General features: G+C 37.9%; 57 protein-coding genes and 1 tRNA gene. 21 read left to right on the top strand and 37 right to left on the bottom strand.

The window, feature by feature from the left end:
* Nucleotides 1-40: 40 nt before the first annotated feature.
* The 13 genes from ED312_RS06850 to ED312_RS06795 all read right to left on the bottom strand — a co-directional run bounded on the left by ED312_RS06850 (nt 41) and on the right by ED312_RS06795 (nt 8,398).
* Complete coding sequence (locus ED312_RS06850; RefSeq protein WP_123215261.1) at nt 41-418, bottom strand: VOC family protein; 378 nt, start codon at nt 416-418, stop codon at nt 41-43.
* 59 nt (nt 419-477) lie between these two features.
* Nucleotides 478-948 (bottom strand): nuclear transport factor 2 family protein, encoded by a 471-nt coding sequence (locus ED312_RS06845; RefSeq protein WP_206363216.1) that lies wholly within the window; start codon nt 946-948, stop codon nt 478-480.
* An 86-nt stretch (nt 949-1,034) separates the two neighbouring features.
* A complete protein-coding gene (locus ED312_RS06840) occupies nt 1,035-1,916 on the bottom strand; it encodes a helix-turn-helix domain-containing protein (RefSeq protein ID WP_123215260.1) in 882 nt (293 codons plus the stop codon).
* A 22-nt stretch (nt 1,917-1,938) separates the two neighbouring features.
* On the bottom strand, nt 1,939-2,961 hold the full coding sequence (locus tag ED312_RS06835) for a saccharopine dehydrogenase family protein (protein WP_206363215.1): 1,023 nt from the start codon (nt 2,959-2,961) through the stop codon (nt 1,939-1,941).
* Nucleotides 2,962-3,277: 316 nt separating this feature from the next.
* Nucleotides 3,278-3,856, bottom strand: coding sequence for a TetR/AcrR family transcriptional regulator (locus ED312_RS06830; protein ID WP_123215259.1), 579 nt, complete (start codon nt 3,854-3,856; stop codon nt 3,278-3,280).
* Nucleotides 3,857-3,938: 82 nt separating this feature from the next.
* Entirely contained in the window at nt 3,939-4,421 is a 483-nt protein-coding gene (locus tag ED312_RS06825; RefSeq protein ID WP_148044230.1) for a hypothetical protein, read from the bottom strand.
* A gap of 82 nt (nt 4,422-4,503) precedes the next feature.
* Nucleotides 4,504-4,827: a nucleoside triphosphate pyrophosphohydrolase family protein gene (locus ED312_RS06820; RefSeq protein WP_123215269.1), complete on the bottom strand. Its 324-nt coding sequence runs from the start codon at nt 4,825-4,827 to the stop codon at nt 4,504-4,506.
* Nucleotides 4,828-4,902: 75 nt separating this feature from the next.
* On the bottom strand, nt 4,903-5,238 hold the full coding sequence (locus ED312_RS06815) for a nuclear transport factor 2 family protein (RefSeq protein ID WP_240643046.1): 336 nt from the start codon (nt 5,236-5,238) through the stop codon (nt 4,903-4,905).
* A gap of 11 nt (nt 5,239-5,249) precedes the next feature.
* Complete coding sequence (locus ED312_RS06810; protein WP_123215257.1) at nt 5,250-5,795, bottom strand: DNA-3-methyladenine glycosylase I; 546 nt, start codon at nt 5,793-5,795, stop codon at nt 5,250-5,252.
* A gap of 31 nt (nt 5,796-5,826) precedes the next feature.
* The gene (locus tag ED312_RS06805; RefSeq protein ID WP_123215256.1) at nt 5,827-6,735 is read right to left on the bottom strand and encodes a helix-turn-helix domain-containing protein; all 909 of its coding nucleotides are present in this window, start codon (nt 6,733-6,735) and stop codon (nt 5,827-5,829) included.
* Nucleotides 6,736-6,783: 48 nt separating this feature from the next.
* On the bottom strand, nt 6,784-7,272 hold the full coding sequence (locus ED312_RS24420) for an SDR family NAD(P)-dependent oxidoreductase (protein ID WP_317125663.1): 489 nt from the start codon (nt 7,270-7,272) through the stop codon (nt 6,784-6,786).
* 2 nt (nt 7,273-7,274) lie between these two features.
* Nucleotides 7,275-7,592 (bottom strand): SDR family NAD(P)-dependent oxidoreductase, encoded by a 318-nt coding sequence (locus ED312_RS24415; RefSeq protein ID WP_317125662.1) that lies wholly within the window; start codon nt 7,590-7,592, stop codon nt 7,275-7,277.
* Nucleotides 7,592-8,398 (bottom strand): SDR family oxidoreductase, encoded by an 807-nt coding sequence (locus tag ED312_RS06795; RefSeq protein WP_123215255.1) that lies wholly within the window; start codon nt 8,396-8,398, stop codon nt 7,592-7,594. The genes ED312_RS24415 and ED312_RS06795 overlap by 1 nt, the downstream gene beginning before the upstream one ends.
* Before the next feature lie 148 nt (nt 8,399-8,546).
* Here ED312_RS06795 and ED312_RS06790 point away from each other — a divergent pair.
* Nucleotides 8,547-8,628: transfer RNA gene (locus tag ED312_RS06790), tRNA-OTHER, on the top strand.
* A gap of 245 nt (nt 8,629-8,873) precedes the next feature.
* Here ED312_RS06790 and ED312_RS06785 read toward each other — a convergent pair.
* The 9 genes from ED312_RS06785 to ED312_RS06745 are packed head-to-tail and all read right to left on the bottom strand — an operon-like array spanning nt 8,874 to nt 16,506.
* Nucleotides 8,874-9,680, bottom strand: a complete 807-nt coding sequence (locus tag ED312_RS06785; protein ID WP_123215254.1) for a DNA adenine methylase — start codon at nt 9,678-9,680, stop codon at nt 8,874-8,876.
* 38 nt (nt 9,681-9,718) lie between these two features.
* On the bottom strand, nt 9,719-10,516 hold the full coding sequence (locus ED312_RS06780) for a DUF4138 domain-containing protein (protein WP_123215253.1): 798 nt from the start codon (nt 10,514-10,516) through the stop codon (nt 9,719-9,721).
* Entirely contained in the window at nt 10,513-11,451 is a 939-nt protein-coding gene (traM, locus tag ED312_RS06775; RefSeq protein ID WP_123215267.1) for a conjugative transposon protein TraM, read from the bottom strand. Before traM ends, ED312_RS06780 begins: the two co-directional genes overlap by 4 nt.
* A 22-nt stretch (nt 11,452-11,473) precedes the next feature.
* Nucleotides 11,474-12,094, bottom strand: a complete 621-nt coding sequence (locus ED312_RS06770; RefSeq protein ID WP_123215266.1) for a conjugal transfer protein TraK — start codon at nt 12,092-12,094, stop codon at nt 11,474-11,476.
* A 32-nt stretch (nt 12,095-12,126) separates the two neighbouring features.
* Nucleotides 12,127-12,951: a hypothetical protein gene (locus tag ED312_RS06765; RefSeq protein ID WP_123215252.1), complete on the bottom strand. Its 825-nt coding sequence runs from the start codon at nt 12,949-12,951 to the stop codon at nt 12,127-12,129.
* A complete protein-coding gene (locus ED312_RS06760; RefSeq protein WP_206363214.1) occupies nt 12,951-13,538 on the bottom strand; it encodes a conjugal transfer protein in 588 nt (195 codons plus the stop codon). Before ED312_RS06760 ends, ED312_RS06765 begins: the two co-directional genes overlap by 1 nt.
* 4 nt (nt 13,539-13,542) lie before the next feature.
* Complete coding sequence (locus ED312_RS06755) at nt 13,543-15,948, bottom strand: TraG family conjugative transposon ATPase (RefSeq protein ID WP_123215251.1); 2,406 nt, start codon at nt 15,946-15,948, stop codon at nt 13,543-13,545.
* The gene (locus ED312_RS06750; RefSeq protein ID WP_123215250.1) at nt 15,935-16,219 is read right to left on the bottom strand and encodes a hypothetical protein; all 285 of its coding nucleotides are present in this window, start codon (nt 16,217-16,219) and stop codon (nt 15,935-15,937) included. Before ED312_RS06750 ends, ED312_RS06755 begins: the two co-directional genes overlap by 14 nt.
* Entirely contained in the window at nt 16,219-16,506 is a 288-nt protein-coding gene (locus ED312_RS06745; RefSeq protein WP_123215249.1) for a hypothetical protein, read from the bottom strand. Before ED312_RS06745 ends, ED312_RS06750 begins: the two co-directional genes overlap by 1 nt.
* Before the next feature lie 165 nt (nt 16,507-16,671).
* Between ED312_RS06745 and ED312_RS06740 the strand changes: the two genes are divergently transcribed.
* A complete protein-coding gene (locus ED312_RS06740; protein WP_123215248.1) occupies nt 16,672-17,346 on the top strand; it encodes an N-acetylmuramoyl-L-alanine amidase family protein in 675 nt (224 codons plus the stop codon).
* A 53-nt stretch (nt 17,347-17,399) separates the two neighbouring features.
* Here ED312_RS06740 and ED312_RS06735 read toward each other — a convergent pair whose 3' ends face one another.
* The 9 genes from ED312_RS06735 to ED312_RS06695 all read right to left on the bottom strand — a co-directional run bounded on the left by ED312_RS06735 (nt 17,400) and on the right by ED312_RS06695 (nt 24,590).
* Nucleotides 17,400-19,457, bottom strand: coding sequence for an ATP-binding protein (locus ED312_RS06735; protein ID WP_123215247.1), 2,058 nt, complete (start codon nt 19,455-19,457; stop codon nt 17,400-17,402).
* 128 nt (nt 19,458-19,585) lie between these two features.
* Complete coding sequence (locus tag ED312_RS06730; RefSeq protein WP_123215246.1) at nt 19,586-20,086, bottom strand: tRNA (adenine-N(6)-)-methyltransferase; 501 nt, start codon at nt 20,084-20,086, stop codon at nt 19,586-19,588.
* Complete coding sequence (locus tag ED312_RS06725; RefSeq protein ID WP_123215245.1) at nt 20,083-20,751, bottom strand: P-loop NTPase family protein; 669 nt, start codon at nt 20,749-20,751, stop codon at nt 20,083-20,085. The genes ED312_RS06730 and ED312_RS06725 overlap by 4 nt, the downstream gene beginning before the upstream one ends.
* Complete coding sequence (locus ED312_RS06720) at nt 20,748-21,287, bottom strand: hypothetical protein (protein WP_123215244.1); 540 nt, start codon at nt 21,285-21,287, stop codon at nt 20,748-20,750. The genes ED312_RS06725 and ED312_RS06720 overlap by 4 nt, the downstream gene beginning before the upstream one ends.
* Nucleotides 21,288-21,289: 2 nt before the next feature.
* Nucleotides 21,290-21,568, bottom strand: a complete 279-nt coding sequence (locus ED312_RS06715) for a helix-turn-helix domain-containing protein (protein WP_123215243.1) — start codon at nt 21,566-21,568, stop codon at nt 21,290-21,292.
* A gap of 277 nt (nt 21,569-21,845) precedes the next feature.
* Nucleotides 21,846-22,691: an RteC domain-containing protein gene (locus tag ED312_RS06710; protein WP_123215242.1), complete on the bottom strand. Its 846-nt coding sequence runs from the start codon at nt 22,689-22,691 to the stop codon at nt 21,846-21,848.
* 67 nt (nt 22,692-22,758) lie between these two features.
* Nucleotides 22,759-23,631, bottom strand: a complete 873-nt coding sequence (locus ED312_RS06705) for a helix-turn-helix domain-containing protein (RefSeq protein WP_123215241.1) — start codon at nt 23,629-23,631, stop codon at nt 22,759-22,761.
* 40 nt (nt 23,632-23,671) lie between these two features.
* Complete coding sequence (locus tag ED312_RS06700; RefSeq protein ID WP_148044229.1) at nt 23,672-23,926, bottom strand: hypothetical protein; 255 nt, start codon at nt 23,924-23,926, stop codon at nt 23,672-23,674.
* Between the two features lie 7 nt (nt 23,927-23,933).
* A complete protein-coding gene (locus ED312_RS06695; protein ID WP_123215239.1) occupies nt 23,934-24,590 on the bottom strand; it encodes a hypothetical protein in 657 nt (218 codons plus the stop codon).
* Nucleotides 24,591-24,932: 342 nt separating this feature from the next.
* On the opposite strand from ED312_RS06695, the gene ED312_RS06690 reads away from it, so the two are divergent.
* The 6 genes from ED312_RS06690 to ED312_RS06665 all read left to right on the top strand — a co-directional run bounded on the left by ED312_RS06690 (nt 24,933) and on the right by ED312_RS06665 (nt 35,207).
* Nucleotides 24,933-26,609, top strand: coding sequence for an AraC family transcriptional regulator (locus tag ED312_RS06690; protein WP_123215238.1), 1,677 nt, complete (start codon nt 24,933-24,935; stop codon nt 26,607-26,609).
* A gap of 282 nt (nt 26,610-26,891) precedes the next feature.
* A complete protein-coding gene (locus tag ED312_RS06685; RefSeq protein WP_123215237.1) occupies nt 26,892-27,539 on the top strand; it encodes an RNA polymerase sigma factor in 648 nt (215 codons plus the stop codon).
* A 99-nt stretch (nt 27,540-27,638) separates the two neighbouring features.
* Complete coding sequence (locus tag ED312_RS06680) at nt 27,639-28,826, top strand: FecR family protein (RefSeq protein WP_123215236.1); 1,188 nt, start codon at nt 27,639-27,641, stop codon at nt 28,824-28,826.
* A 200-nt stretch (nt 28,827-29,026) separates the two neighbouring features.
* Nucleotides 29,027-32,335: a SusC/RagA family TonB-linked outer membrane protein gene (locus tag ED312_RS06675; RefSeq protein WP_240643045.1), complete on the top strand. Its 3,309-nt coding sequence runs from the start codon at nt 29,027-29,029 to the stop codon at nt 32,333-32,335.
* Nucleotides 32,336-32,347: 12 nt separating this feature from the next.
* Entirely contained in the window at nt 32,348-33,745 is a 1,398-nt protein-coding gene (locus ED312_RS06670; protein ID WP_123215235.1) for a RagB/SusD family nutrient uptake outer membrane protein, read from the top strand.
* A gap of 61 nt (nt 33,746-33,806) precedes the next feature.
* Nucleotides 33,807-35,207 (top strand): peroxiredoxin family protein, encoded by a 1,401-nt coding sequence (locus ED312_RS06665; RefSeq protein WP_123215234.1) that lies wholly within the window; start codon nt 33,807-33,809, stop codon nt 35,205-35,207.
* Nucleotides 35,208-35,306: 99 nt separating this feature from the next.
* On the opposite strand, the gene ED312_RS06660 is transcribed toward ED312_RS06665, so the two are convergent.
* From ED312_RS06660 to ED312_RS06650, 3 genes are all read right to left on the bottom strand, one after another.
* Nucleotides 35,307-35,564, bottom strand: coding sequence for a DUF6520 family protein (locus ED312_RS06660; protein WP_123215233.1), 258 nt, complete (start codon nt 35,562-35,564; stop codon nt 35,307-35,309).
* A 135-nt stretch (nt 35,565-35,699) separates the two neighbouring features.
* The gene (locus tag ED312_RS06655; protein ID WP_148044228.1) at nt 35,700-36,779 is read right to left on the bottom strand and encodes a hypothetical protein; all 1,080 of its coding nucleotides are present in this window, start codon (nt 36,777-36,779) and stop codon (nt 35,700-35,702) included.
* Nucleotides 36,780-36,820: 41 nt separating this feature from the next.
* Nucleotides 36,821-37,330, bottom strand: coding sequence for a MauE/DoxX family redox-associated membrane protein (locus ED312_RS06650; RefSeq protein ID WP_240643044.1), 510 nt, complete (start codon nt 37,328-37,330; stop codon nt 36,821-36,823).
* Nucleotides 37,331-37,690: 360 nt separating this feature from the next.
* Here ED312_RS06650 and ED312_RS06645 point away from each other — a divergent pair, with 360 nt between their 5' ends.
* The 10 genes from ED312_RS06645 (at nt 37,691) to ED312_RS06600 (ending at nt 48,324) form a co-directional block, all read left to right on the top strand.
* Complete coding sequence (locus tag ED312_RS06645; RefSeq protein WP_123215230.1) at nt 37,691-38,716, top strand: hypothetical protein; 1,026 nt, start codon at nt 37,691-37,693, stop codon at nt 38,714-38,716.
* 87 nt (nt 38,717-38,803) lie between these two features.
* Nucleotides 38,804-39,487: a hypothetical protein gene (locus ED312_RS06640; RefSeq protein ID WP_206363213.1), complete on the top strand. Its 684-nt coding sequence runs from the start codon at nt 38,804-38,806 to the stop codon at nt 39,485-39,487.
* A gap of 161 nt (nt 39,488-39,648) precedes the next feature.
* A complete protein-coding gene (locus ED312_RS06635) occupies nt 39,649-40,344 on the top strand; it encodes an Nmad2 family putative nucleotide modification protein (RefSeq protein ID WP_170164458.1) in 696 nt (231 codons plus the stop codon).
* Nucleotides 40,345-40,518: 174 nt separating this feature from the next.
* Nucleotides 40,519-41,595: a hypothetical protein gene (locus ED312_RS06630; protein ID WP_123215229.1), complete on the top strand. Its 1,077-nt coding sequence runs from the start codon at nt 40,519-40,521 to the stop codon at nt 41,593-41,595.
* Nucleotides 41,596-42,565: 970 nt separating this feature from the next.
* A complete protein-coding gene (locus ED312_RS06625) occupies nt 42,566-43,798 on the top strand; it encodes a DUF2971 domain-containing protein (protein ID WP_123215228.1) in 1,233 nt (410 codons plus the stop codon).
* 161 nt (nt 43,799-43,959) lie between these two features.
* A complete protein-coding gene (locus ED312_RS06620; protein WP_123215227.1) occupies nt 43,960-44,991 on the top strand; it encodes an SMEK domain-containing protein in 1,032 nt (343 codons plus the stop codon).
* A 113-nt stretch (nt 44,992-45,104) separates the two neighbouring features.
* On the top strand, nt 45,105-45,818 hold the full coding sequence (locus ED312_RS06615) for a class I SAM-dependent methyltransferase (RefSeq protein ID WP_123215226.1): 714 nt from the start codon (nt 45,105-45,107) through the stop codon (nt 45,816-45,818).
* Nucleotides 45,819-46,060: 242 nt separating this feature from the next.
* Nucleotides 46,061-46,747 carry a DUF6602 domain-containing protein gene (locus ED312_RS06610; RefSeq protein WP_123215225.1) on the top strand — a complete coding sequence of 229 codons (687 nt, stop codon included), beginning with the start codon at nt 46,061-46,063 and terminating at the stop codon, nt 46,745-46,747.
* Nucleotides 46,744-47,778: a phospholipase D-like domain-containing protein gene (locus ED312_RS06605; protein ID WP_123215224.1), complete on the top strand. Its 1,035-nt coding sequence runs from the start codon at nt 46,744-46,746 to the stop codon at nt 47,776-47,778. The genes ED312_RS06610 and ED312_RS06605 overlap by 4 nt, the downstream gene beginning before the upstream one ends.
* Nucleotides 47,779-47,943: 165 nt before the next feature.
* The gene (locus tag ED312_RS06600) at nt 47,944-48,324 is read left to right on the top strand and encodes a nuclear transport factor 2 family protein (RefSeq protein ID WP_123215223.1); all 381 of its coding nucleotides are present in this window, start codon (nt 47,944-47,946) and stop codon (nt 48,322-48,324) included.
* A gap of 56 nt (nt 48,325-48,380) precedes the next feature.
* Here ED312_RS06600 and ED312_RS06595 read toward each other — a convergent pair whose 3' ends face one another.
* A complete protein-coding gene (locus ED312_RS06595; protein WP_123215222.1) occupies nt 48,381-49,298 on the bottom strand; it encodes a helix-turn-helix transcriptional regulator in 918 nt (305 codons plus the stop codon).
* 267 nt (nt 49,299-49,565) lie between these two features.
* Between ED312_RS06595 and ED312_RS06590 the strand changes: the two genes are divergently transcribed.
* The 3 genes from ED312_RS06590 to ED312_RS06580 all read left to right on the top strand — a co-directional run bounded on the left by ED312_RS06590 (nt 49,566) and on the right by ED312_RS06580 (nt 51,191).
* Nucleotides 49,566-49,829 carry a hypothetical protein gene (locus ED312_RS06590; RefSeq protein WP_123215221.1) on the top strand — a complete coding sequence of 88 codons (264 nt, stop codon included), beginning with the start codon at nt 49,566-49,568 and terminating at the stop codon, nt 49,827-49,829.
* A gap of 161 nt (nt 49,830-49,990) precedes the next feature.
* On the top strand, nt 49,991-50,899 hold the full coding sequence (gene tssD, locus ED312_RS06585) for a type VI secretion system tube protein TssD (protein ID WP_123215220.1): 909 nt from the start codon (nt 49,991-49,993) through the stop codon (nt 50,897-50,899).
* Nucleotide 50,900: 1 nt separating this feature from the next.
* Nucleotides 50,901-51,191 carry a hypothetical protein gene (locus tag ED312_RS06580; RefSeq protein ID WP_123215219.1) on the top strand — a complete coding sequence of 97 codons (291 nt, stop codon included), beginning with the start codon at nt 50,901-50,903 and terminating at the stop codon, nt 51,189-51,191.
* 95 nt (nt 51,192-51,286) lie between these two features.
* Here ED312_RS06580 and ED312_RS06575 read toward each other — a convergent pair whose 3' ends face one another.
* Both ED312_RS06575 and ED312_RS06570 read right to left on the bottom strand, forming a co-directional pair.
* Nucleotides 51,287-51,694: a DUF6998 domain-containing protein gene (locus tag ED312_RS06575; protein ID WP_123215218.1), complete on the bottom strand. Its 408-nt coding sequence runs from the start codon at nt 51,692-51,694 to the stop codon at nt 51,287-51,289.
* A gap of 140 nt (nt 51,695-51,834) precedes the next feature.
* Nucleotides 51,835-52,914 carry a hypothetical protein gene (locus ED312_RS06570; RefSeq protein ID WP_148044227.1) on the bottom strand — a complete coding sequence of 360 codons (1,080 nt, stop codon included), beginning with the start codon at nt 52,912-52,914 and terminating at the stop codon, nt 51,835-51,837.
* Between the last annotated feature and the right edge of the window lie 138 nt (nt 52,915-53,052).

Below are 53,052 nucleotides of genomic sequence, written 5' to 3'. Positions count from 1 at the left end.
TAATTATTAATTATTAATTATTAATGTGAGAACTTAATTTTTATGGTGTGTGTGCAACTTCCAACACCTGCCCATCAGGGTCATAAAAGTCAACGGTATAGTAAGCTGCAGAATAATGCATAAAGAGCGGCCCACGGATTATTGTGGCTTTAATAGTCTCCAATGCCTCATATACCTTATTTACCTGCTCCTTTTCTGTTGCCTGAAAGCACAGGTGCCTTACTCCAAGAGATTTTGTCTTGTTAATGCCTTTCATTTCTATAAAGTAGATTACTATATTTCCATCTGAAAAAGAAACATTACTAATCTGTTCCCAGCCAATAAGAGGCAGAAAGCTGCTATAGAATTTGACGGATTTAGGTATATCTGATACCCAAAATTCAATGTGGTTTATGCCCGGCTTTAATTTATTTTTCATATTTTATGTAACAAATGTTCCAGAATTTAATAATTTTAGGTTGAGTCATAATTTAAGTTTTAGATACCTGAGAGAACGTCAGGATCTCCAGTACGCCAAACATTGTCGATTATGACGTGCTGAATGACCCACAATTCATTCTGTCTCACCATTTCTATTTCGTAACGGTTTTTCATTAGATAGTGGCGTGAGTGATCGCTAGATGGTACATGTTGTGCTTCTACCAGTGCGTCTAGTGTCGCCTTGTTTCCATTAATAATTACACGCGGATTGCTCACGGAATGTGTAGTGTCAAGGTTGGTTAGGGATCCGCTTAAGGCAGAGATAATAGTTTCGCGACCTTCCAGTACAGGGTATTCAAAACCTGCTTTTTTTCCAGCTGGGCGAAAATCGGATATGGCATCTGCTGCAAAAGCTGATGTAAGTAGATTTTTGTCACGTTGGTCAATGCCTGCAGCAAATCGGTAAAGGGCATCAATTACAGCAAGTTTATCTGCGGTTTCATTAATAGTTTTCATTTGATTTTCCATTAGAAATAAGTTTTAAAATTTACTATACAAATTTCCGAATTAACGATCTGTGGAAACGGTCATATTCAATCAGAAATAAGGCAAAATCAAACAACAAGATTCTTTCTGAAGACACTTGGGGTAAAGCTTACATTTTTTTTAAAAAATTTGATAAAATGGGAAAGGTCTTCAAAACGAAGGGACCAGGCTATTTCCATAATACTCCATTCTGTATCCTGAAGGAGAATTTTTGCTTCCTTAGCCATTCTGTAAGCAATGAGTTGTGTTGTGGTTTTATCTGTAACCTGTTTTAAAGAGCGGTTAAGGTGATTTACATGCACAGACAATTCATCAGCAAATTCTTGAGGATTCCTCAAAATCATTCTGTAAGATTGGTCGGAGATAGGGAATTGCCCTTCGAGTAATTCATTAAAATAGCCCGTAATACGGGTGGCACTATTGGATTCCCGAATTTTAAGGTGTGGGACCGGACGGAGTTTTAGCGCATCTAATACCAGTTGAAGAATCTTGGTTCTTAACATATCATACTTATAGCTGAAGTCCAGTGTCATTTCTTGTTCCATTTCCTGAAAAATCTGGGTAAAATACTTCATTTGGGATGCGGTAATCTCCATCAATGGAGCTGTTTCCGGGTTGAAGAGGGGATAATTATTAATATTTGCAAACTGGTCAAAAAACTCATCCGTAAAAACACATAAATAACCCGGATATTGATTGCCGATCTGTTCAAAGCGGTAGACCATATTTGGACGGGAAAAAAGAATAGCATACTCTTTAAACTCAATCATTTTATCACCATAATACACCTTATTATGTCCGTGGTGTATACTGATTTTGTATATCCCCTTTCTATTATAAGGCTTACAGGCAAAACCTTGTGCAGCGGCAGGGACTTGTACTACATTAAATTCAATGCTTGGTTGACTTTCTCCAGCTTTCGAATAAATAACGTGGCTTTTATTATGCATAGAAATTAATTTATTAAAGCATTTATTCTGAAATTTTAGAGTCAATTAAATAGGTGTCAGGGATATCTTTTATAATTTCTTCTCCGTATGCAGATCCGGGCGATTGATAGCCTATTTTAAAATCATTATTTAAAATACGATTTGCCACTGCCATTACCGAAAGTGGAGTAAGGTCATAGCCCGAAGGTGCATCAATCCAGGCTTTTAACACTTTACCATCCTTACCGGTAATCTCTCCGGAAATGGCATTTCGACCTTTAGCACGTTCGTCAGCTGTAGGACCTTCTGGCAATTTTTCAAGATTTAAATCCGATAACTCTGTAGCTGGAAGTTTTAAAGAGAAGTACTCTTGAATATTAGGAATTCCCGTGGATTTATAGCTAAGGATAATTCCTCCTAAAGGAGTAGGCAAACATTCTACGTCTTCTTCTCCAAAAGAAAAAACTTTTGGTAGAGGGTTTTCGCTTTTAGTAATAAGTCCATCTTTCCGAACCAATACTCCCAGGTCTGCAATGTTTTTGCTGCTGAGTACTGAACCTTTGGAGAAACCACCATAGTGACGGAAGCCCATTTTTAATTGCTTTGGTTCCTCTACTGATTTGGATAAATGAACCACCAAAGCATCATAGCTCACAAAAAGTCCTGCTCCCGATATTAACTGAATACCCGCTGTCTTAGCTTCTTCATCCAAAGATTCAGCCAATTGGTAGGTTTCCAGTTCTGCACTAATATCGATGTAATGTACACCTGCTTTCAAACAGGCATCCATGGCTTGTTTGGCAGTAAAACGAAAAGGACCTGCTGCATTAAGTAACACTTGCTTATCTTTTAGAGCATTTACCCATGCATCACCATCATCTACGGTAAATACGTGATAGGGAACATTTAATTCCTCTGCAAGCTCTTTAATTTTAATGGGTTCCCTACCAGCAATTTCAAAGTCAAGGGATAATTCTTTAGCCCTAGCAGCAATAATTTTTCCCGTATATCCTGCAGCTCCATAAAGCAGCATTGTTTTCTTAACTTTCATATTTTTCTTTAACATTTGTTTTAAATTTAAATTTGATTATACTTTTGTTAAGGCTTCACCTTCAACTATCATTTTTCTTATCAATGTGTCTGACACTATTCATTGCCAGAAAGTATGTTATGTGGTTTGTTTTTTCCGTTCGTTCAAACGGTAAATTGACAAACCTCCAAGTATTTGAAAAGATCCTGTAATAGACAGTTTATCTAGTAGTTACTTCCCTATTCCTTTAATGCCATCGGTCATAAATACTAATTTATCTCTTAGTTTTTTGTTGTCTTTATATCATTACTATTCTGTAACATATGTTTCAAAATAATATCAAAAAAAATCATTATTTACTGATTTGTGCTAATAAAAAATCTGCCATTTTCTTGATACGTGCTTTGTCCTGATGAATAATAAAAGATTCATGCCAGCCCGAAAAATGGTTCATAATATAATCGGTCAGCATTTCTGCGTCTTGACTTACCGTGATTTCCTTTTTTTCAATCGCTTTATTTACCAAATCGATCAGTAGGTTATATGTAAACTTATTGTCAGCTTTGATGACCTTCTGTACTTTTTCATCACTTGCGGCAATTTCAAAAGTTGTCTTGATGGCTAAACAGCTATTAGGTTCATTCGTGATGGCATATACCGACGATTGAATGAACTTTTCTAAGGCTTTGAGCGGAGATTTAATACGTCCCAATTGCTTTGTGGCAGCTGCCATCCTGGATTCCGTATAATGCTTAATACAACGAATGAACAGCTCGTGCTTGTCACCGATGCTATTATACAAACTGCTACTATTGATGCCCATGGCTTCCGTTAAATCACGCATTTTAGTACCATTGTATCCCTTTTTCCAAAACACATCCATTGCTCTGGAAATCGCTAATTCTTCATCGAACTCTACATTTCTGGCCATTATATTGAATTGAGAATAAACGTTTTAGTGAAAATAAAAAGTACCGCAAATCATTCACTCTGGTTGTAGCCATTTGCCACTATTATTTTATTTTTACTTTTATTGTATTTGATTCAGGTAAACCATTATAGGTTTCGTCAAACTGGATGGTGTAAACACCTTTTTCCTTGAGTTTATACCCATCAAGTAAATTCACTTTCCCAACAACTGTTTCACCTGTTTCAAGGGTTATATAATCCTTTTCGGTTGGTGAAACCCGTTTTACCATAATTCCTTTATATTCTAGGACTCCGTTGTTGTCCGTTACCTCTAAACAACCTCCTGTAAACTTGTTTTCTATGGGTGTTCCCCAAGGTAAAAAGGTATACGGTTTGTTGCCCGTATTTTTAACTTCCAAAGAAAGTTCAATAGGTTCCCCTATTTTGTAAACGCTTTTGTTGGTTGAAATTGTTGTTTGAACCGAACTGATATGTGTTGTGCCTTTTGATTCTGAACCATTGTTTTTTTTGAGGGTATTACACGAATAAATTATAAGTACAGCCAGGATTGTTATAATTCTTGTCATTTTGCTCTTTTTGTTTATAATATCGCTCTTAGGGTTCCTGGTGACTAAATCAATATCCTTAAGATTCAAATCACCTCTGATTTTATTTTGAAAACAATTTTTCGGTTTTATCCAAAAACTTACCCGTAGCCTCTTCTATATCCATACCTGCGCGGTCTGCCAAAATAGTGAGCCACCAAATACATTCTCCCAATTTATGCTCCAGTTCTTCTTGAGAATTTGTTTTAGGCCAACGTTCTTGATGTGACATCACGTTTCTCCCAACCAAACCGGCATCGGTCAAAAATGCCAGAGCATCTTCTTCTACCGTCCATTCAGTTTGATGGTATTCCTTTTCCAATTTATGATAGGTGGCCCTGATGGATTGTGAACGTTTTTTCAGCTCGACAAAATCTAAATTTTTCATCTTTTTCATTTTTATTGATAGTGCAAAGGTATAATTTTAAAACAACTGTTTCAAAATAAAAGATAAAAACATGGCTTAAATTAAATCTGCCCTTGCTTCACTGATTTTATCTTCTTTAAACGCAAAATCAAAAATGCCCTTTATTTTTCCTTCTGGGAAATTCCCGGTAAATTCGACCTCAAGATGGGCTTTATCACCTTTGACAGTCAAGTCGGTTAATCGGGTTTTTGTATTATAACCTATAAAATAGCTTTCAAAGTAATTCTTAATTCCTTGGTGTCCCATAAATTTTCTTCCTACAGAAGGGTCGTCCAATACGGCATTCTTATGGTACATCCCAAGGTATTGTTCAGTATCGAAATCATTACTGACCTTTAGCCAATTTGCTATAAACTTTTCTATATCCATCATACTATTTGTTTTTATTGATTCCACATTGGTTTCTCTTTAAGAATTTGTGTGTAAATTTTACAATCTTTGGAGTGTGCCCCCGGTAGGAATCCTATACTCATCAAAAATTCATTGACAATTTCACCACCGGTAAACTTGAAAGTCTTTTTGAAGAGCTTCATCCATTCCTGCAAAGTTTTCGGGTGGTGGTGTTCAAGCCATTTTTGGAATGAACCATATTCTTTTTGGATTGCCATAATAGCTTGAGCATTGACAATTGCGGCATTTACTTTTAGTTTGTTTCTTATAATCCCTGCATCAGCAAGTAATCGCTCCCGGTCTTTTTCGGTGTATGTAGCAACTTTCTCAATGGAAAAATCATCGTATGATTTGCGGAAGTTTTCTTCCTTTTTTAAGATGATTTCCCAACTTAGCCCAGCCTGGTTGATTTCCATCAATAATCTTCCGAATAGCTCATTATCATCGTGTATGGGAAAACCATAGTGCTTGTCGTGGTACTTTTTATGCAAGCTTTTTCTAGGCTCTGGCATTGTTTCTATTACATAGCAATAACTCATATTTCAATGTTCTTTATGTGTATGATATATTTTAATTCAGGGAGTTCCTGTACCGCAAGGGAGTCTGTTGCGTTTTCTGCTTGAACAATTTATTGAAGGATTGTGGACGTTCAAAACCCAATTGATACGCGATTTCCGCCACGGATAAGTCGGTTGCCATTAACAGGTATTTTGCCTTTTCCAGTAGTTTTTGTTGAATATGGGACTGTGTACTTTGACCAGTATGTGCACGGAGCATATCACCTAGGTATCGCGGCGATACTTTTAAATGTGCAGCCAAATCGTTAACAGTTGGTATACCGTTTTTCAGTGTTTTATCCGTATGGAAATATTGATCCAGATAATGCTCCATCTGTGACACCAAATCATTATTGACCGTTTTACGGGTAATGAACTGACGATTGTAGAAACGGTTGCTGTAATGCAGTAACTGTTCTATCTGGGAAACCATAATATCCTGGCTGAAATTATCGATAGAGGATTGTAATTCTTTTTCAATGGTATTGAAAATACGCACCATCATTTCTCTTTCTTTATCTGATAAATAAAGAGCTTCGGTTAACCCATAAGAGAAAAAACCATAATCTTTGATCGAATTTGCCAAAGCATATCCACGAATAAAATCCGGGTGAAACAACAGGGTTATCCCGGTGTAATCCGCTTCTTCTTCCAGTACTTTTACCAGTTGTCCCGGAGCGTGAAAAGAGAGGTTCCCTTCGTCAAAATCATAATATCCCTGTCCGTATTTGATCTTTCCTTTAAAATTCCTTTTAAAGGAAACTTTATAAAAATTGAGTACCATTCCTTTGGAGAGTTCGGTGACATCTGCCTGTATGGTTCCGTAATCCACAAGACTGATCAATGGGTGTATAGGCTTGGGTAATCCCATGGCTTTGTGCAGTGCTGAAATGGAATTAAATAGAATTGGTTTCATTATCATTGGTTTTTGTGTTGCCTTTATCCATTGAATTTTAGTCGTACCAAAAAATCACTCACTTACAAACATTGCTTTAATGTTTTGATACTGTTTTTCAGTCCCCAGGTTTAAACGATCATCATACAGTGCGATACAATCCTTTCCGGCTATATACCGCAATTGGTCTTTATCATCCGTAGCGGCTTCATAAACCACCCGGGCAATATCGATAGCCGGGGTATAACGCTCCAACTGCTCCGGACTATACCCGGCGCTTACTTTTGCCATTAATATCTCGTAAGCCGGGTGAACTCCCGTATCCATAGAACGGGTAGCAAAATCCGTTTTTATCCCCCCGGGAGCTATGATCCTGACATTTATTCCGAAATCTGCCAGCTCGTAGGCTAGACTTTCCGAAAATCCGTCGACAGCAAATTTGGTGGCAGAATACACCGAACAGGTTGGAAAACCAACAAGACCGAAACTGGAGCTTATATTGATAAAGGTACCTGATCTTCTGGTTCTAAAGTAAGGAATAAATGCTTTTGTTACGCCTATCACGCCTAAAAGGTTGGTTTGTACTTTTGTTTTGATATCTGTTCGTCAGTCAGCGCTTCCAACGGACCTATAAGGCCGTACCCGGCATTGTTCATTACAAGGTCGATTTCATAATCGTTAGTAATATTTGCTACCACAGATTTAATTTCCCGCAGATCGGTCACGTCCATTTTAAAAACGGAAACATTTTCCAGCAGTGTAAGTTCCTGTTCTTTTTCGGGATTTCGCATTGTAGCGATAACCTGCCAGCCCTTTTCCAGGAATAGTTTTGCCGTGGTTTTCCCTAATCCTGATGATGCCCCGGTAATAAAGATCGTTTTCATTATTGATACAATTTACTGATTTGTTCAAATTGATGTTGTTGTCCTAATTTTTGACGATCGTCAGCAATCTTTTGCGCATCCGGTCCGGCCACATATCTTAACTGTGCCTTATTATCTGTAGCTGCTTCCAATACCACTTTGGCTACATCTTCAGGAGAAGAGAAATGCACCTCGGTACTTCCATCTTCAAAGCCAGCAATCATCTTATTCCACAGTGGATTATACGCCTCATTTTCAACATATACTAAAGAACGTCCTGCATAATCCGTAGCCATCCCACCTGGGGCAATTGTCTTTGATTGGATGCCGAATGGTCGTAATTCATAATTTATGGCCTCGCTCCACCCTTCCAAAGCAAATTTGGTCGCACTATAAACAGAAGCTAAAGGATTTGCTGCAATTCCCACAGCAGATGTAGTAGTTAAAAGAAGTCCTTGCTTTCTTTTTTCTCTGAAATAGGTTATAAATGGTTGTGCGATTCTTAATACTCCTATGAGGTTGGTCTCAATCTGTCGTTGGATGTCTTCCTGTGTGTAAGCTTCAAATCCGCCCACCAATCCGTAACCGGCATTGTTAAAAACAACATCGATTTCAAATTGATTTAGTATTTCTTTAATTGTACTGGTCACCTGTGTAGCATTGGTAACATCTAATGAATACAGGAATACATTAGGGAGTGTATTCAATTCTGATTCCTTCTTAGGATTACGCATTGTGGCAATAACCTGCCATCCGCTTTCCTGAAATAATTTTGCTGTTGCTTTCCCTAACCCTGAAGATGCCCCTGTAATAAAAATAGTTTTCATTGTGATAAGTTTTAAAATTCTATACCACAAAGATCTGGCTAACCTTCTGTCAAAATGTTTCTGAGTTGGTAGTTGTTGTTTCCTGATTGACGTAATTTCAATAAACTTGGGATTAAACCAAATAAAAGTTCTTAAAATATTGTTCAAAGCGGGCGTGGTGGAATTAGTAGACACGGGAGACTTAGGGCCTGATGCCGCGAGGTTTGGGAGTTCGAGTCTCCCCGCCCGCACAAAAGCCGTAGAGAAATTTTCGGTTTTTTTGTTAAAATCAGGCCTGTTTTTCTTCTAAATTTTGGGCAGGTACAACATTTCTCGATTTTTACAGCTATAGTAGGACTTGGTATTACCAGGTGGCATTTGAGTTCATAATAAATTATTCAGTTTATGACGAGATGGAAAATTCTTTTTTTCCCTAAAATGAAGAAGTACCCTTACCAACTATTTAATTGTTTGACAGACCTACTTTAGTCAATATTCAATAATTATATATCAACAGCTCAACCTTATTTATTTTTAAAATCTTAGCTGGATTATTGGCGGAAGGTACCTTTTCAAAAGCTTTCTTCTGCCAACCGTATTCATTGATGTATTGATTCAGAGTTTCGCTTGGGTAAGCACTTAATAAGAATTTTCCTTTCATGGCTGCGAGAGCTTCGAGGTCTTGTGTATAATGTTCTAATGTATAGCCACCATAATGGCCCTGGTCACTATTTACATATGGAGGATCCGCATATACAAATGTATCCGGAGTATCTCTGCTTTTAATGACATTTTTTGCTTTGTTCTGCTCGATTTGGGTGTATTTTAATCGTTCACTCAGAATCTCCTGAAATTGATCTATTTTTTGTTGAATAGTATATGCCATTTTACCTCGGTTATATCCCCATGCTCCTATCTTATGGGCAAAGCCCTGATTGGTCAGGACATAAAATGCCCAGGCGCGAATGACCGGATCATCTGCAAACAACCAAGGGCAATCATAGATTATTAATGCCTTTTTGTAGATTTCTCTGCTATGCAGGGTAGACTCTACTCGTTTACGTAACTCAAAATAGGAATGTTTTAGAACTTCATAAAAATTAATAATGTTCATGTTTGTATCATTGATGATCTCAATTGAACTGGGTTCCTTTGCCCAATACACTGCTCCACCTCCAAAAAAGGGCTCCACATAAATTCTATGCTTAGGAATTAATGGGAGGATATGTTTAAGTATATTTTGTTTTCCACCATAATAAGCAATTGGCGTTTTAATTTTTTTTTTGTTATCACTCTTACTCATCAGTTTATCAGTGTTTTAATTTTAAAATAAGTAAAAGGCTAACGATAATGTGCCAAAACCTTCCGGCTTCCTTTCAACTCACTCAACTCCAATTGAAGTTTCTCTTTATCCCCTAACACAAATTTGGGCAGTACATACACAAACCGGTACGATTGACTATTCCACACTTTGGTAGGCATTTTATATTTATAGAGAGGTTCTATCAATAGTTTCTGATAGGAAGCCTTCCGTTTCTTATTGCCACTAACCCTGTAAACATCCAGGAAGTCAATTTCAAAGGCTATTCCGGATTGGTTGGTAATCTCCATTACCAAATAGGTTTCCGAACCGTTGTAGGCCATTTTTTGCAATTGTAGCTTTATGCCTTTCTTACGCTTGGTCGCCAATTTTTTGCCACGGAACCCCAACAGGTGTTCGCTCAAACGTTTAAGATAGGCTGTTCGTTTGGCTATACTATCCAGTATTATTTTCGTTGGTTCCGACACTACATTTACCGGCATTTCATTGCCGATGCTTTCCTCTTCCGGAACAAAATAATTAAGTTTTGGAAGTACCCTGGCGTATTTTAGGATATAGGAATATACCTGGCCATCATCGGTCACTACCAAAAGGTTACTTTCTTCTCCGGGCTGTGCCTGTAACAACCCGAAATATTGCTCCTTTTCCCGGTTATAGGTAAACACGAAATGGGAAGCTCCCGTAATTCCCTGTTGTATGGCACTGGGAAAAAACAGGGCAACGTTTTTCTTCTCGTTTGCGTAAAGAGTGTCTATGGCCTGCTGTGCTTGTAACGAACCACAAAGGAGTATGCTTATGAATAGAATTGTAAATCTCATTGCTTAGGTTTTAGTATTAATTGATAATCATCCATCACGGTCACTTTTACCTTACGGTTGTCCCTTCGGAAAAGCTGCTTGATGCCGCTGACCTGTGGCACCCCGGCCACATTGATATCGTCCACGACATCGCCGATTACCTGTTGCCTGACATCCGCCTGGAAACTGTTCTCAATATAGATGCCCTGGCTACCGTCTTCCAGGTCATAAGCCCAAAGGGTTATTGGGTTGTGATCAATGTGCTCAATGCTGAGCATCGTCCGGTTGGGCTTAAAGCTGACAAAGCCGTATATAGGCGTGTTCCTTGGAAAATGCCGGCCACATATGGTTGCCGCTTTTACCAAACGCATCCGTAAGCGATAGTTTTCCCTGATGGTCTGGGTACCGTCTACCCTGACATAGATCCGGGCATCGGTATTCCGGAGGTTTACCTTGGGATTGTCCTTCGGATTTGAAGCAAAAAATAACTGGTGTTCCAGCCCCAGTTCCTTAGCGGCGATGGCAATTTCTTTTTCTTCTTCTCTGGAAACCGTGTCTTTTTCTATGGGTTTGGGGGATGGGGTAACCGTACTTTCAGTTTGCCGATACGACTTTTCGGTATAATTGATACGTCCCTGGGAATAGATGCTATCAATGATTTGCATTTTTTTCTTATCCAACAGGTCGGGATCATAGGTTCCGGTAGAATCCAGTAAACGTTCATCATAAACACTGGGGGCATTGATCTGGCGTTCTTCCTTTAAATCCTCCAGGGCTTCCATTTTGGTTTTATATACTTTTTGTCCACTTTCCTCCAATTGGGGAACGGGTGTCTGGTTGTTCTTTAGGGTGGGTTCTTCATCTTCACCCAGAGCAACGAAGGCATAAGCCCCGATAAACAGGACGATACAGAGGATGACCAGGGCAAAGACGATTTTATTTTTCTCTATTTTCATGGGTATAGTTTTTTCATTGCCATTAGGGGCTTTCATAGTTCTCAATTTTTCTAAGCGTGTTTTCATAAAAGCCGGTAACCAAAAAGCCGTGGGTATTGTGCGGAAAGTTCCGGTCCACATGGATCAGGTTCCCGGAGGTCTTCAGTTGGTAAGTATCGGTGACCGAACCGCGGTTGATCTTAAAAATGACGGTGGTGCTAAAGGGATAGGGCTCCTTTTCCAGATCCACCCTGGAATCGATCTGTAGCACCTCCTGTACCAGGGAATATTGTAACAGGCGGTTATAGACACCTTCCGCCTGTTTTTGTCGGTAGAGGTCGGCCACGGAACTGTTCCCCAGCCACAAAGCTTTCTCCAGGTTACTTTTGTAATTGTTGGCATTGATGTTATAGAAGTACCGGTGGAACAATTTCAGGTGTGCCAGGGCTTCAACCTGTATGTTCTCCCTTTGGGAGACCAGTAGGAGCGGAATAACACTGCCGTCGCCATTGACCACAAAGGCATTGTTTTGAGATTCCCGGTGTAGTCTGACGACCATAAACACCGAAACGGTACAGGTCAATACCGCGCCAATGACCACGGAAAGAACTATAAAGCGGTTTGTCCTCAGCACATCGTAAATATTCTTATAGGGTATCTTCATTTTTTTCATCATTCTTTGGTATTAAATCTATTTTATGTGGCAAACAGTTTGAACACGAAGGAGGTCGCCCTGCGATAGAGCTTGAACTTTAACAGGACAATAAATCCAATGGAGGCACATTCGACCAATGGCGCAAAGAATTCATTCCCCCAATCGGTGCCGAGCAGGTCGCCCCAAAAGTTGGTGTTGATTTCCGTGTAAAGGTTATTGATAAAGACATTGACCAGGAAAAAAGCCGGAACGAGCATATATACCCCTGCGTACAGTTTGAAGAAGTTATAGGCCAGTTCCCGAAACTTTTCAAAAACGGCCAGGCTGATGACCAACGGAAAAAAGGCCTGCATGATCCCCAACAGGAAAAAGCGTTCCGCCAAAAAGAGCGGGTAAATAAACAGATCGAGGAGCCATAAAATGACCCCGACCATAAAGGCCAGCATTTTTAATCCGTACAATGGGGTGACCAAAGCTTCATATAATATCGCCATTGCTTTTTTGGCGGCCTCCAGGGCACCCACATCCTGTTCCAGGTCAACATCCTGTAACTGCAACGGGAGGAGTGCCGGGGCCGTGTCCCGGTATTGGGCCTCGATAGCGACCAAAATGCTGTCAAAAACGCCCAATACCTGAGTAGAAAAGATGACCAGAAGGACTATGGCAAAATTCTTAAAGAGTTCCGTAGGGTTCAATCCCCAGGTATGCCCATCGGTAGTGGCAATACCTTCATTGTATTTTTTTAGGATGTTAATGAGGAAAAATAGCACGGCCAGAGCCTTCATCCCGGTAATGGTATACTGGGAAAAGTCACTGTTCTTGATGGTCTGGAAGACCGTGTCCACATATTCCAATCCTATACTCATCAGAACCCTGTTTCACGGTTATTGATCCTGTCCTGCATTTTCCGGAACGAAATGATCTCTTTGTACCGCCGGGTCTTGGACTCCACTTCGGCCACCATTTCATTGGATTGGGTCTCATAGTCCTTCAATACCGTTGCCCTTTCGGCATCGCTCATTTTCAGGTAGTCACTGGTGAGGATCTTGTTGACATAATCCACACTTTCCATCGAGCGTTCGACAATCTCGTTAAAGGATTTGGTCACCCGGTTGATTTCCTCGGGCTTGATATACGGGGAGTTCAGGATGTCCTGTAAATCTCCTTGGACCATATTGAATAGCCGTTGGTTGTTCTGTATCAACTGTCCCACGGCATCTAGCTGTTGGATGACATTGCTCACCTGCTCGATACGTTCTTTTTGTTTTTTAAGGAAATCCACGGTCTTTAACAGGTTTGATGTTTGCTTGGCGGATTCAATCAGGGATTTGGCCAGGCTGATAAAATTGGTATTGTCATAGACCGGCATCCCCTGGGCCACAATGTGGCCAGATGATAAAAAGGCAAAAGCCAGTGCCAATACAAGTGTTTTGGGTTTGATTGTATTTTTCATATTTTTATGTTTTAGAGGTTAAAAATTCTTTGATAGCGGTTTCCATGTCCCTATGTTTTTCATAGAGGGCCATTATGATCTCATTCTCACTGCCATCGGTCAAGTAGGCGGCATACACTTCTTTTGGAACTTCGAGTCGGAAGATGTTGCTTTCCTTTCCGATCTTGATAAACATCTCGGTGTATTTTCTATCTCCCGTTAGATTGTTACGGATAGAGCGTAACTGGTTCAGATCGTGGGAGGACAGGTTCAGCCGTTTTTGTAGTTCGTCATAGCCTTTTTCGTTCCGAAGACTATAGATGATCTGGGTGTTTTCCAAAATACTGGCCGAGGTACTATTCTGCGGAAGCTGGTTGATGGATTGCAGGATAATCCCGATGGCCCCGTTCTGCTTCCGGATGGCCTGGTAATAGAATTCCACGCTTTCCAGCACATTGCCAAATTTCAATTGCTTGGCAAACTCGTCAAACAGGATAATCCCTTTTTCGGAACGGTTCCGCCAAATGGTACGCTGGATAGCGGACTTGATGAGCTTGAGCATTACCGAGAGGATTTCCTTGTTGTCCTTGACTTCATCGAGTTCAAAGACGATCATCCGTTTGTCCTCGATCTTATAGGTCTGGTCTTCGCCAATGTTGAACAAAAAACTGTACAGACCGCCATCGACATATTCCGATAGGATATGCAGAAAATCATAGGTACTGAAATGTTCCTCCCGGATGCCCAGATCTTGGGTCAAATTTTCCTTGCTCTTATCCACAAACCGGTACAGGGAAGCCAACGAATGGTATTTCCGAATTTGATTGTAGTAATGCAACAAAACCTTTTTCATCGCGACTTCCTTGCCCTTGGAAACGCTATTTCCTTCTGCTAATAATTCTAATAGGAATACTGATAGATCCTCCAACCGTTCCGGGCTCAAATCGGCTTCGCTGGAAATGTAAAACGGGTTGATGCCCAAATTTTTCCCTTGTTCATATCGTAAAATGATATGGTCATTGGGATAGAGCTTGGCAAATTTGGAGTAGGAACCTCCGAGGTCGATAATGACCAAGCGTACCTGCTGCTCAAAATATTGTCGAAGGATATTGTTGGCCAAAAAGGATTTGCCTTCCCCCGTGGGGGCAAAAATGGCAAAGTTCCGCGCCTTAATTCGTTTTTTCCTTTCGTCCCACACGTCTTTCAGTACGGGGATGTTGTGCTGCCTATCATTAAAGATGACCCCGGTGTTATCCGAACGGTAATTAGTATTGTTGATGTACAGGCAGAGCGCGTGCTTTAAATCGGTCACATAAAGATCCTGGTTGGAAAAGTTGGAAGCGAAACAGGGATAGGAATTCAAAAAATAATGTTTGCGTTCTTCCCCATTGGGATAATAGGGAACAATGTCCAGTTCCTTAAATTCCGTTTTTATCTTCGAGGCTATCCTGGGGAGTTCCGAAGCCTCTTGTGACCAGAATACTACATTGAGGTGTCCCCGGATAATACGGGAACTATCATCTTCATTGATCTGGTCAAGGATATGCCGGATTTTCTTTAGGACCACCTTGTTTTGTGTCCCGAAGTTGGAACTCTTGCTGAGTTCCTCAATCTTCTTGTCCAGGAGTTTCCGCCATTTATGTTTGTCGTCCAGGTAAATAATCTGGTTGATGATATGGTTCTCATTGAGGTTCAGCCCCAGGCCATCTATAAACCCCTGGTGGAAGGTAAAATCATCTGAGGTGAACTTGTCGTTGATCTTGCTGCTCTGCAGCACTTCCCCAAAACACAGTTCGCTATTGACGGCCAACACATCCATATGATGGTCACCAATGGCAATTCCTTTTTTGGCAAGCTGGATATCGGTATCGAACCCCTCGTTAAAACCGTTAAAATAGGCCTCGGTGAAACCAATAAAGAAATCAGGGAGCATAGGAGCCAGCTTTATTCTACGACTGTTGTTGATAAACGAGATGGCATCATTGACCGCCCCGATAAACTCATTGACCTGATGATCCAGTTTCTTACGGATGCCTTTTTCGATTTTCCGGAAAGGGTTGACATATTTAGGGGCATTTAATGTCTTGTCCATCGGCAGGACAAAAAACAGGTAACACTGGTGCTGCATATATTCCCTTCCCTTAAAATAGTCGTGGGTAGCTTTTTGGAGGAAGCTATGGTTGGGCAGTTCCGCTGCCGAATATGCTGTTTTTTCATATATATCCTGTTTATGGATGACCGTTCCGGGAGGCAAGGATTTAAAGGCTTGGAACCAGGCCCCGTGGAGCTGTTCAAAATCCTTTTCCGAAAGGGAATAGATTTCCGGGAGGGAAACCGTATAGCACAGCACCACATTGCCATTGGAGGCGAACACCGTATGGCCCTGGATATCCAGTATGGGGTGGTATGCAGATAGGTTAATCTTCTTCATAGGACAAATGGCTGAGTTTTTTATTACTGATGGTCTGCGGAAACACTTTTTTCAGGTGCAACAATTCCGGATGGCTGATTATCCGGCCCAGGGCGGTGTACAACATCATATTCCAAAGTAGTACGGATACGATCACCCCCAGGCTAAAAGAAAAGATGATGACCAATAATGAACCGATGACCGAGATCATTTGCAAGGCAAAGAAGGGTAGGGGCAGGCCAAGTACCATTGCCCGTTTCCTGATGTTTTTATAGGGTTCGAACTGTTTCATTACACTACGATTCCTATCAGGTAAGTAAAGATGCCCACTACAGCCCCGGCAATGAGTACAAAGATGAGTACCCGGGTAATGCCTTTTTTCAGGTCGGCGTTTTCGCCAAAGAAGTGTCCGGCGTTAAAAAGGAAGCCCACCAGGAAAATAACCCCAAGGATAATCGGGAAGATTGTCCTGATGGTATCGGAAATATCATTTACCGAATCCTCAATGCCCCCGATCTGTGCAAACAGGGTATTAGACACCAGGATCAAAAACAGACTTAAGTACAGTGATTTTTTCATATCGAAATAGATTTAAAATTCGTTTGGTTTTGATATGTGAAAAATACTGTATATTGTAACTTAAATAACTGTAAATCAAGTATTTGTTAATAAAATATTCTTTGATTGAGAATGTTTTTTTATGATGTGAAATGAGATCAAATTGTATGAAAAAATGAAAGTGCTATGTTGATAAGTTTAAAAGTTGGGAAGACCTGGAGGCTCAAAAACGTCATTTTTGGACTTTTGCTCTTAAAAAGTTGTGTGTTTTTCGGACAAAATCTTCCGGATAAAAGGGTAATTGTCATTGACCCCGGTCACGGTGGAATAGATTCCGGTGCTATCGGTATAAATGGTATCCGGGAAAAGGATGTTGTACTGGATATAGCTAAAGAAATAGTCCGGTTAAACAAAACCTTGTTTAATGGTCAACTTGATATTTACCTGACAAGATACCAGGATACCTTGATTTCGTTATCAAATAGGACAAAATTGGGCAAAACTTTAAAAGCGGACGTGTTGGTCTCCTTGCATTGTAATCATTCCGGTAATGCTGATGCCCGGGGCATTGAAGTGTATGCCAATAAAAGAAAAAACGTTTTTTCAAAGCATTCCGTTTGGTTAGGTTATCAAATACAAAAGGAACTGAAGGAGCAACTGCACTTTGAAAGTAGAGGAGTGAAGTTTGCAAGCTTTCAGGTGCTTCGGGAGGCTACTGATTATTATCCTGCTGTATTGGTGGAAATGGGATTTCTGTCGAATGAGGATGAGTCCGGGTACTTATTGGATAACAGAAATATCAGGGCCTTGGCACTGGCTATTTTAATTGGGATTGTTGAATTTTTAACGATGGAATTATGAAGGAGTTTTTTATTGAAATCTCGAAGAGTATAAAAGAAATTATTATAATTATCTTAAATCGTGGGAAGGTTTAATTTTTCAAAAAGGATTTTATTCCTCTTTTTAGAATCCGATATTAGCTTATCAAAGCTAATGATCTCAACATATAGGTTATAGTTTCTGTTAAAGTTGAAATAACCATTATTGTCGGGAAGTAAAGTGTAGTTTTGATCTTGTGCGAATTGTCTTAATTTCGGTGTTAAGTCACTAATAATATAGGCGTATAAAGGAGTCCCTTCCCGTATGTCAAAAGGTCTCCCGTCTTTATCAAGCACATCATTATTTATAATTTCCCGGGCGTATTTATTAATTTGATTTATAGGGTTTTCTTCCTCGGTGTAATCATCCCTCATTGGTCTTTTAAACTCAACAATTACAATAGATGAATATGGTTTAGTGTCTTCGTTTAGAATATGAGCTTTATTAAATATCAATAAATCTGCTCTTTGTAATGAAGTTGATGCAGTTCTTTCCACATTAGTAAATGGTCTATCGGAGGCCAAATAATCATGAAAAGCCAATCTTTCATCAATTACCCATAAATTGTGTTCATCAAGCGCAATATCATCTGATGTTTTCTTTAATGGAAATATTAAATTGTGTACTGAATCTTCTTTAGAATATTTGCCTTGATCGGATTTTTTTAGATGAGTCTCAAGCAGTTTTAAAACGAGCTTTCGATGTAGGATATATTCAGAGAGTTTCGCATTTCCTACCTCTATTATCTTATTGTATAATTCACTGTGTTCTGTATTAAAATTTTCTTTTTGCTCTAGATCTTCAATACTGGTCATAATAGATGAAGCTTCAGAAATAACTTCCGTTTCCAAGTTTTTCTGTATTTTAAAAAGTTCTATCTCAAGCTTTGAATCTGGTATAGTTGAAGAAATTCCTTTGAGAGCTTCTTTCTTATATTTTAAAAGATATCTATATCTTGGATGATCTTTAACAAATTTCTTTACTCTATCAATTCTTGTTTCAGATAACGTTGCCAGATAGTCTTTGAATTTATCCCTAATTACATTTACAATTTCATTACTGATATCCTCTTGTTTTAAATCATCGGGAAACAATGTTTCAGTTTTTGAAAAACCGATTTCTGTTCTCTCTTCATTGACTTTAGTATCTAAATATCCACCAGAAACATAAACTCCTATGGAAAATTTATCTCCATTTTCATCTTCGATAAATTTTTGGAGTTCAGGAATATGATTTGTGATTTTTTCACTTACTACATCTCTTTTATGAGCCCGGTAGTGAATTTTATTATCTGGTTTGGGGCTATATAATTTTACAATATCAAGGCTAAATTCATTCCCCTTGACTTTTATCTTTTTATTTTCTACAGCTTGTCGTGTATATAAACCAAACAAATCATTCACGACTAATTGTTCCTTTTCATCCTTAATGATAATTCTTGGACAATTTTCATCTAAAAAATAAGTGAAGCAATGTTCAATTATTTTTAATGAAATATCCTCCAATTTAGAGTTACACCATTTTTGATATTCTTCTTTTAATGACTTTAAATGAACTTTTGTATAGCGGCTAACTTTACCATTAGTGGCCAACGTAGTATTCTCATGGTTTTCAATTCCTTTTCGAGTTGGTTCAAAATTAAAAACCCTTTTCATCATTGAACCATTATTTCTATAAACGCTTTCAATTTCTGCTTTATTAAAAGCCCTTAACCAAGTGATCCTTCCTATTCCTTTTCCCCCTTTATCAATTTTATAAGTAGAATGCGCATAATTGAATGATTCATAGTTATCATCATTAAAACCAATCCCGTTATCAGTAATAATGAAATCAGTTACCGGGGCTAATGATTCTCCTCCATCAAATTCCAAATTGACTTGATTTGATCGAATTACTTCAATTTCAATAATCCCGGAACTTGTAGCGCTATTTTCTTCAATCGCATGAATCGAGTTTACAACAGCCTCATACAGTGGTAATAGAGTATTGTTATATGGTAATTTTTTTTCGCGTACTTTTCCTAAGATATCAATTTGCATTAATTGGGTCTTATTAGTTTTAAACAGAATGCAATTTAAGTATTTTTCTGCCATTATTGATTGATTAGGTAGTATTTTGAATTGGTCTCCCACCGTTGTTCCGTATCCTCGGTACTTTGATTAAATATTAGAAATAGCTCAAAAGCAAAATTTATCACTAATAAGGGTTGTTTCTCAATTTTCTATTTATCCAACCCCTTCATAACAATCTGCTTCGGCAAAAAGTCCCAACAATAGTAGCTACTGCTAAAAGTGATTTTGTTCCGGTTATCAAATGCTATCCTTTTGTCAAACATCAGTAACTGCAAATCCCTATCCATAAATAGCCGTTTGGGTGCGGCATCGTTGAGCCAAGTATTTGTCATCAGGAGGGCGAAAGGTTTGTGAAAAAGAAGGGCGCGTTCAAAGATCAAACGTTTGTTGGTAAAGGGAGGATTGGAGATAATGATATCCCATTGTTCGGGTTCGTAGGTATAAAAATCTTTCCCATCTACAATATGGGAATGGATTACCGGGTTTTGACGGGATATTAACCGGACAAACCAACTGTTTTCAGTATCGAAAGGGCACCAGATGATTTTTCCGGGAGGAATGTATTCCAGGATAGGCCGGACACCATAAGCAGGGGTATAGCACTCATCATTTTTCCCTTTGGAATACAATATGTCCCCTGAACCTATCATACCCGTTTGTCCTTACTCTGTTTATCAAAGGCTACCAGGTTAAACAATTCCCGCATCCGGCTCCGTACCCGGTTGCCGTAGCGTTCTTCCAGTTCCCGGGCATTCAGGTTAGTGGTGGCGTGGGTTTTGATCTTGCGTTTAGTATTCAAATACAAATCATATCTTGACAAAAGGACTTCCCCCATGACATTGCAGTCTTTCCCGTAGAACCTTCCGGGAGGTTCCACACCGAGATCATCAAAACAGAAGAAACTGGTATTCCCGAACTCTTCAATGGTCTTATATCCAAGATGGTTAAAACTAAAGGTAATATTTCGGCAGGGAACCATTTCGTAAGGGCGCTGGTGCGGGACTATATAGCGCAATAGTTTCATCAGACTGGTTTTACCGCACCCCACGGGACCGGAAAGCAGAATCCCCTTATCGACATCAATGCCGAACTTTTCACATCGTTTTTGATCCTTGATGAAATAGGAGCAAAGCCTGTATAGGATGGGCCGGTCTTCCCTGTGGATCTTAAACTTCTCTCCAAACAACAATTTCCCCTTTGCATCCAGGTAGATGAGCATCTTTTCAAAATCGTACTGGATTTCATTATTCCTGAACTCCCCGAGATGGTACTGTACACCTCCTTCGGTAATGATATGTGGGGTTTTGTGAGTCATAGGGGTTCGTTGTAGTTTTTATCCGTACTGGTTCTCAGGTTGTCCTGATATGGGACACTGGTGCTGTGTTTATGGTTGTTTTTCGAGCGTTGATTATTTGAATTTTTAAAATTTTGCGGTTTGTTGTTGTTTTTATGGTTTTCTATAGTTTGTATATGTTTGTTTATAGGTACCACTGCTTGTCCATTGCTTGTCCCGATATTGGTATGGCTTTGGTACACCACTTGTCCAGTACTTGTCCCAAAATCGAACATCTTGATCTTGCTCCCTTTAAAGGGATTGTGCGAGGGTATGTACAATAGGTAGTTCCAATGGTTCAGTTCTTTGATACAGCGGTGGTAAGTGGACTTGGAACCGATCTTGGCGTATTGCATCACTTCATCGCGGTTGATATAGAATTCCTCTTTAAAGAAATTGGTATTCCACAGTTGGAACAATGCGATATATAAGCTGATATGCGTGGGATTTAAACGGCTGTCCTTGGAAAACTGGCTGAACACCCCGTTCAGGTGCTTGATATAGTTGGTATCCTCCAATTTCAGAACTTATTTGGCACCCTGTTCTTCTCCAAAACCCCCATAATCTCGCTGTAATCATAATACAGCACACCGCCCACCTTGGTGTAGGGAATGGTACCGTTGATACGCAGGTTTTGGAGTGTTCCCGGGGATATTCCCAGAAGGTTCCTTACCTCATTGGACTTTAGCCATTTTTTAGTGGGGTGGCCGTTTTGATTTTGAAGTAGTTCCTTGATGTCATCGAGTAGTTCCAGTTTGAATTCCCGGAGGTCTTCTGTAGTAATGATGGTTGCTCCCATAGTAAAACAATTTTAATAAAAGAGGCCATCGCTTTACTGTCACCTAATTTGATGGCCTCCTTCTGATTTGACTTTCGTTTTACAAAACTGGAAATGATTACTGGACATTTTTCACAAGGTGTCCCCAAGTTGGGTGATTTTAGTTGTTAATTTTCAATGGTTTATATTGATTTGCTTTAACAAAGTAATCAACACGGGAGCATATCAAAAACACCCAAATTATATGGTATGTTTTTATTTTCGTTGCATTCCCAAGTTGTACCCAACTTGGGTGTTTTTATTCATCCAGGTCCTGCATCTTTTGGAGCAGGGAATCCTTTAGATTGTCTATAAATTTTGTTGGATTGATTTTCCGGGAGCGGATCTCCAGAAAGGTATGGTAATAATCCCCTAATTCGATATTGAATATTTGCTCGGAAATAGCGGCCATTTCTTTAATATCCGCCGTTCCGCTATTGATTGCCCTGCAGCTGTGCAGGGCATAGATAAGTTCTACCAAATCTGTTTTATTGGCCGTCCAGAAGAGTCTTGTAGGCTTTATGTTGGATTGGAAAAAAGAATCGGTAGGGTTGTTATTTTCAATTTTTTCTATTTCCTTTTTTAAATACACGATTAACATATCGTAGGCCATGATGGTGGCCACGGTACTATCGTGACAGGTTGAAAACTGCTCATCGGTAAGACAATAATAAGTTTCCATCCGCAAACGGATATCCATTTTTTCCCTTAAAAAGTAATGTTCGTCAAAAGCAGTGGCATTCCTGCGGTAGTAGTGGAAAAATTCGAGATTGTCATTAAAATAATCCTGAAGCTTGTGAATATGGTTATTTAAGTATTTTATCTGCGATTTGTTGCTGCCCCTGGGCCTCTTGCTTTCAATGTTAAAGAGTTTGGCACAATAGATCAATTTACTGCATAGCCTGGGCTTGATTTTCTTGAAAAATATGATCTCATTCCGGGAAGATTCAAATCCATTGGTTATTACCTGGTCTCTCATGTTTCTCAGTGCCTTCCGGGATAATTTTATTCCCTTTTCTGTTTTTTCGAGTATATCTTTTGTTTCCGTCTCAAGTGTATCTAAGTCATCGTCCAGCCTTTGTAATATTTCTTTATAAATCTTCATTAAAATTACTTTTAAGGAAAGTAAACAGGTTCCCAAATTTTTCACAAGCCGCTATCATCTGTCCATATTATTTTTCACGGATTACTTTTCCTAAATTTATCTTATGGCCAAATTTTCGAAAAGAGGATGTGGTATAAGAGGTATGTTTTTTAAAAAAATAACAAAAATGGGAAGTTGTTTTAAACCCCAAAGATGTACTTATTACGGCAATGGCCTTATTTTCCAATAAGAGTGCTTTTGCGGTGTTCATTATTTTTTCCTCAATACATTGTTTTGCGGTTTTTCGGGTTACTTTCTTCACGACCCTCGATAAGTGGTCGGCGCTCAAATAAAGTGAATCCGCGTAAAACTGTACTCCATGCTGTTCCCTGAAATGTAATTCCAACTGCCGTAAAAACTGAAAAGCGATCGTATACCTATGTGGGTGCCCCACTATGACCTCCGGTGTATAATTAAAATATATCTTCCCTAGTTCCCGCAAGAGTATTTGGATTTCCCGAAGTACAATTTTATGCTCATATACCTGGGACACGGATTTGGCTCTTTTACTGTACAGTAACATGAACCATTGTACCAGCATACTGAAGTCCTGGGATGTCAAGGTTAGTTTTGAATATCTGAGGGAAATTAGAAAAACCAAAAAAGCGGAGGCATTCTTTTCCAAATATGGCCCGTAAAAATACGATGGGTCAAAAGAGAATACCCATATTTCACACTGTTCGCTTAATATATGCGCCCAATTGTCCGGTGGCCCGGTCACAATGAACAAATCTTTGGTGTTTACCTGAACTTGAATTTCCTTAAATGCCATACTCATATAGCCCGTATTTACAATTATAGCCGTAAAACCATTGACTTCCAAAAGAGAATCCAATGTTTTACTGTGCTTGGAACCCGTTATAAAATCTATAACATAAGCGTTTTGGGGTTCACGGTTCATAAATAGGCTATTATGGTTGGGGCCGGGGCGTGGTAAGAATTTAATTGGCTGGGGTAAAAAGCCTTGCCATCAAGTTGATGTATATATAAAGTATATTGGTCAGGATGGTAATGTACAGTAGTATGGCAAGGCTTCTCGGGGAATCACTCCGGATTGAATTATCGGGCATATAGGCCAATATTTCATCATAGGTATACAATTCATATATAAAATATAGCCCTGTCAGGTTAAGGCAGATCAATAAGACCAGGAGTGCAATGACCAATTTGTATCTCAATCGGGGAGTGGTCTTCATCGGATGGTCAATTGAGGGTGTACATCAGGGCATTGACAATAGCGGCTTGGGTACTCTCAAATACACCTATAAGAATCATAACTATATTTCCTATGGCGATATCCCAGTCTTCGTCCTCCCGTCCGCCACGGAGTATATTTCCGGTCTCCCGGATCAGGGAAGTGGCAGTAAGGATCGTATCCCGGTCTGCTTCCGGCCATTCCAATTGTTGGGTAACCTCATTTTCATAGGATAGGATAAAGGCCTCCCATGCTCCGTGATTTTGGAAGGTGCTATCAACCAGCGTATAAATAAAGTCCGTAAAGCTTTGCTTTGCCGGAGGTGAAAGGGGAGCGTTTGCCAAAATGGAATCCAGCGTACTGTTGGACTTAGTGACCTCTTTGTAGGATGTATACGTACTTCCGGCCTCATTGAGCTTATAGCGTTGCATCAGGGCCTGAACTTCCTTGTTCACCTCTTCGATGTTCGATGGTTCGGTATCATGTTCGGAATGTCGGTCCAGTATTTCCCGGTATATCCTACCGACCAGATAGGAAGTATTGCTGTTTTCCCCTGGCGTGGTTTGTTCTTTTTCTATACTATTGTTGTTATAGTCAAGGTCATTTTCCGTGTTACAGGATATAGCTATCCATGTAATACCAACTAGGCATATTAGAATTCTCATGATTGTAGATGTGTTAATGTTCTGATTACTTATTTTCATCAGTTCATTTCACCCGGGTAAGTAGAACTATACTTATGGAATCCACGGACAAAGCTATGGCGATGTTCTGCTCTCCGCAAGGCCACTAGTATGGGTTTTCGGAAAATCATATATGGATTTTCGGAAAATCCAAACTGCTTTTTATGTTAAAAACACCCCTCTTTTATGTTCTTTGTGCTAAATTTGAACAGCCCCGCATATTGTGGTGTATGTTGTTTGTTGGCATAGCACCCGCTTGCCACATGCCAACCAAATAAAAATGCATTCCCCTGCATTGAATAACCAACCAACCTGTTCCGTACTATGTTTTTAAAGATCTATATAGTCCTATTTGCTCTTTCCATAGTGCCGATGTTTTCCCAACCATCGCCCGAAAATGTTCCGGATAGCATCCTGAACAAGAGCTATGACGAACTTTTCAATAAGATAAAGGGCGAAAGCGATACTGCGTTGCAAGCCATTTATCTCCAGGGCTTTTTGCAAAAGGCCCTGGAGGAAAAAAACTGGGAAGAGATTGTAAACGGGTATAAAAACTATCTGCACCATTCCGAAAGAGAACTGCGGCTGACCTATTCGGACAGCATGATTTATGCTTCCAGAAAATCGGGAGATTCGGCTTTAATAGGGTCTGCCTATTTAACCCGGGGTATTGTTTTTTATGGGAATAAAGAAAATGAAAGGGCCCTGGACCATTATATTATTGCCTACGACTATATAAAAAATACCAAGGATACCTATCTGAAGCATAAGGTAAAGTATATGATAGGCCATGTAAAGTACTATATTGGGTATTACGAAGAGGCCATTACGTTGTTCCGGGAATGCATATCCTACTTTAAAACTGCCGATGGGAGGGCCTACCTGAACACTTTACATTCCCTGGGGCTCTGTTATAACCGTATGGGTAATTTTGGCCTATGCTCCGAGACCAATACACTGGGGCTGGCCGAGGCCGAACGTCTGGACAATCACAGCATGGATGCTTATTTTACCCATTCTGAGGGCATCAACCACTATCACCGGCAAAATTACGCCCTGGCCATACAGACCATAAATAAAGCACTGCCTTTTATTGAGAACCGTCAGGACTTTGCCAATGAAGCGGTAGCGTATTTTTATCTGGGCCGCAGTTATTGGGCTATGCGTGAAAAGGAAAAGGCCTTGCCTTACCTGATAAAAGTAGATGAGATTTTTGAAGAAAAGGAATATACCCGTCCGGGCCTGAGGGAAAATTACGAATTGCTTATCAATTATTACAATGCCAAACAGAACGCCAAGGCCGAACTGTATTACATCAAGCAACTACTAAAGGTAGATAATGTATTAAGTACCACCTATAAATATCTGTCGGGAAAAATCTATAAGGAATACAGGACCCGGCAATTGATGCAGAAACAAACCGAGATAGAACAATTGCTTGTCAAGGGGAAACAAAAGGATATTATACTGATCTTGGCAGGAATTGTGCTATTGCTTTTTATCATGTTTGCCATATTCCAGCGCCACCGGAACCGGAAGAAATTTGCCAAACTTATGCAGGAAATCAACTCGGATCAACCCACCCCCAAAAAGAAACCTGCAAAGCCCGGGAAGTTAAACATCAACCCGGGTACCGTGGATACGATACTAAAGCAGCTTCAAAAATTTGAAGATGAAAATGGGTATATCGAAGAAAACCTGACCCTGGTTAAACTTGCCGCCTCCTTTAATGCAAATAACAGGTACCTGTCCAAAATAATAGCACACTATAAGCAAAAGGGAGTAGTGGAATATATCAATGATTTAAAAATAGAGCATATAATACAATTGTTGAAAGATAAAAAACTTTATAGAAATTACACCAATAAGGCCCTGGCAGGGGAAGTGGGCTTTAGCAGCACACAGCGTTTTGTCGATGCCTTTAAGCACCGTACCGGTGTATCGCCCACCGTTTTCATAGACGAGTTAAACAAGGAAAAACATACAAGAGCAGAGGAATAAAGTCGAAGTATGTACGGCCATATAACAGCTAATTTTCGATATATTGTAAGTATAGTGTTAAATTAATTGTTAACTTTGAATTAGGTTTACACCATTTAAACAATCTTAAAGAGCACCCCGCCCCCTCAATATTCCCCAAATTGTTAAAACTGATACCCAGGTATGTTCCGGTATTGGAATGTAGCTTTTACGATAACAAAAATAGTAGCATTATATAGTAGTACGCCACTCCAAGGCAATAGGTGTGCAAACTACTTACGATACTGAATATAATAGGGGACAATGATGAAAGCAAATATTACATTAGGTCATCACGTATCCGGTGATTTGGAAAACGATAAAAACCAAAACTCTGAAACTGTATTGTGGGTTCAATTCACAGAAGGGGACACCGTTGCCTTTCATGCGTTATACTCCCGGCATGTAAGCGACTTGCTCTCCTACGGCATCCGACTGATTGGTGATGCGGACCTGGTGAAAGACACCATACAGGATTTGTTTCTGGACCTATGGGAAAACCGTAAATCCTATACCAAGGTGAAGAAGGTGCGCCCGTACCTGTTCACCATCTTACGCCGTAACATTTTTAACCAGGCTAAGCAACATGGTAAATTTCTTTCCCTGGTAGATTCCGCACCCCAAAGTAATACTTCCGTCTCTCCAGAAGATGAGATTATTGTCGAAGAGCATTCCTATCTTCGAAACAACCAGGTGCAAAAAGCGATTCAAAAGCTGAACAAAAGACAGCAGGAGCTGATTCACCTTCGGTATTATGTGCAATTAAGCAATAGGGAAATAGCCAAAATTACCGGCTTGCCCTACCAGAAAGTGACCTATGGCATCCGCACGGCCTTGCAGATCCTGGAATCTGTTTTAGGAAATAAAGAACTTTATCTTCTCTTTGTACATAGCTTCAAATCAGCTATTTAATATGTTTTTTGTAAAAAAGTTGAATTTTTTTTAAACAAAAACAATCCTTTTCCACACTACATTATAGAAGCCTTTCTTTTTGGCCTAAGATTTTAAGGAATGAAGTATTTGACTTTTGATAGGATAGATTTTGCCGCAGACGATTACTTTATACAATGGGTACATCATCCGGATGCCGGGAACAATCGTTTCTGGTGCGAATTCCTGGCCGACTATCCTTACAAGCAGGAGGAAGTAAAAGCCGCAAGAACACTGGTGCTGGGACTCTCTGAAAAAAGTTCTTTTGGCAGTATGGAAGACGAGATGTGGAAAGAAATCCAAAGCGGTATGTATAAGAGTGCCGGCCAACCTTCTTTGAAAAAGTGGTATAAACAAAGGAGTTTTTTAACGGCGGTTACGGCGGCTTGTATTTTGGGAATTGGTTTCTTCTTTATAAACAATTTGGGACTGTCGGATAAAGAGGCAATGCCACCAGAACCACAAATAACCTTACAATTACAAGATGGATCCAAACAGGCCATAGACGAAAGCGCTACCCGGACAATCACCACCGGAGCAGGCCGTGCCCTGGGACAACAGAACAAACAGGTACTGGTCTATAAAGAAACACAACAGAGCGCAACAGAGCTGGCATATAATGAGCTTACGGTGCCTTATGGAAAGACCTTTGAATTAGTACTGTCTGACGGATCGCACATATATTTGAATGCCGGCTCTATGTTGCGTTACCCGGTGCAGTTCCTGCCCGGGCAACCAAGGGATGTATTCCTGGACGGGGAAGCCTTTTTTGAAGTGGCAAAAGATAATACCCGGCCGTTTACCGTGGTAACGGACGAAATGAATACCAGGGTGTACGGAACCAAATTCAATGTCACTAGCTATAAAAACGAAGGCAATACCTATACCGTATTGGCAGAGGGGAGTGTAGGGGTGTACAAACCGGAAGATAAAGCGAATGAAAAAACTATACAAAAGATAGTTCCGGGGCAAAAAGCCAATTTCGAAAACCAAAAGATTGTCGTTGAAGACATCAATGTGTATAAATATACGGCATGGACAAGCGGGGAACTGTATTTCCTCAATGATCGCTTCGACATCATCCTGCGGAAACTGGAAAGGCATTATAATGTCAAAATAAACAATACCTACAAAGCTTCTGAAAAAGAGCAATTGACCTCCTCTTTTAAGGAAGGTGATTCGCTGGAACTAGTGTTGGGTATCCTTAAAAAATTGCAACCGTTTAACTATGAACGTAGTGGCAATACCATAACCATTACGCCCCCATAAGACCACCACAACCTACAGGGGAACAACGTTTAACCAAAATACATTTACCTATGAAGCAGTAACACTCGTGTTGCTGCCCTGGATTCCTGTTTCCATACATAAGCACATCCGGGGCAAAAAAAATAATCGGAGAGTACTCGCGATACCCTCCGATTAGAATACGATTTAATTTTTTGGATTAACTAAATCATTACAAAGTTATGAAATTCACCAAGAACCAAGGAGAAAGGATGCTCCTTTTCCTAAAATTTGACCTGAAAATGAAGCTGTTTCTATTACTTTTTTTGGTCACCCTATTCCAGATACACGCCAATGACAGTTATGCCCAGGCTAAGATCACCTTAGATATGGAAGGGGCAACTGTGTTGGAAGTACTGGAAGAAATTGAAAAGACCACCGACTTTCGGTTTCACTATAAGAAGGCCGAGATAGACCTTTCCCGAAAATTGAACATCAGGGCAAGGAAAAGGGGTATACATACGGTTTTACAGGTCTTGTTTAAAGAAAGTAAGGTAGCCTACGAGGTTACCGATACCAATATCATACTTACACCCAAGCCAAAGGCAGAACCTATGGAAAAGCCATTGCCACAGGCGCAGACCAACCAAGATGTGCAGCAATACGAGTTAAACGGCACCGTCACCGACATGCAGGGTAGCCCCCTGGCGGGTGTTACTATTAGGATCAAAGATACCCGCCGGGGTACGTTGTCCGATACTGATGGAACTTATAGCATAGAGGTATCTCCCGTAGATATATTAATCTTTTCTTATATGGGGTTTAAGAAAGTGGAGATACCTTTAAATGGTAGGGAAAATGTAAATGTACGGATGGAAGAGGATATTATGTCTTTGGAAGGTGTGGAAGTAAACGCAGGATATTATACTGTCAGGGATCGAGAAAGAACAGGAAACATAAAGCGGGTTACTTCAAAGGATATAGAAATGCAACCGGTGGTAAACCCTTTGCAGGCGTTACAAGGAAGAATGGCAGGAGTGGAAGTAGTACAGGCAAACAGTATTCCGGGCTCTGCGACAACGATACAGATACGAGGACGAAACAGCCTTAGAACCGAAGGGAACCTCCCATTATATATCATTGATGGTGTACCGATAAATTCCAGCCCTATAACAGCAGGGGGAATATTGTCTCTTACTGGAGTAGATCCATTAAATACACTCAATCTTTCCAATATAGAGAGCATTGAAGTCCTGAAAGATGCGGATGCCACAGCCATTTACGGTTCCCGTGGGGCAAACGGGGTTATCCTTATCACAACCAAAAAAGGAAAAGAAGGAAAAACCTCCATGAATATTAATATGTACTCGGGAGTGGGAAAAGTATCCAGCACCATAAAAATGTTAGATACGGAGCAATACCTGGAGATGCGTAAGGAAGCTTTTGCCAATGACGGGGCTACTCCCACATCGTCAAGTGCGCCGGACCTTGTGCTTTGGGATCAAGGCCGCTATACCGATTGGCAAAAGGAGCTTTTAGGGGGTTCCGCTTTTATAACGGATTTGCAGGCATCGGTATCCGGAGGAAATGCCAATACTTCTTTTCTATTTGGGGGAGCTTACCACAAGGAGGGAACAGTTTTTCCGGGGGACTTTGGCTATCAAAAAATAACAGGAAATTTTAACCTGAACCATACTTCCTCCGATAAGAAATTCCGAGTCATACTTTCTACCAATTACGGTATAGATAAGAATAAGCAATTTAATGACGCTATTTTTGTTCAAAACACAATCTTATTAGCTCCAAATGCTCCAAGCCTTACCGACGAAAATGGTAATCTGAATTGGGAAAATTCCACTTGGGAGAACCCATTGGGCTCTTTAAGAAGAACCCAGGATATTACAAGTAATAATTTTGTTACTAATGCAGTATTAAGCTATCAGCTTTTTCCGGGGTTCAGTTTAAAGACAAATTTTGGATATACCAACCTCAATAGCGAACAGGTAATGAAAAACCCCTTAAGTAGTTATGATCCTGCTTTTCCATGGGTTAATTCTACTAATTTACGCACTACGAAACGACAGTCCTGGATTATAGAACCCCAGGCCGTATATTCCAAAGAGATAGGCCGGGGAAATCTGGAAGCCTTATTAGGGGCTACTTTTCAGAAAAGCACAGCAAATATCTTATCTATGAGTGGAAGCGACTTCGCGGATGATAGTTTGTTAGGTAATTTGGCGGCGGCGGCCGACTCGGGAATTTCAACACAAGAGGATATTGAATACGCATATACGGCTGTTTTTGGGCGTATAGGATATAACTGGAAGAGAAAATACTTCCTGAACCTTACCGGTCGAAGGGACGGTTCTTCCCGTTTTGGCCCCAACAAACGATTTGCCAATTTTGGTGCCATAGGCGGGGCCTGGATATTTTCGGAAGAACCTTATATAAGAAGAAGTATTCCCTTTCTAAGCTTTGGTAAATTAAGGGGAAGTTTCGGTACAACAGGGAGTGACCAGATTGCAGATTACGGGTATTACGATACTTATGCACCAACTAATGCCGGAGGATTGTATCCTACCCAATTAGTCAATCCGGATTATTCCTGGGAGGTCAATAAAAAGTTTGAAGGTGCAGTAGAACTGGGTTTTATACAGGATCGTTTCCTTTTTTCTGCAAGTTGGTATCGCAACCGTTCTTCCAACCAATTGGTTGGGTATTCCCTTCCGGCAATGACCGGGTTTACCTCAATCCAAGCGAACTTACCGGCAACGGTACAAAATACAGGATGGGAATTGGAAATGACCACGACGAATATCCAATCAACTGATTTTAGTTGGAGGACTTCCTTTAATATCACTTTCCCTAAAAACAAGCTGGTAGAGTTTCAAAATATAGAACAGTCTTCTTATGCAAATACTTACCGGGTAGGGGAGTCTCTTTACAGTGCTATTTTGTACCAATCTATCGGGGTAAACCCAGAGACCGGCTTATATGAGGTGCTGGATGTAAATGAGGATGGTAGGTTTGATTTTAATGATAGGATTGTAATAAAAGATCTGGGCAGGAAATATTATGGAGGACTTAATAATAGGATAAACTATAAAAGCTTTGGGCTGGAGTTTTTGGTTGAGTTTGCAAAGCAACTGGGACGAAATCAATTCTCAATGTTTGGGACCCCTGGTAGACTTGCGGAAAACCAACCAACAGAAATTATGGACAGGTGGACACAGGAAGGGGATATTGCCAATACCCAAATGTTTTCCCAGTCGTTCACGGGGAATACGGCATATACCAGGACAACTGGTAGTAATTTAGCCATTGGTGATGCTTCTTTTATACGGTTAAAGACGCTTTCTCTTTCGTACCAAATACCTTCCGCATATATCTCCATGGTAGGGTTCAATACATGCAAAATTTATTTTCATGCACAAAACCTGTTTACCCTGACCAATTATTCGGGATTGGACCCCCAATCATCTCGATTGGGGAGTGCTCAATTTTTCCCGGCATTGAGAACATTTACCGGAGGCATTCAATTAACATTTTAAAATATTAGAAGAATGAAAGCAAACTTTAGTATTCGTGTAATATGGGTTATATTAATCTGCGGGGTTATTTTTTCGTGTGAAGATTTTGTTGATGTGGACCCTCCCAACTCTAGTGTATCAAGTGATGCGATTTATGAAAAGGATGAACTTGCCATTTCTGCAATGGAAGGCATTTATCATAGATTATTTCAGTTGACGGGTTTTGCGGGCGGGGGTTCATATTCTGTTATGGGATTGAGCGGGCTTTCGGCAGATGAGTTTGATCTTTACAATATAGTACTTTTTGCTACATTGCCGGACTTCCGCCAAAACCAAATTGATCCGGCTAACCAGGCAAATATGTATATATGGGCCAGTGCATACAATACAATTTACATGACCAATTCTTTATTGGAGGGCCTGGCTAATTCTACAGAGGTCACCACTAAAATTAGAAGACAATTGGAAGGAGAGGCTAAATTTGTACGGGCGTTTGCATATTTCTATTTAGTTAACCTGTATGGAGATGTTCCATTAATTGTTATCACAGATTATACTAAAAATGCCTTGGCACCCAAGGTCTCCGTTGAAGAGGTGTATGAGCAAATTATCAGGGATTTAACAGAGGCCCGGGATTTACTGGGGGATGAATATATAAATTCAGAAAGGACCCGGCCCAACAGTTTTGCGGCTTCTGCATTATTGGCCAGGGTCTATTTATATCATGAAGACTGGGCAAAGGCAGAAAACCTTGCAACAGAGGTTATTGCTGTAAATTCCCAATATGGCTTGCTGAATGATTTGGGTCAGGTGTTTTTAGCAAACAGTAAGGAAGCCATTTGGCAAATAGATCCTTTAAGTAATGCCGGCCGCACGTATGAAGCGAGTAATTTTATTGTGGAAGCTTTTAATTACTTTTTAACTCCTGCATCCTTTACAAATTCGTTCATTGATGCTTTTGAAACTGGAGACAAACGCTTAACACATTGGGTAGGGATTTTTGATGATGGAACCAATCCAACAGTATATTACCCTTATAAATACAAGGTTATATTGCCTACTATTGAGCCTACGGAATATTCTACAGTCATACGGTTGGTGGAGCAATACCTGGTCCGTGCGGAGGCACGGATGCAGCAGGGGAACATTTCCGGAGCACAACAAGACCTTAATGCCGTTCGCAACCGTGCCGGGTTGGGAAATACTTTGGCAGGGTCCCAAGAAGAATTAATGGATGCTATTCTACAGGAAAGACGGGTAGAGTTTTTTGCGGAGGGTGGGCACCGTTGGCTGGACCTTAAACGTACAGGCAGAGCCGATTCCGTGCTGGCACCGCTTAAACCGGATTGGCAATCAACCGATGTATTATATCCTATACCGGAACAGGAAATAGGACGAAATCCTAATTTAATACAGAACGATGGGTATTAGGAAAGTTACAAGAATTCCTGATTGCAATTAATATCACAATATTTTAAAAAAAACAAAAGAGATGAATGCAATAAAAAGCGTTATTGTAATGGGTGTTGTTATCTGTTCCCTTAATTTAAATGCACAGGACAGTGGCGAATACCCCGAAATAGGGAAACATATCCCGGATTTTGTTTTACAGGATATCGATTACTATCCCAATAAAGAAATAAATTCTGAAGAACTGAAAGGAAAGTTTGTGATCCTATATTTCTGGAGCAGGTTTTGTTCCGGTGCAGTTAAAAGTCTATCAAGGGTAAATGACCTTCATAAAAGATTTAAAGATAGGGCAGAGATTATCTTGGTAGGCGGAGAACCGGCCGGAACAGCAAATAAGTATATGTTGCCTGGACAGGAGCCCGGGATGGATAAATTAAGGGACTTATATGAACGATTGGGGAAAAAGCAAAATTGGCAGGCACCAATAGCTTTTGACCCCAAATTGTTCCAGCGTTTTGTCCCTGGAGGATATGTGCCCCATGCAGTGTGGATTGATGATAAAGGTATAGTACAGGCTATTACTACTACAATCAATCAAGAAAAAGTACAATCATTTTTAAATAAGGAATTATTTCCTTTTAAGGATAGTTCCTATGAAGCGTATAAAGAGGGTAAAGAGGATAAAGATACTTATGATACACAAACCCCTTTGTTAATTGACGGAAAAGGAGGTAAGCCTACCGATTTTTTATATCGGTCCTTATTGACAGAATATAAACTTAAAACACCTTTAGTACCTGGCATCCCGATATCTGTTGATGATGCGTGTCAAGACCAAGGATATATTCCCAAAGGAAAACTTGAGGGAGCGGCCACTTTGGAATCTCTTTATAAATTGGCATATTTAGGTTATTGGGAATTGCTTCTTCAGAAGAAGGAGAATATATCTTCTTATAAGGAGAATTACAATCAGGTTCTGTTGGAAATGGTTGAAGATTCGCTATTTACATCTTACGATTATGGGGATAGGAAAAATATGTTTTGTTATAGCCTCATAGTTCCACCTGAAAGAGCCACACCCAAACTCCTTATGGAATTCATGCAACGGGACCTGCAAAACTATTTTGGGTACCATGCTCAGGTAGAAAAGAGAAAATTGCCTTATTGGAAAATAACAACAACGGATAAAGCTAAAAAAGAGCTAAGGTCCAAAGGAGGGGAATATCGGTATAAAGGGGATAATTTTACTAAGATAGGTTACCAAAACGTACCAATTGATGATTATCTTACAGAATTATTCTATATGGTTCGTAGCAAGGAATTACCGATCATAAATGAATCAGGAATAAAAGGGAATATTGATATAAACGAAGCAGATGTAATTTGGTCGGATTTTGATGATATTAAAAGATTGTTAAGAAAGCAGGGGTTTATCATAGAAAGGGCGGAAAAAGAATTTAAGGTGCTTGTAATCTCGGATTAGGGATGTGTGATTAAAACTTGTTTTGTTACATGTTTTTATTTTGATTTAGCAAATAAGAGTTGGCAAGGATAGCCCTGCCAACTCTTATCATTTAATTATTTAAGGCAACGGTGTATGCCCGAGTGGATCACTACACATTGTAAGTGTTTCATTACTAATGCGATAAACTATTTGTCCTGGAATTGTACAGGTTGGGCCATCTCCACTACATCCGGCCGTAACTGGCTCACATAGGCCAGGCTTTTGAATGAATTCCCCTACTATATCTGTTGTCTCAACAAACTTTGCAGATGCAAAGGAAACAGCTATAGCAAAAACGAATGCCATTACAGGTAAAATAAACTTGAGTTTTTTCATGATTTCTAAAATTTAATTAAACATTAACGACCTACTTTTTTAAACAGGTTTTCGGTACTTTAAATTCCTGATTCTCTCGCGATAGAATATTGTAATGACCAAGCTTTGAAAGCCTGGCTGTTTGTTTAGGTATGATTATGGAGGAGTGGTTTTTATATTTGTGTAATCTACTTTTCCAGGGAAAAGGCCTCTGTTAAACATGTCGAAATGCGTGTTGTAAACAACGAGGTATTGACCATGTAAGGCTATCAGATTTTTATTGGTTATTTCAAAATTTGTTAGTTTAAGCTCGTTATACGGGTAGATATAAAAACTCATCTCATACTTCCCACGTTTTAGATGATAAACATCAATAACGGAAGCTTTGGAAAAGGCTTTTTTGGATTCATTTTTGGCCATAAGGTCAGAGTGGACCAGAAGCCTGTCTCCGTATGTGGCGCTCCTTTTATTTACCATTAATGGAGGGGTGGCCATTGTCTTGGAATTTTCCGAAGTTATTGTGGCTGTTTTTATTTTGGCCCTGCTGTTGGTATCGATGGTATTTCTCCGATATAAAAGGTTTAGGGAAGTGTCTGTGACAATGTATTGGTTGCGGTAATGGTAAAGATATATCAGTTGGGATAGTTCCCGGTTATAATGAAGCATGCCATCAGTACAAAAAATACCATCCACTTGTTTTTCCAGTAAGCCCGGAACCAGTTTTACATGAGGACTTTTATTTGTTTCCTTGCCCAACACATGCTCACGGGTTTTGCTACTGGTGCTTCGCAAAGCAAAAGATTTTGGGCCTATGGGAATTGCAACACTGAAAAATGCGCTATCATACATAAACCGCCTTGCATGCCATTCTCCTATCTTACCCCTTAAAAGTCTTGGGGTAACCCCATCTGTAATATAAAAATAGGGAGGTAGCACTTCTACTTTGGTATTGCGCCGGAATTTTGTGTTTTCCGGATCTTCAATGCTCAGACGAATGTGGGTAGTGTCCAGGTCTGGAAGGTTTACGGAAAGCAGATGAAGTGGAGCGGTTAAATTACTTAGATAAACCCGGTTACTGTCTGTTCCTGCAATGTAATAAGAGTTATACTTCAGGTCGATACCACCAGCCCGTATTATAGGATGAGGAGGGAAAGACCTATGAAAACTGTTATGTTCATGGGTAAGCTTATCAGAGACAGCATATAAGCCCAGAACTGTAAGGATGCTAAAAATCAAGCAAATAGTTAATTTGGTAATAGGGCTTCCCATAATAGTTTCTATTTAGTGTTAAACAAAAATTGTTTAAAAGACTTCCTGGCTACCGAACTTTGTTCATTCCTTTCCGGAGAATGTAACAGGACCCCGATTATTGCCAAGAATACAAAAGCGATATTAAAAACCAAATGTTCTGTCCATCCCATTTTTTCCAGGATGCCGCCACAGGAACATGGAACAAAAGGGCTAAAATTCAGAATGATATAGATGTATGCCGTAAACATAGCCATAAGGCTAAAGCAGGCATACAGGGCCAGTAACCTTAGCCGTGGAATAATAAGCATGAACGCAATGAGCAGTTCTATGGTAGGAATTATCCAAGCGATCAAGCCACCTATAGAGGTAAAAATAGGGGATTGCCCTACCTGTATTTGGAATTTTTCATAATCTATTAGTTTGGTAAAAGCGGCATAAACAAATAAGATGATATACAGCAGGCAGATAATTTCCACTATAATATGGCGGTTTTGATGTGTAAAACGCTTTATGGATATAAGAACTGGTTTCATCATTTTAGGGTTTGTATGCCTGATGTGGTTAGAATTTAAATCTAAAACACCAAATTGTAATTATTATCCTACATCATTACAGCATAAAATTCAGTAATTAAAATTAAATTTCAGTTCGGAAAACGAACTTTTTTACTGAAAATCAGCTTTTTATAAAACTTTTTTAGAGTAAAAATTACCAAAATCCGTTATTTTGGGATTTTTGGGATGTTTATCGGAATTGGGGATTGGGGTGGTTTGGGTTGTAGGATGTTTTATAAAACTGGGAAAGAGGACAAAAAGTGATGTTATCAGGTTATTTTTATTGATGAAAGGGGTATATTTGGGAATAGATAGGAAGTCGCAAACGGTTAAAAGTCAACGATGAAAATTTGTAAACTATGTAAAGAAAAGGAGGCTAATCAAACTGGCTCACACCTTACTTCTTGCTTTATTGTTGCATCTCAAATAGGAAAGAGAGACGAAGAAAAAGGATATGATTTAACCGCTGACCCCAATCAGGATTATTCTCAAAATAAAAAAGCAGAGAGTATTAAAGAAGATTACATCCTGTGCTTAGGATGTGAAAAACGACTTTCTTACATTGAAAGCTATTTTAGTCAAGAAATAACTAATAAAATAGGAGAATTAAAATTTTCAGATAATTTTCCAATTTATAGAATTATTGAAAAAGGAGGTGGAAGTTATTTCTCTTGTGAGCGAATAAACCCGATTGCATTTCATTTGTTAATCTATTCCATAATATGGAGGGCTTCGATATCAAATAAACCTGTGTTCAAAGGATTTGAAATCCCGGAAGGAGCAGAAGAACTATTGAGAAAAACGTTGGACACATTTCTTCCCGAATATAAACACCATAGAATTGCAACGAAGCTCAAGCATTGGTTAAAGGAAATCGAAAATAATTCTGAACATTTTCATATTTTCCCATATGTAATTCTCAGGAGCGAAGATGAAGTTGTCGATTTGGAAAAAATGACTGCGAAAGAAAAAGTTGATTGGGAAAAACGTAAAACAAAGAACTTATTATATTTTAATTTTGAGGATAACGATCCTTTCCAAATAATACTTAACGAATTCATAATCTTAGCCTTTTTTGAAGAAAGCGAATTTGATTTTTCAAGACAAGATCTTTTTGAGTTGAGTGATAAGTATAATTTAAATGCTCAATTGAATAATAAATTGGAACCACCCAAAATAGGAATAATTAGTCATCATGATTGGTCAAATATTAATAAAAAGCTAATAAACATATTAAAGGAGCAAAGAATTAATAATATGCGAAGAGAATGTATCCGATCATTCATTTTAAAACAGATTATACCTACAAAGAAGGATATAGATGATTGTGTGGAAAAAAGAAAAAATGAAATTATAATGGATGAATAAATTACTGAAGGGATACACTAAATCCATTTTATCAAGATGCGAAAGGCAGGTCCCGGATTTGGGAAGACTACACCCCCTCAATTTTAGATGATGAAAAGTGACAACGGCATAGATCATTTGATTCGGACGGACATTGTAATGGAAGTAGAAAAATTTAAAGTCCACTCTCATCCGGAAGATCGTTATACATCCTTTGATTATTGTTACAATTATTTTTTGACGACAAGTGACTTGACAAAAGACATTGAAAAAAGCTGCCTGGCATTGGGTTTTTATTTAGCAAGCTGGGGAATGCTAAGAGGTTCAAGCTTTTTACTTCAAAAAAGTACTAAACATTTTGAGCAGACAGTCCGTTATATTTCAGACTTGGACAGATCAATTTGGAACATTGACGTGGATAATTATAACGATCATAACATCCAGACCATACTGACCATTTATAAAGAAATTAAGGAGTGTTTAATTCACAATGGCAATGCTGATTTGACCCTTACAACAAAAGTTTTGCTTGGTGTTTTTGGGTTTCTTCCGGCATTTGATAATTACTTCTGTAATACTTTCAGAGTAATAGCCGAGGGTCAATGTGGCTTCAGAAGAGTGAATGAAAAATCGTTAACTTTCATACGAGAATTCTATGAGGCTAACAAGTACACTATTGACAACTTGGCCAAGCAGACATACACAACTGACTTTATAACAGGACGGAAGACAAAGATTAATTACCCAAAGGCAAAAATAATTGACATGTATGGCTTTACGGTTGGACAATAAAAAGCGCGACCTTCCTAATGGGCTAAGAAAATATGTGAGTGGGAGGGCTAAAATAAAATTTAGTACATAAAATAAAACTTGGTTTTCGGTTAATAGAAGTATGTTCCAAAACCTGGACGTTTCTTAACCAGGATTGTTGGGCAGCATGCAAAAAAAATACAATGACACAACTATATTCATACGTACTACGATTTGATGACGGAGCAGCACCTAATCCATTTTGGGGAACCTGTACACTGACAATATGTAAACCAGCCATAAGAAGAACTGCAAGAATTGGTGACTGGGTAATTGGGACAGGCTCCAAAAACTCCAAAATCAAGGATGGAAATACTTATGATCTCTCAGGCAATATTGTTTATGCCATGAAAATCACTGAGAAAATGAGTCTTGAGGATTACGACAAATTTTGTATAGAAAATCTCCCAAATAAAATTCCTAAATGGTTTGCCGGAGATTGGACTAAAAGAATGGGTGATTGTATTTATGATTTTAGTAATGGTGCTGAGCCGACAATCAGGAAAGGAGTTCACAATGAAACAAACAGGGAAAGAGACCTAGGTGGACAAAATGCTTTACTTTCAACCCACTTTTACTATTTTGGAGAAGAACCTCGTCCACTTCCTGAGCATCTTAAACCAATAATCAAGAAAAACCAAGGGCATTTAAAAATTGAGCGGCGCGAAATTATTGATAGTTTTGAAAAATGGATTATCCAATTCGACAAGAATAAAATTTATGCAGACCCTCAGTTAAGGCACGAGTTCGATAGAACACCATCCGATGAACAAATAATAAAATGTTCCTCCAGGCATAAAGAGGAAGACTATGATGAAAGTGAAGAAACATTATGCTGACAAAATAGAAAAATACGACTGACCATCCAGTGAAGACATGTCAGAATGTATGTTAAGTGTAATTTGGAAAGTTCTACTTGTCTTTTGAATTTTATGTATCTTCGATACAAGGGTTTAAAATTCAAAACGAAACTTAATATAGTGCTTTACTGTGCTGAATGCTGAAAAACCTAAATGCCGGAAATAGATAACATAAAATATTTTGCACTTTTAGAGGAATTTGGAACCTCTGATAAGTTGATTAAGTTAGGTTTTGGTGAACTACAAAATATCAATCTCGACAACGATTTTTACTTTCTTCCTTTTCAACTTTTATCGCAAGGATTTGAGAGATTTATGAAAGCGTACATCTGTTTAGGACATTTTCATAAATACGGAAAACTACCGAATTTTAAATATCTAAAAAATCTTGGACACGATTTAGAAAAATTGCTTAGGGAGATAATTGAGAATTATTATACAGACTTTAATCGACCACAATTTGGAGGGGATCGCAATTTTATTCGGACCAGTTCAGATTTAAAAAAATTACTATTCATACTATCCGAGTTTGGCAAATTATCAAGATACCACAACTTTGATTTAATAACCGACAATGCGAAGATTGGAGTTGATACTAAAGAACTTTGGGAGGAATTTGAAAATACAATTCTTGATAGTAATGATATTGAGAAACTAATGGACTTTAATTTATGTCACGAAGTCTACCAAAAGATAAGCAATCATATTATTATTGTATTTGAAAAGTTTATTTCGGCACTATCAAGACAATTTATTTTTGAATGTTTAGGAGAAAAAGGAAGACAATTATCAGCAGCAACAGTTTTTGATTTTGGAATGCTTTACGATAAAGATTTTGGCAAAAAGGATTATAGAAACCAAACTACCAAATACAAAGAAACACCGAAAAAGGTGCACAAAAGAACAGTATTTGATGAAATTCAGAGAAATGTAAATCCTGAATATAAATCAAAGAAAATTTTGAAATCGGAATATAATGGTGAGTGGCCTTTTTATGCTGACCAAGTTATTATTGAGTGTAGGCAAAGTCATTGGTGTATTGTGACAATTAACGGATTTGACTATGCTCTTAATGGTTCAGCAAAAGGACGTTACAAATTAGAAAACCCTCACGATGCAGGAATGGCAATTTTAGGAAAAAGTATATCTGATTTTATACAAATGGCACTGGGGTTATGTACGAAAGAAAGCGGTAAACAGAATAAAGTAAAAAGCAATATCAACGAATAAGCTTAAAATAAAAGTATAAAAACAAAATAGAGATCAACGATAAATTAGGGTAGTACATAAATATCATTACTATGCTTATATTTGGTCGTTTGTGGCAATTAACCAATAATCGTAAATACTAAATGATAGAAACAAAGGAACTAATTACGTTCATTGGAATTATTGTTTCACTTGTAGTGGGTTTCACTGGACTTTAGATAAGTTTTAAAAATGCAAAAAAACAGTTTTTATAAATTCTGTTACAGCATCAAGAGCTAACTGGATTGAGACCTTAAGACAGACTTTAGCAGAATATTGTGGACTTTCATTCCAGATTTTCCAATCTACAATTGCTGAAAAATTAATAAAAATGGATAGGCTTCACCAACAATAAGAGTTGGCAATCTTGACTTTTATCCTAAACATCTGTCCGATTGCTCTGAGACAAGAGAATGGCACTGGAATGGACTGACTATGTCAGATCCGAGTAAAGAAATTCTGATAGAAGTTTTGTTAAAGGGGTACTTTGAGCTAAAAAAAGAGAATGAGAAAAAGGAGTTATCCCCATATATTGTTAAACACTTAAATGAAAGTGAAATAACAAAGTCCAACTGCGGATGTAAGTAGAAAGAAAAACGGTCGCTAATAGCGGTTTTGTGTAATGGGGGCTAACGTGTTATTGAATTGAACGTTAGTCCCTTTTTTTTTACATTTGCGCAAGCTGATTGTATAATGCTTTTAATATTCTGACAACCAAAAGCTGCAAAACCATTAATACCTAGCCGTTTCTTTGGTATTCCCTTAATTACAAAACTTGCCCATTTTTCAGGAACCATCCTTTCCATTGCCCCTCAAATTGTTGTGTGAAGAACAAAATGGGAAAAGAGAAACAAAAAGTGCTATTATCCCGCAATTTTAAATTATAAAAAGATATATTTATGATGATTTAACAAGTTGGGCACAAGTATATGACCGCATCTAACAAAGAGATATGAGCATATTTGATGAGAAATCAAATCACAAGTCATCAGACTATAGAAGTCGAAATTATTCAGGAAACTGGGTGAGCCATTTTATTAATGAATATGTAGACAGTTTACAAACGTTAGGATTACAAAAAACACAAAGTGAGTTCTTCAAATATAAGGATGAGCATCTTCCAAGAAATTTATATAAATTTTTCCCGCCAACAATATACAGTTTATTAAGCCTGCAAAATCAAACAATTTTTTTATCAACCCCTCAGAACTTTAACGACCCATTCGATAGCTATGTGTGCGTTGAAACTGAAACATATGCAAAGCTGTATTTATTAAGAGAGTTAAAACGAAATAATCGGATAACGGCTACAGAAACGCCAAGCAGTATTAGCTCAAAAGAGTACTGGGAGATAAATAATTCATGGTCGAAAGAAGATGAAACAAATGGTCGTGTAATTTATAGTAATCGGAGAAGTACTTTTATGACTATTTATTCAATTTTTGAGAATAAAAACAAGGATTTTAAAGAATATGCAGACCGTTTACTGTATAAAGGTCGTGTTGAGTGTCAAAGAAAGATTAAGAATATCAGAAGCTTGCAGTTTAGAATTAGTTGCTTCTCAGACTTTAAAGATGATGACGAACTATTACAAAATTCGACAATGTGGTCTCATTATGCTGATAATCACAGAGGCTTTTGTATTAAATATTCAATTGACTTTGAGAATTTAGATGATAAAGAATTGATTGTAAGTGGTTTATTTCCTGTTAAATACACCTCTGTTGTTCCCAAAATCTCATCAAAAGAACTCCTGAAGCTTGAATTTGAAGAAGGAAAATTAAAATTAAACAAGTCAGTAATAAAAACCACTCTGAAAACGCTTACAACAAAATCAAGATTTTGGAAATATGAAAATGAATGGAGATTAATATTAAGTGAGCAAAGTTCCTTAGCTTTTCCTAAAAACACAATTAAATTTTTCAATATTGAAGCCATCTTTCTGGGTTGCAGAATTGAAAAAAACTTAAGAAACGAGATAATTAAATTTGGTGCTTCCGAAGGTATTAGTGTTTTCCAGACAACTCAAAGTAATGAAAAGTTTAACCTACATTCACAATATGAAGATATAACAAAATTGAAAACAGATGAATTTTACGAAAAACTTGATTGTATTGACAAAATTGAAGATTTGGAGTTTAAAAATCATTTAAGAGATAAACTTTATACATATTTTAACCCATAATAATGCCAGTGCCCAACATGGTACAAGAAATTGGCGGTTCAGTGGTTAAATGAAGCTTTGTGCTTCTATTCATGTGTAGTGCAGGTTGACAGTTTTGTGCTCCGAAACCCGCCCGAACGCAAAGCCCGAAAAAGTTAGTCAGAATTAAAAGAAAGTTGAAAATGACCACTCGAGGACATATTATAGGACGAATAATTGATGATTTAAATAGTTTATCAGAAAAAATCGAGTTTAGAGCAAAACTTGGAATGTTTGACATACACAGAATTTTAGAGAATTTTGTTAGAGATATTCTTAAAGTAGTTTACGACGCAAACGACATAGAAAATTTAAACTCGACAAGATCAAACGCACCTGGGCTGGATCTGAGAAGTAGTTTGTTGAAAACAGGATATCAGGTTTCTTCTAAAGTAGATTCAGGGAAAATAAACTCCAGCTTTGAAAAAATTGAAGAACAATATCCTGAAATATTTGAGGCAGTCAAATTTATTGTTATTGGCAAAAAACGGAACTCTTATCCTTCGTTTGATTCTAATAAAGTACCAAGTTCTATTGCATTTGACATAACAAGAGATATTATCGATTTTCGAGATTTATCTAAAATAGTATTTGACTTGGACATAGAAAAGCTGTTAGAGTTAAACAGCATATTTGATAAGGAATTCCTCATAGTTCAATACAACATAATTGAACCTGAATCTGAAACAATTGCTCCAATTGATCTTTTTAAGCCAAATCAATTCCAACCAGCACTTAATGGATTATTGTTTTTTCAAGGTGAAGATGACAATGATGAAGAATTAGAAAAGATAAACAATGAAGGCAAACTGTTAAGTAACCTTCCCCTTAGGACAAGACTCATTTTAAAATACATAATTGAAAATGGAAAGGAAGAATCTAAAGCTATAAACAACCAATTTGAATGCAGATATTACTTAATTCCTAAACTCAAAAGGGAAATAAATCTCCCCGCAAAGGAAATTGAAGAGGAATTAAATATATTGATTGACGAGAGATTTTTAGGAATTGAGCAAAAAGAATTAGACCCTGATTTACACGTACCCGAAAAAGCTGTATATACAAGGTTCGGTGAATGGTTTAAATACCTAATTACGTATTCCCTTGAGAACAAAACTCTTGAACGGATTATAATAAACCTTGATTTAACAGTAATCGACAGTGAAGGAACATAAAAAAGGAGGAAAACTCCGACCAACATTGTGTATGAGATCAGACTTGCTATTGCTGCGTCAGCTCCATACACTTAGACGTTGTGCATAATCCCTCATATAAAGAAACTCTATGAATGAAAGAAATCTACGAACCTAAATTTGTTGAAAAGCTATTTGATAGAATGAGTAGTTCGTATGCTCAAATGAATTACATAACATCATTTGGATTTAGTGAAAGATGGAGACGTCAATGTGTTGAGGAAATCCAAATTGAGAAGGGAAAAATAGTTGTTGACTTAATGACCGGAATGGGAGAATGTTGGAAACATATTTTAAAAACATCTGACAAAAACTCAAAACTCATTGGACTCGATTTTTCAACGGAAATGGTTAATCGTGCCAAGAAAAACAAAAGCAAGTTCAAAAACTCGAATATTAAAATCCTTAAGGAAAATGTCTTTAAAAACTCAATCGAAAGCGGAAGTGCAGATTTTATTATTTCGAGTTTTGGTTTAAAGACCTTCAACGATGAACAGCTTGGGAAGTTAGCCAACGAAATCCACAGGATTCTAAAACCAAACGGAAAATTCTCTCTTATTGATGTTTCTGTTCCAGGAAACAGAATATTAAAATCATTTTATTTGTTTTACCTGAACCACATCATTCCAGTTTTGGGAAAAATATTTCTTGGAAGTCCAGAAACTTATAAAATGTTGGGTGTTTATACAGAAGAATTTAAAAACTCCAAAAATGTTTTTCAGATTTTTAACCGACCTGGGTTTGAAGTTGAATATGTTGAATATTTTTATGGTTGTGCAACTGGGATTAAAGGGAAAATAATAAAATAGTTATTGCCAATACGGGAAATCGTTGCATAACCCAATAAGTTATATTTTTGAGGGTTTAAAGGAAATCTTTCCTTTATTCAAAAACCTTCCTGTTCTCCGGAATCGTCTTTTTTATTGCACCTCCGGCTGGTATGTCATTAACCAAAACCAGGAAAGAGGTACAAAAAGTACTATTATCCCGCAATTTTAAGTTATAAAAAGATATATTTATGATGATATAACAAGTTATCTACAATTTCAAAATGAACAATCTTTTCAAGAGAAAATTAGAAAATATTCACAGTAAAATGCTTGAATGTCATAGAGATAGTGAAAAGTATTCATCTTCTATAATTGGAGATGAAAGAGAAATATTTCAAACGAACCTCTTATCAAAAATACTTCCATCCAATTTCAGATTTGGTAGTGGTACAATAACAGATGCTAAAGGAATAGAGACTGGTCAAATCGATACTATTATTGAATTACCCTTTTCTTTAAGTTTCCCAATTTCAACAGGAAACAATAGATTGTATTTAGCAGATTCCGTAGGAGCAGCATTTGAAATAAAGTCTAACCTATATAATCAGTGGGATGAAGCTATTAAAAAGATTAAGGAAATTCAAAAGCTCAATCGTTATAATTTAGAAGATAACGAAATGGCTCTTCTTGATGATTTGAAAATTCCAACCTTTATAATTTCTTATAAAGGTTTTAAAAACATAGATACTATTATCGAAAAACTGGGCGAAATCGAATCAAGATATTGGCCAAATGGAATTCTAATAATTGAAAGTGGAATCTTTTTAGGTTTAAAAAACAATACTCATTATGAATGTGTCGGAAATAGCTCAAGTATATTGGGTTTTGTTTCTCATTTATATACTTTTTTAAACAGATATTCTAAAAATATAGTTGATTTAAATCAATATTCTAGATTATTGAAATGATTGCATTTACAAAAAATATTGAAAGTGTAATTATCGAAAATTTTTCGAATGCAAAAAAGTCAATTACAATAATAGTAGCTTGGTTTACGAATTCTAAAATTATTGAATCACTTATCAGTATTAAAAATAAATCTAATATTGAAATTGAAATTTTAGTAGATGATAATCATATAAACAAAAAATATTTTTTCGGAAAACATCAAGAAAATTTGTTAAATGCTGGAATTTTAATACAAAAACAAAATATTAAAAAATTCAATCATAATAAATTTTCAATAATTGACAAGAAAAAAATTATTACTGGTTCCTACAATTATTCAGTTAAAGCAAATAAAAATCTGGAAAATATCGTTGTTTTTGAAAATAAAAACATAGCATCATATTATCACCGAATTTTTAAATTTTTGACAAATGACAAATACATTGATGAGAATATAGAGTTATTATTTGAGGATACTGAATTTGCGAATATGTTAATATCAACATATTATCCTTTTAATAGAATCTTATTTAATAAGCTAAAATATAAAGTTAAAATAGGAGAATGTTATACTTATCCAAATGGATTATATGATGAAATTTATTATGAACCAGGTCTTATCTTTAATCAAAAACATACGTTACATAAAGAATTAATGAAAACAATTGTAAAGAAAAATAAAGGAGAACTTTCGTTTGAAGATTTGGATTCCTCTTTCAGTCAAGAATTTAAATTACCTATAGATAAGGAGTTAATTAAAAGCCATATCATAACAGCAATTAGTGACTTTAATCATTCAACTCTTCAAGAAACAGCATACTACGACAAGTCGGAAATTGATTACGAACAATTTGGAAAAGATTATGAGGAATTAGAATTATCTGTAAATAGATATTATACTAGAAAGTTTGAAAAAACATTTAATAAGGAAAAATTAAAAAGTATTTTGAATAAAAAGATAGATATTATTAAAGAAGACTATATGTGGATTAATAATTTCGAACCATTCTTAAACGACAATATTGTTTTGGAAATTTACAAAAAACTGTAGGTAACAATATAAAAATATTAGCGGTTTAATCGCTAAATCGAGATTAAGAAAGTATAATATAGGTCTGTGTTTAACTGAAAAGTAAGCGCGTGAAAATCCGCTACTATTTTTAATACTAGGGAAGGCTACATTTTTAGGGAAGGCTACAGAACAAACATTAAGAAAATGGAATTGAAGGCATTTATTGACGAATGGTTAAACTCTTGGTCAGGAAATAAACCAAATGAATTGTTGAGTTATTATGCTGACAACACATTCTATTTAGACCCGGCTAATCCAGCCGGTATCTCTAAAAAGGAAAATATAAATCTGTATTTCGCTAAGCTGTTGTCCAAAAATCCGAATTGGATTTGGAAAGCAGAAGAAATAATTCCAACAGAAAATGGCTGCACACTAAAATGGAAAGTTGAAATCCCTGTAGGAACGAAATCAGTTATACTCTTTGGGTTGGACATTGTTGAAATTTCGGACTGGAAAATTACACGAAATGAGGTGTATTTTGACCGCACTCCTTGGATAGAAGCTATCCAAAAACCAAATAAGTAAAGATGATGAAGATTGTAATACCCCCTTTCTTCCATCATCAATCTTCAATTTCATAATCACCCCTCCCTAACCACCTTACCCGGCGTCATCCCAAACTTCTTCTTGAATGCCTCATAAAAACCGGATTTGGCACTGTAACCAATAGAAAAAGCTACTTCCTCGATACTCAGGCGGGAGGTTTGGAGAAGTTCCATAGCCCTGTCCAATTTCTTATCCATATAATAGGCATACGGGGTCTGGTGGTAGTGCTTTTTAAAGGACTGCTTTAATTTTTTTTCGTTGACACCAAAATTCCTGGTAATTGTTTTCATATCGGGTAAGGATCCGTCCAGGTGTTGCTCTATATAAAGTGCAATTTGGAGCATAAGAGTTTTGGTCTTATCTTCTTCAGATAGGGGAGTTGGAGATATTATTTGTTCTTCTTTTGGCGGAGCAATACCCAATTGCTCCATGATAGCCTCCAGAGTTTGGGTTTTGCTATTATGTGTGGATATATATATGCTGTTATCGGGTAGCTTCCATAAGTAACAGAAGCAATCGTAATATATCAACGTATTTATTTTAAAGAAAAGCTTACAGCTGGAGCTTGGTATATCGTGATAAGTAAAATTATGCTTTAGAGCGGACCAGACCTGTAGTGATTCATGGGTAATCAATTCTTCAAAGAGCTTCCCTTCCAGTTCTTTTGGAAGTTTATTCAAGATTTTGGACAGGTTTTCATTAATGGATTTTACGGTAAAGTTTTGGTTTAAATGGAGGGTGATTTCTGTATAAGGTTCTATGCTGTCGTTTCGGGACATTATCTCAGAGAGGTAAAGTGTTCCCATATCCCCAATAAGGTTGATATACATAACCAGCATATCATAATCATCGTCTTCATCAGAAAATTCCAGCCGATAGTTCAGGTTGCCCAGGGAGAGTTGGTTGAGCACCCTACAAATGCTGGTAAATTGGTATTCAGATAAACAGTGCATGACAAAAAACAGCAGATTGGCTAAAAACCCAAATGGTTATCTCTGCCTATAAATATACAAATTTGTGTACAAAATGCACAAAATGTGTATTTTAAGAACCACTCAAGAGTGATTTTTCAATAGGGTTTTCCATTTTTTTACCTGTTTACGGAAAACCCCAAAATACCCAGGATATCTATTTGTATATTGTACCCCATACACCCCGCACCGGTCTATCCGGAAGGGGTGTTTTTATGTTTATAATCGTGGTATTAAAAAGGAGAAATTATGTGGTTAAAGAAATACCTGGCCGGGATTATGGGCCATTTGATGGAAGATCATAAAGTAGATATTTACCTTTATGAAAAGGATAAAAAAATCGGTTCCAAAGGTTCCGTTCCATACGTGCCGCCTATGGGGTCAGTCATAGAGATTGAAGATGATGGCAGGTTGTTTATGGTAGAGACCGTTTTCATAGGCCATTCGTTTGGTGTAGTCCATCTTTATGGTTACATAATGGACGGGATGACAAAAGAACAGTTGCACCGGTAAGGGGCGGACCGCCACTACGGATTTTTTTGTACTTTTACGAAACCCCGCCTGTTTGCGATGCCCCGAGCATCCTGATTAATGAAACATTAACCGAATTTTATCAAAGCTATGGTGTCTACACTATATCTTAAGTCATTAAAAGTGCTGAATTCCCTGTTGGTATGATCGTACAAGGAAAACTATTTGTGGAAGGGGAGGTGCGTAATATCCTGGCGTTTGACCTGCTCTTTGAGCAGGGTACGGACTGGAGCGGTAAACCGAGCCGGAAATCGCAGTTGGAAGGGGTGTATATTCATTTGGAATCCACCAAAGACGATGACCTGTTCCACCATTGGATTACTTCCAACCACACGATGAAGCAGGGCAGGATCATATTTTACGGCCCGGATGGCATGAAAGAATGGCGTAAATATGAGTTTTGGGATTGTGTATGTGTTTCCTGGCAAGAAAAGTTCTGGCATAACACCACAGACCCTATGGGAATGAAACTGAAACTTATTCCGGCCATTTTTAAAACCCCCGGCGGTACCATTGCCGAGAAGAACTGGAAGATTTCAAATCCTTTTCAGGGCTATATGGAAGTTCCGTGGGAGGAAGAGGAAGAAGAAAAGGACGATCAGAAATACTATTTTAAAAAAGGTCAGTCTCCTTTCGAGATCAAGGAAATAAACTATGTTTCCGGGGGTGAATTGGTTACCGCAGGTTATGGGGAATTGGAAATTTCACCAAAGGCAGGAGCACCGGAAGGGCTTCAGGGGCAAGTTATTTCAACAGGAGGGGCAAGTTTGGGAGCGGGGATAGGACTTCCCGTAGAAGTTATGACCGGTGCCATCGGAACCATAGAATTTCATCAGGATATGGAAGGATATGACCTGGAGGATATTTTTAGCAGTACCGGGTATATATCGGTTAAATCGATAAGTGCCCTTTTAAAATATACCAGAATTAATGCCTACACTGACACGAACAGTAATACGCTTTTATGGACTGCTAACCTATATGGCGGAGGTGTTATTTCAGCTGGATTAAGCGGAAACAGATCAACAGTTAAATTCAAGAGAAAAAAGTAAAATGAAAAAACTAAGCGTTCTTCAAAAAGTATTGCTCAGTATCTTCCCGGCCCTGGGAATAATATTCTTTGTGGATACATTCTTCTTTCAAAGCATCCCTCACGAGGTTTTCGTCACAATGTGGTGGATACTACTTGTTCTGATGGTTATACATAACATAGCACTTATTATAAGGATATGGAAGGCAGTTACAGAAGCAGGAACAAAGTTCATTTTTATTTTTCTTGTCCTATCCATTATACTGTTCCATCCAATATATGTTTGGATACTTGACGATAAATATTGTCGATAAAACTCTCCTGTTTTTAGAGAATGGTCAACTATGTGCCGGTAAGTGGGTAATTGAAAAAACGGATATGTGTTGATTGATTGAATTTTTGTGGTAATTTAGATTAGCCTTATATTTTTTGTGGCTGTGGTCAATTTTTTAAATGATAATCTGTCACCTTTTTTATCAAGATTAAAGATAATTTCTTCGGATGGAATTTTTAGAATTCGAACGGGTTCAAAATATTCATTTAGTTCAACAAATAAGCAATAGTCGAAATCAAATCCTCTAAAAATGACTTTGGCTGAATTAGAAGGTAATCTTCTGGTTTTTATTTCAACTTTTAAACCATCGGGATCAAATCCGTCAAACCCTTTTTCAACAATTTTGCACAGTTTGATATTGAGCAATTCCTGACAATAGTATTCTCCCAAGTCCCCGACCAAATTTTTCGTTCTGATAATACCGTCACGTCTTAAAGTTCGCAACGAATCAGCAATTGCTTTTAATTCCGATCGAAATTTCATCTTTCTTTGAGAGTTTTTAACATCCCGATGATTTTTAGGAAGTTTAAACTAACTTTTCATTCTGTTATTAAACAATTTTATATACATTCCTCAGTTGTAGCACATAGTATGAAATTTTTAATACAACTTAGTAAAGCGCTTTAATGCAGTATTTGCCCTCCTAAAATCACATTGCGGTTTTGTAAACTGCTTTCGGAGCTAAAGGAGCCTAAAACAAAAGATAGCTTGATGTTTTCAGCAACAATAAGCCCCAATGTGACCTGACCGAAAGAAAAACTTGAATTGTCAATTCCTAAGTTCTCCTGATAGGTGTCTGTCCCAAAAATGCCGTTAATGTTTAAATTCATAAAAAACCTTAATGCATTATTACTTAAAGATGCATCAGCATAGATATCGATCCCAAAAGAGGCGCTTCCAGCAAATTCATCCGTGGTGGTTCCAAATTCCGGGAAGTCTGCGGAACCTTTGGCTATAAAACGCGATATTAAATTATATTGATTGTTTCTAGAATGGATATAAGCAAGCGGGTATTCCATAGTTAAGACCGTATTACCGCCATAAGAAGCTAATCTCTGAAATGCTTCTTCTTCTTTAGCAGTTTCATTGTCTTCTGATGAGCTACTCGATATCATAGAACCCAGGCTTACCCTAAAAATACCCAGGTTTCCACTGACGAGCTCAGAATATATGGAGCCCGTATTGTTGCCAAAAGTAAATCCTGTATTATTTAAAACCTGGAACCTTTTTCCTGAGCCGTCATAAATAAAGTCAAACAATGCCCTTGACCTTTTAGGTCCGAAAGTAAGAAACGTAACCCTTTTATGTTGTAAATAATCTTTTGTATAAAGGTGATATAAAGAATCTTGTTCTTTGTTTAACGTTGTTAAATCGGACTGGATCACCTTCATTCTGGCCAATTTTGAACTTATAATGGTATCGTGATATCTATTTACTGGATCTGTATCCATTGAATTGTTATATAACTCGTTTTTTATTGTTGATAATTCTGTCTCCAAGGTATCTATATCCAGTACATTATAATTAAATAAAATAATTTCAGGTGTTTTGTATACAGAATCTAATTTTCCATTTAAATATATGGGAAGTGGAGCAGCATTTGCATCAATTGTGGGGGTGGAATTCATAAGTTTAATTCCTGATGTTTGGCTGAAAGTTAGTGATGAAACTAACAGTGCTAGCAGCGTGTAGTAGTTTTTCATTTTATTTGGTGTTGGTTGGTTATAGTGTTACTCCAAATATACGCATTAACCTATTGAAAATTAAAGAATAACAACACATCGCCCAATATCGGATGATTAACAAAAAAACCTTCTTATTTTGACAAGTATTTCATTGGT

The organism is Sinomicrobium pectinilyticum, from assembly GCF_003725735.1.
GTDB lineage: Bacteria > Bacteroidota > Bacteroidia > Flavobacteriales > Flavobacteriaceae > Sinomicrobium > Sinomicrobium pectinilyticum.
Note: the sequence above shows the minus strand (reverse complement) of the source record. Positions and strands in the feature narration are given on the sequence as shown.

What these genes read in the sequence shown, in the direction of transcription:
- ED312_RS06850 (WP_123215261.1), bottom strand. Translation starts at nt 418, where the DNA reads ATGAAAAATAAATTAAAGCCGGGCATAAACCACATTGAATTTTGGGTA.
- ED312_RS06845 (WP_206363216.1), bottom strand. Translation starts at nt 948, where the DNA reads ATGGAAAATCAAATGAAAACTATTAATGAAACCGCAGATAAACTTGCT.
- ED312_RS06840 (WP_123215260.1), bottom strand. Translation starts at nt 1,916, where the DNA reads ATGCATAATAAAAGCCACGTTATTTATTCGAAAGCTGGAGAAAGTCAA.
- ED312_RS06835 (WP_206363215.1), bottom strand. Translation starts at nt 2,961, where the DNA reads ATGTTAAAGAAAAATATGAAAGTTAAGAAAACAATGCTGCTTTATGGA.
- ED312_RS06830 (WP_123215259.1), bottom strand. Translation starts at nt 3,856, where the DNA reads ATGGCCAGAAATGTAGAGTTCGATGAAGAATTAGCGATTTCCAGAGCA.
- ED312_RS06825 (WP_148044230.1), bottom strand. Translation starts at nt 4,421, where the DNA reads ATGACAAGAATTATAACAATCCTGGCTGTACTTATAATTTATTCGTGT.
- ED312_RS06820 (WP_123215269.1), bottom strand. Translation starts at nt 4,827, where the DNA reads ATGAAAAATTTAGATTTTGTCGAGCTGAAAAAACGTTCACAATCCATC.
- ED312_RS06815 (WP_240643046.1), bottom strand. Translation starts at nt 5,238, where the DNA reads ATGATGGATATAGAAAAGTTTATAGCAAATTGGCTAAAGGTCAGTAAT.
- ED312_RS06810 (WP_123215257.1), bottom strand. Translation starts at nt 5,795, where the DNA reads ATGAGTTATTGCTATGTAATAGAAACAATGCCAGAGCCTAGAAAAAGC.
- ED312_RS06805 (WP_123215256.1), bottom strand. Translation starts at nt 6,735, where the DNA reads ATGATAATGAAACCAATTCTATTTAATTCCATTTCAGCACTGCACAAA.
- ED312_RS24415 (WP_317125662.1), bottom strand. Translation starts at nt 7,592, where the DNA reads ATGAAAACGATCTTTATTACCGGGGCATCATCAGGATTAGGGAAAACC.
- ED312_RS06795 (WP_123215255.1), bottom strand. Translation starts at nt 8,398, where the DNA reads ATGAAAACTATTTTTATTACAGGGGCATCTTCAGGGTTAGGGAAAGCA.
- ED312_RS06785 (WP_123215254.1), bottom strand. Translation starts at nt 9,680, where the DNA reads ATGAGTAAGAGTGATAACAAAAAAAAAATTAAAACGCCAATTGCTTAT.
- ED312_RS06780 (WP_123215253.1), bottom strand. Translation starts at nt 10,516, where the DNA reads ATGAGATTTACAATTCTATTCATAAGCATACTCCTTTGTGGTTCGTTA.
- traM (WP_123215267.1), bottom strand. Translation starts at nt 11,451, where the DNA reads ATGAAAATAGAGAAAAATAAAATCGTCTTTGCCCTGGTCATCCTCTGT.
- ED312_RS06770 (WP_123215266.1), bottom strand. Translation starts at nt 12,094, where the DNA reads ATGAAGATACCCTATAAGAATATTTACGATGTGCTGAGGACAAACCGC.
- ED312_RS06765 (WP_123215252.1), bottom strand. Translation starts at nt 12,951, where the DNA reads ATGAGTATAGGATTGGAATATGTGGACACGGTCTTCCAGACCATCAAG.
- ED312_RS06760 (WP_206363214.1), bottom strand. Translation starts at nt 13,538, where the DNA reads ATGAAAAATACAATCAAACCCAAAACACTTGTATTGGCACTGGCTTTT.
- ED312_RS06755 (WP_123215251.1), bottom strand. Translation starts at nt 15,948, where the DNA reads ATGAAGAAGATTAACCTATCTGCATACCACCCCATACTGGATATCCAG.
- ED312_RS06750 (WP_123215250.1), bottom strand. Translation starts at nt 16,219, where the DNA reads ATGAAACAGTTCGAACCCTATAAAAACATCAGGAAACGGGCAATGGTA.
- ED312_RS06745 (WP_123215249.1), bottom strand. Translation starts at nt 16,506, where the DNA reads ATGAAAAAATCACTGTACTTAAGTCTGTTTTTGATCCTGGTGTCTAAT.
- ED312_RS06740 (WP_123215248.1), top strand. Translation starts at nt 16,672, where the DNA reads ATGTTGATAAGTTTAAAAGTTGGGAAGACCTGGAGGCTCAAAAACGTC.
- ED312_RS06735 (WP_123215247.1), bottom strand. Translation starts at nt 19,457, where the DNA reads ATGGCAGAAAAATACTTAAATTGCATTCTGTTTAAAACTAATAAGACC.
- ED312_RS06730 (WP_123215246.1), bottom strand. Translation starts at nt 20,086, where the DNA reads ATGATAGGTTCAGGGGACATATTGTATTCCAAAGGGAAAAATGATGAG.
- ED312_RS06725 (WP_123215245.1), bottom strand. Translation starts at nt 20,751, where the DNA reads ATGACTCACAAAACCCCACATATCATTACCGAAGGAGGTGTACAGTAC.
- ED312_RS06715 (WP_123215243.1), bottom strand. Translation starts at nt 21,568, where the DNA reads ATGGGAGCAACCATCATTACTACAGAAGACCTCCGGGAATTCAAACTG.
- ED312_RS06710 (WP_123215242.1), bottom strand. Translation starts at nt 22,691, where the DNA reads ATGAAGATTTATAAAGAAATATTACAAAGGCTGGACGATGACTTAGAT.
- ED312_RS06705 (WP_123215241.1), bottom strand. Translation starts at nt 23,631, where the DNA reads ATGAACCGTGAACCCCAAAACGCTTATGTTATAGATTTTATAACGGGT.
- ED312_RS06700 (WP_148044229.1), bottom strand. Translation starts at nt 23,926, where the DNA reads ATGAAGACCACTCCCCGATTGAGATACAAATTGGTCATTGCACTCCTG.
- ED312_RS06695 (WP_123215239.1), bottom strand. Translation starts at nt 24,590, where the DNA reads ATGAGAATTCTAATATGCCTAGTTGGTATTACATGGATAGCTATATCC.
- ED312_RS06690 (WP_123215238.1), top strand. Translation starts at nt 24,933, where the DNA reads ATGTTTTTAAAGATCTATATAGTCCTATTTGCTCTTTCCATAGTGCCG.
- ED312_RS06685 (WP_123215237.1), top strand. Translation starts at nt 26,892, where the DNA reads ATGATGAAAGCAAATATTACATTAGGTCATCACGTATCCGGTGATTTG.
- ED312_RS06680 (WP_123215236.1), top strand. Translation starts at nt 27,639, where the DNA reads ATGAAGTATTTGACTTTTGATAGGATAGATTTTGCCGCAGACGATTAC.
- ED312_RS06675 (WP_240643045.1), top strand. Translation starts at nt 29,027, where the DNA reads ATGAAATTCACCAAGAACCAAGGAGAAAGGATGCTCCTTTTCCTAAAA.
- ED312_RS06670 (WP_123215235.1), top strand. Translation starts at nt 32,348, where the DNA reads ATGAAAGCAAACTTTAGTATTCGTGTAATATGGGTTATATTAATCTGC.
- ED312_RS06665 (WP_123215234.1), top strand. Translation starts at nt 33,807, where the DNA reads ATGAATGCAATAAAAAGCGTTATTGTAATGGGTGTTGTTATCTGTTCC.
- ED312_RS06660 (WP_123215233.1), bottom strand. Translation starts at nt 35,564, where the DNA reads ATGAAAAAACTCAAGTTTATTTTACCTGTAATGGCATTCGTTTTTGCT.
- ED312_RS06650 (WP_240643044.1), bottom strand. Translation starts at nt 37,330, where the DNA reads ATGATGAAACCAGTTCTTATATCCATAAAGCGTTTTACACATCAAAAC.
- ED312_RS06645 (WP_123215230.1), top strand. Translation starts at nt 37,691, where the DNA reads ATGAAAATTTGTAAACTATGTAAAGAAAAGGAGGCTAATCAAACTGGC.
- ED312_RS06640 (WP_206363213.1), top strand. Translation starts at nt 38,804, where the DNA reads ATGATGAAAAGTGACAACGGCATAGATCATTTGATTCGGACGGACATT.
- ED312_RS06635 (WP_170164458.1), top strand. Translation starts at nt 39,649, where the DNA reads ATGACACAACTATATTCATACGTACTACGATTTGATGACGGAGCAGCA.
- ED312_RS06630 (WP_123215229.1), top strand. Translation starts at nt 40,519, where the DNA reads ATGCCGGAAATAGATAACATAAAATATTTTGCACTTTTAGAGGAATTT.
- ED312_RS06625 (WP_123215228.1), top strand. Translation starts at nt 42,566, where the DNA reads ATGAGCATATTTGATGAGAAATCAAATCACAAGTCATCAGACTATAGA.
- ED312_RS06620 (WP_123215227.1), top strand. Translation starts at nt 43,960, where the DNA reads ATGACCACTCGAGGACATATTATAGGACGAATAATTGATGATTTAAAT.
- ED312_RS06615 (WP_123215226.1), top strand. Translation starts at nt 45,105, where the DNA reads ATGAAAGAAATCTACGAACCTAAATTTGTTGAAAAGCTATTTGATAGA.
- ED312_RS06610 (WP_123215225.1), top strand. Translation starts at nt 46,061, where the DNA reads ATGAACAATCTTTTCAAGAGAAAATTAGAAAATATTCACAGTAAAATG.
- ED312_RS06605 (WP_123215224.1), top strand. Translation starts at nt 46,744, where the DNA reads ATGATTGCATTTACAAAAAATATTGAAAGTGTAATTATCGAAAATTTT.
- ED312_RS06600 (WP_123215223.1), top strand. Translation starts at nt 47,944, where the DNA reads ATGGAATTGAAGGCATTTATTGACGAATGGTTAAACTCTTGGTCAGGA.
- ED312_RS06595 (WP_123215222.1), bottom strand. Translation starts at nt 49,298, where the DNA reads ATGCACTGTTTATCTGAATACCAATTTACCAGCATTTGTAGGGTGCTC.
- ED312_RS06590 (WP_123215221.1), top strand. Translation starts at nt 49,566, where the DNA reads ATGTGGTTAAAGAAATACCTGGCCGGGATTATGGGCCATTTGATGGAA.
- tssD (WP_123215220.1), top strand. Translation starts at nt 49,991, where the DNA reads ATGATCGTACAAGGAAAACTATTTGTGGAAGGGGAGGTGCGTAATATC.
- ED312_RS06580 (WP_123215219.1), top strand. Translation starts at nt 50,901, where the DNA reads ATGAAAAAACTAAGCGTTCTTCAAAAAGTATTGCTCAGTATCTTCCCG.
- ED312_RS06575 (WP_123215218.1), bottom strand. Translation starts at nt 51,694, where the DNA reads ATGAAATTTCGATCGGAATTAAAAGCAATTGCTGATTCGTTGCGAACT.
- ED312_RS06570 (WP_148044227.1), bottom strand. Translation starts at nt 52,914, where the DNA reads ATGAAAAACTACTACACGCTGCTAGCACTGTTAGTTTCATCACTAACT.